Source organism: Streptomyces incanus (genome assembly GCF_042656345.1).
Lineage (GTDB): Bacteria > Actinomycetota > Actinomycetes > Streptomycetales > Streptomycetaceae > Streptomyces > Streptomyces incanus.
Genome location: NZ_JBHSPC010000050.1, coordinates 75,866 through 133,536 on the forward strand (window position 1 = coordinate 75,866; position 57,671 = coordinate 133,536).

The 57,671-nt window shown below is 72.2% G+C and carries 44 protein-coding genes and 1 pseudogene; 33 read left to right on the forward strand and 12 right to left on the reverse strand.

The genetic code is table 11. From position 1 onward, the window contains the following. The first annotated feature begins 12 nt into the window (after nucleotides 1-12). From ribH to ACFP2V_RS18925, 6 genes are all read left to right on the forward strand, one after another. Nucleotides 13-498, forward strand: coding sequence for a 6,7-dimethyl-8-ribityllumazine synthase (gene ribH / locus ACFP2V_RS18900; RefSeq protein ID WP_381213377.1), 486 nt, complete (start codon nucleotides 13-15; stop codon nucleotides 496-498). 34 nt (nucleotides 499-532) lie between these two features. Then, nucleotides 533-805 (forward strand): phosphoribosyl-ATP diphosphatase, encoded by a 273-nt coding sequence (locus ACFP2V_RS18905; protein WP_381213380.1) that lies wholly within the window; start codon nucleotides 533-535, stop codon nucleotides 803-805. A gap of 56 nt (nucleotides 806-861) precedes the next feature. Then, on the forward strand, nucleotides 862-1,719 hold the full coding sequence (hisG, locus tag ACFP2V_RS18910; protein WP_381213383.1) for an ATP phosphoribosyltransferase: 858 nt from the start codon (nucleotides 862-864) through the stop codon (nucleotides 1,717-1,719). A 25-nt stretch (nucleotides 1,720-1,744) separates the two neighbouring features. Then, the gene (locus tag ACFP2V_RS18915; RefSeq protein WP_381213386.1) at nucleotides 1,745-2,254 is read left to right on the forward strand and encodes a PH domain-containing protein; all 510 of its coding nucleotides are present in this window, start codon (nucleotides 1,745-1,747) and stop codon (nucleotides 2,252-2,254) included. Nucleotides 2,255-2,523: 269 nt separating this feature from the next. Beyond that, a complete protein-coding gene (locus ACFP2V_RS18920; protein ID WP_381213389.1) occupies nucleotides 2,524-3,867 on the forward strand; it encodes a hemolysin family protein in 1,344 nt (447 codons plus the stop codon). Further along, nucleotides 3,864-5,060 (forward strand): hemolysin family protein, encoded by a 1,197-nt coding sequence (locus ACFP2V_RS18925; protein ID WP_381213391.1) that lies wholly within the window; start codon nucleotides 3,864-3,866, stop codon nucleotides 5,058-5,060. Before ACFP2V_RS18920 ends, ACFP2V_RS18925 begins: the two co-directional genes overlap by 4 nt. 98 nt (nucleotides 5,061-5,158) lie before the next feature. Here the strand turns inward: ACFP2V_RS18925 and ACFP2V_RS18930 are convergent, their stop codons facing one another. Both ACFP2V_RS18930 and ACFP2V_RS18935 read right to left on the reverse strand, forming a co-directional pair. Beyond that, the gene (locus ACFP2V_RS18930) at nucleotides 5,159-7,030 is read right to left on the reverse strand and encodes an AAA family ATPase (RefSeq protein WP_381213394.1); all 1,872 of its coding nucleotides are present in this window, start codon (nucleotides 7,028-7,030) and stop codon (nucleotides 5,159-5,161) included. Nucleotides 7,031-7,458: 428 nt separating this feature from the next. Then, nucleotides 7,459-8,079 (reverse strand): hypothetical protein, encoded by a 621-nt coding sequence (locus tag ACFP2V_RS18935; protein ID WP_381213397.1) that lies wholly within the window; start codon nucleotides 8,077-8,079, stop codon nucleotides 7,459-7,461. 298 nt (nucleotides 8,080-8,377) lie between these two features. Between ACFP2V_RS18935 and ACFP2V_RS18940 the strand changes: the two genes are divergently transcribed. The 3 genes from ACFP2V_RS18940 (at nucleotide 8,378) to ACFP2V_RS18950 (ending at nucleotide 11,139) form a co-directional block, all read left to right on the forward strand. Then, nucleotides 8,378-9,763: a peptidase C39 family protein gene (locus ACFP2V_RS18940; protein ID WP_381213400.1), complete on the forward strand. Its 1,386-nt coding sequence runs from the start codon at nucleotides 8,378-8,380 to the stop codon at nucleotides 9,761-9,763. A gap of 444 nt (nucleotides 9,764-10,207) precedes the next feature. Further along, nucleotides 10,208-10,366: an SCO1431 family membrane protein gene (locus ACFP2V_RS18945; protein WP_381213403.1), complete on the forward strand. Its 159-nt coding sequence runs from the start codon at nucleotides 10,208-10,210 to the stop codon at nucleotides 10,364-10,366. 116 nt (nucleotides 10,367-10,482) lie between these two features. Continuing rightward, nucleotides 10,483-11,139 (forward strand): TetR/AcrR family transcriptional regulator, encoded by a 657-nt coding sequence (locus ACFP2V_RS18950; RefSeq protein WP_381213406.1) that lies wholly within the window; start codon nucleotides 10,483-10,485, stop codon nucleotides 11,137-11,139. 67 nt (nucleotides 11,140-11,206) lie between these two features. Here ACFP2V_RS18950 and ACFP2V_RS18955 read toward each other — a convergent pair. Then, nucleotides 11,207-12,471 (reverse strand): annotated as a pseudogene (locus ACFP2V_RS18955) (glycoside hydrolase family 18 protein). A 296-nt stretch (nucleotides 12,472-12,767) separates the two neighbouring features. Here ACFP2V_RS18955 and ACFP2V_RS18960 point away from each other — a divergent pair. Next, nucleotides 12,768-13,943 (forward strand): acyl-CoA dehydrogenase family protein, encoded by a 1,176-nt coding sequence (locus ACFP2V_RS18960; protein ID WP_381213409.1) that lies wholly within the window; start codon nucleotides 12,768-12,770, stop codon nucleotides 13,941-13,943. A gap of 517 nt (nucleotides 13,944-14,460) precedes the next feature. Here the strand turns inward: ACFP2V_RS18960 and ACFP2V_RS18965 are convergent. After that, on the reverse strand, nucleotides 14,461-14,895 hold the full coding sequence (locus ACFP2V_RS18965; protein WP_381213412.1) for a hypothetical protein: 435 nt from the start codon (nucleotides 14,893-14,895) through the stop codon (nucleotides 14,461-14,463). Nucleotides 14,896-15,165: 270 nt separating this feature from the next. Between ACFP2V_RS18965 and ACFP2V_RS18970 the strand changes: the two genes are divergently transcribed. The 4 genes from ACFP2V_RS18970 (at nucleotide 15,166) to fxsA (ending at nucleotide 19,457) form a co-directional block, all read left to right on the forward strand. Further along, complete coding sequence (locus ACFP2V_RS18970) at nucleotides 15,166-15,606, forward strand: Lrp/AsnC family transcriptional regulator (RefSeq protein ID WP_042173992.1); 441 nt, start codon at nucleotides 15,166-15,168, stop codon at nucleotides 15,604-15,606. Between the two features lie 112 nt (nucleotides 15,607-15,718). Then, complete coding sequence (locus tag ACFP2V_RS18975) at nucleotides 15,719-17,350, forward strand: amidohydrolase (protein WP_381213415.1); 1,632 nt, start codon at nucleotides 15,719-15,721, stop codon at nucleotides 17,348-17,350. Nucleotides 17,351-17,882: 532 nt separating this feature from the next. Next, nucleotides 17,883-18,767 (forward strand): polyprenol monophosphomannose synthase, encoded by an 885-nt coding sequence (locus ACFP2V_RS18980; RefSeq protein ID WP_381213418.1) that lies wholly within the window; start codon nucleotides 17,883-17,885, stop codon nucleotides 18,765-18,767. Between the two features lie 108 nt (nucleotides 18,768-18,875). After that, a complete protein-coding gene (gene fxsA / locus ACFP2V_RS18985; RefSeq protein ID WP_381213421.1) occupies nucleotides 18,876-19,457 on the forward strand; it encodes an FxsA family membrane protein in 582 nt (193 codons plus the stop codon). A gap of 161 nt (nucleotides 19,458-19,618) precedes the next feature. Here the strand turns inward: fxsA and ACFP2V_RS18990 are convergent, their stop codons facing one another. From ACFP2V_RS18990 to yczE, 4 genes are all read right to left on the reverse strand, one after another. Then, nucleotides 19,619-19,993, reverse strand: a complete 375-nt coding sequence (locus tag ACFP2V_RS18990; RefSeq protein ID WP_168489979.1) for an RNA polymerase-binding protein RbpA — start codon at nucleotides 19,991-19,993, stop codon at nucleotides 19,619-19,621. Between the two features lie 266 nt (nucleotides 19,994-20,259). Continuing rightward, on the reverse strand, nucleotides 20,260-21,609 hold the full coding sequence (locus tag ACFP2V_RS18995; protein WP_381213424.1) for an MFS transporter: 1,350 nt from the start codon (nucleotides 21,607-21,609) through the stop codon (nucleotides 20,260-20,262). Between the two features lie 47 nt (nucleotides 21,610-21,656). Further along, nucleotides 21,657-22,424: a glycerophosphodiester phosphodiesterase family protein gene (locus tag ACFP2V_RS19000; RefSeq protein WP_381213427.1), complete on the reverse strand. Its 768-nt coding sequence runs from the start codon at nucleotides 22,422-22,424 to the stop codon at nucleotides 21,657-21,659. After that, a complete protein-coding gene (yczE, locus tag ACFP2V_RS19005; protein ID WP_381213430.1) occupies nucleotides 22,421-23,086 on the reverse strand; it encodes a membrane protein YczE in 666 nt (221 codons plus the stop codon). The genes ACFP2V_RS19000 and yczE overlap by 4 nt, the downstream gene beginning before the upstream one ends. 98 nt (nucleotides 23,087-23,184) lie before the next feature. Here yczE and ACFP2V_RS19010 point away from each other — a divergent pair, with 98 nt between their 5' ends. Further along, nucleotides 23,185-24,684, forward strand: a complete 1,500-nt coding sequence (locus ACFP2V_RS19010) for an SCO1417 family PLP biosynthesis transcription factor (protein WP_381213433.1) — start codon at nucleotides 23,185-23,187, stop codon at nucleotides 24,682-24,684. 62 nt (nucleotides 24,685-24,746) lie between these two features. On the opposite strand, the gene ACFP2V_RS19015 is transcribed toward ACFP2V_RS19010, so the two are convergent. Together ACFP2V_RS19015 and ACFP2V_RS19020 are read right to left on the reverse strand one after the other, a co-directional pair. Next, complete coding sequence (locus ACFP2V_RS19015; RefSeq protein WP_381213436.1) at nucleotides 24,747-26,489, reverse strand: hypothetical protein; 1,743 nt, start codon at nucleotides 26,487-26,489, stop codon at nucleotides 24,747-24,749. A gap of 52 nt (nucleotides 26,490-26,541) precedes the next feature. Then, a complete protein-coding gene (locus ACFP2V_RS19020; protein ID WP_381175488.1) occupies nucleotides 26,542-26,736 on the reverse strand; it encodes a hypothetical protein in 195 nt (64 codons plus the stop codon). A 314-nt stretch (nucleotides 26,737-27,050) separates the two neighbouring features. Between ACFP2V_RS19020 and ACFP2V_RS19025 the strand changes: the two genes are divergently transcribed. The 9 genes from ACFP2V_RS19025 (at nucleotide 27,051) to ACFP2V_RS19065 (ending at nucleotide 40,610) form a co-directional block, all read left to right on the forward strand. Beyond that, entirely contained in the window at nucleotides 27,051-27,443 is a 393-nt protein-coding gene (locus tag ACFP2V_RS19025) for an ankyrin repeat domain-containing protein (protein WP_381213439.1), read from the forward strand. A 364-nt stretch (nucleotides 27,444-27,807) separates the two neighbouring features. Then, complete coding sequence (locus tag ACFP2V_RS19030; RefSeq protein ID WP_381213442.1) at nucleotides 27,808-29,226, forward strand: HEAT repeat domain-containing protein; 1,419 nt, start codon at nucleotides 27,808-27,810, stop codon at nucleotides 29,224-29,226. Nucleotides 29,227-29,388: 162 nt separating this feature from the next. Continuing rightward, nucleotides 29,389-30,513, forward strand: a complete 1,125-nt coding sequence (locus ACFP2V_RS19035) for a glycosyltransferase family 4 protein (protein ID WP_381213445.1) — start codon at nucleotides 29,389-29,391, stop codon at nucleotides 30,511-30,513. Then, nucleotides 30,510-31,871, forward strand: coding sequence for a glycosyltransferase (locus ACFP2V_RS19040; protein ID WP_381213448.1), 1,362 nt, complete (start codon nucleotides 30,510-30,512; stop codon nucleotides 31,869-31,871). The genes ACFP2V_RS19035 and ACFP2V_RS19040 overlap by 4 nt, the downstream gene beginning before the upstream one ends. Next, a complete protein-coding gene (locus ACFP2V_RS19045) occupies nucleotides 31,868-32,746 on the forward strand; it encodes an SGNH/GDSL hydrolase family protein (protein WP_381213451.1) in 879 nt (292 codons plus the stop codon). The genes ACFP2V_RS19040 and ACFP2V_RS19045 overlap by 4 nt, the downstream gene beginning before the upstream one ends. A 150-nt stretch (nucleotides 32,747-32,896) precedes the next feature. Then, nucleotides 32,897-33,193, forward strand: coding sequence for a hypothetical protein (locus ACFP2V_RS19050; RefSeq protein ID WP_381213454.1), 297 nt, complete (start codon nucleotides 32,897-32,899; stop codon nucleotides 33,191-33,193). A gap of 69 nt (nucleotides 33,194-33,262) precedes the next feature. Then, complete coding sequence (locus tag ACFP2V_RS19055; RefSeq protein WP_381213457.1) at nucleotides 33,263-34,789, forward strand: hypothetical protein; 1,527 nt, start codon at nucleotides 33,263-33,265, stop codon at nucleotides 34,787-34,789. Nucleotides 34,790-34,958: 169 nt separating this feature from the next. Then, complete coding sequence (locus tag ACFP2V_RS19060) at nucleotides 34,959-35,840, forward strand: hypothetical protein (RefSeq protein WP_381213515.1); 882 nt, start codon at nucleotides 34,959-34,961, stop codon at nucleotides 35,838-35,840. A 120-nt stretch (nucleotides 35,841-35,960) separates the two neighbouring features. Continuing rightward, nucleotides 35,961-40,610 (forward strand): hypothetical protein, encoded by a 4,650-nt coding sequence (locus tag ACFP2V_RS19065; protein WP_381213460.1) that lies wholly within the window; start codon nucleotides 35,961-35,963, stop codon nucleotides 40,608-40,610. Between the two features lie 93 nt (nucleotides 40,611-40,703). On the opposite strand, the gene ACFP2V_RS19070 is transcribed toward ACFP2V_RS19065, so the two are convergent. Continuing rightward, nucleotides 40,704-41,225, reverse strand: a complete 522-nt coding sequence (locus tag ACFP2V_RS19070) for a hypothetical protein (protein WP_381213463.1) — start codon at nucleotides 41,223-41,225, stop codon at nucleotides 40,704-40,706. 585 nt (nucleotides 41,226-41,810) lie between these two features. On the opposite strand from ACFP2V_RS19070, the gene ACFP2V_RS19075 reads away from it, so the two are divergent. From ACFP2V_RS19075 to ACFP2V_RS19105, 7 genes are all read left to right on the forward strand, one after another. Then, nucleotides 41,811-44,810 carry a nitrate- and nitrite sensing domain-containing protein gene (locus ACFP2V_RS19075; RefSeq protein WP_381213466.1) on the forward strand — a complete coding sequence of 1,000 codons (3,000 nt, stop codon included), beginning with the start codon at nucleotides 41,811-41,813 and terminating at the stop codon, nucleotides 44,808-44,810. After that, on the forward strand, nucleotides 44,807-45,241 hold the full coding sequence (locus ACFP2V_RS19080) for a roadblock/LC7 domain-containing protein (protein ID WP_055594409.1): 435 nt from the start codon (nucleotides 44,807-44,809) through the stop codon (nucleotides 45,239-45,241). Before ACFP2V_RS19075 ends, ACFP2V_RS19080 begins: the two co-directional genes overlap by 4 nt. A 9-nt stretch (nucleotides 45,242-45,250) precedes the next feature. Next, complete coding sequence (locus tag ACFP2V_RS19085) at nucleotides 45,251-45,646, forward strand: DUF742 domain-containing protein (RefSeq protein ID WP_332426092.1); 396 nt, start codon at nucleotides 45,251-45,253, stop codon at nucleotides 45,644-45,646. A 24-nt stretch (nucleotides 45,647-45,670) separates the two neighbouring features. After that, nucleotides 45,671-49,354, forward strand: coding sequence for a hydantoinase B/oxoprolinase family protein (locus ACFP2V_RS19090; RefSeq protein WP_381213471.1), 3,684 nt, complete (start codon nucleotides 45,671-45,673; stop codon nucleotides 49,352-49,354). Beyond that, nucleotides 49,335-49,940: a GTP-binding protein gene (locus ACFP2V_RS19095; RefSeq protein ID WP_381213474.1), complete on the forward strand. Its 606-nt coding sequence runs from the start codon at nucleotides 49,335-49,337 to the stop codon at nucleotides 49,938-49,940. The genes ACFP2V_RS19090 and ACFP2V_RS19095 overlap by 20 nt, the downstream gene beginning before the upstream one ends. Nucleotides 49,941-50,636: 696 nt before the next feature. After that, the gene (locus ACFP2V_RS19100) at nucleotides 50,637-51,455 is read left to right on the forward strand and encodes a M15 family metallopeptidase (protein ID WP_381213477.1); all 819 of its coding nucleotides are present in this window, start codon (nucleotides 50,637-50,639) and stop codon (nucleotides 51,453-51,455) included. A gap of 55 nt (nucleotides 51,456-51,510) precedes the next feature. After that, nucleotides 51,511-52,047, forward strand: a complete 537-nt coding sequence (locus tag ACFP2V_RS19105) for an NUDIX domain-containing protein (RefSeq protein WP_381213480.1) — start codon at nucleotides 51,511-51,513, stop codon at nucleotides 52,045-52,047. A gap of 62 nt (nucleotides 52,048-52,109) precedes the next feature. Here ACFP2V_RS19105 and ACFP2V_RS19110 read toward each other — a convergent pair whose 3' ends face one another. Next, the gene (locus ACFP2V_RS19110; RefSeq protein WP_381213483.1) at nucleotides 52,110-54,470 is read right to left on the reverse strand and encodes a glycoside hydrolase family 31 protein; all 2,361 of its coding nucleotides are present in this window, start codon (nucleotides 54,468-54,470) and stop codon (nucleotides 52,110-52,112) included. Between the two features lie 212 nt (nucleotides 54,471-54,682). Between ACFP2V_RS19110 and ACFP2V_RS19115 the strand changes: the two genes are divergently transcribed. Both ACFP2V_RS19115 and ACFP2V_RS19120 read left to right on the forward strand, forming a co-directional pair. Next, the gene (locus ACFP2V_RS19115) at nucleotides 54,683-56,650 is read left to right on the forward strand and encodes an acetoacetate--CoA ligase (RefSeq protein WP_381213486.1); all 1,968 of its coding nucleotides are present in this window, start codon (nucleotides 54,683-54,685) and stop codon (nucleotides 56,648-56,650) included. 101 nt (nucleotides 56,651-56,751) lie between these two features. Then, entirely contained in the window at nucleotides 56,752-57,639 is an 888-nt protein-coding gene (locus tag ACFP2V_RS19120) for a hypothetical protein (protein WP_381213489.1), read from the forward strand. Nucleotides 57,640-57,671 lie beyond the last annotated feature (32 nt).

Here is a 57,671-nt window from a genome sequence, read left to right on the forward strand (position 1 = left end):
CGAGGAGATTACGTGAGCGGCAAGGGTGCACCGGAACTGTCCGTACGCAACGTGGGGGACCTCCGCGTCGCCGTCGTCGCGGCACAGTGGCACGAGAAGGTGATGGACGGACTGGTCGACGGCGCCCTGCGCGCCCTGCACGACCTCGGCATCGACGAGCCGACCCTGCTGCGGGTCCCCGGCAGCTGGGAACTCCCGGTCGTCGCCAAGGTCCTCGCCGGACGCGGGTACGACGCGGTCGTCGCCCTCGGCGTCGTCATCCGGGGCGGCACGCCCCACTTCGAGTATGTGTGCCAGGGCGTCACCCAGGGACTCACCCAGGTCAGCACCGACACCGGCGTGCCCGTCGGCTTCGGCCTGCTCACCTGCGACACCGAGGAACAGGCGCTGGACCGCGCCGGACTGCCCGGCTCCACCGAGGACAAGGGGCACGAGGCGGTCACGGCGGCGGTGGCGACCGCGGCCACGCTGCGTTCGGTATCCGAACCCTGGCGGTGAGCAGTCCCCGACACCGCGTAAGGTGAGGACCACCATGTCCAAGAAGACGTTCGAGGAGCTCTTCACCGAGCTCCAGCACAAGGCCGCGCACGGCGACCCCGCCACCTCCCGCACCGCCGAACTGGTGGAAAAGGGCGTCCATGCCATCGGCAAGAAGGTCGTCGAGGAGGCTGCCGAGGTCTGGATGGCCGCCGAGCACGAGGGCAGGGAAGCGGCCGCCGAGGAGATCTCACAGCTGCTCTACCACGTCCAGGTGATGATGGTCGCCCGAGGCATCTCCCTCGACGACGTCTACGCCCATCTGTGAGCGCGGACAGCCCCTCCCACCCCTGATACGACAACACCGCAAAGGAAGCCGACCTCATGCTGCGTATCGCACTCCCCAACAAGGGTTCACTGGCAGGCCCTGCGGCGGAGATGCTGCATGAGGCCGGCTACCAGCAGCGTCGGGAGTCGAAGGAACTGAGGATCGTCGACCCGGTCAACGAGGTCGAGTTCTTCTACCTCCGTCCCCGCGACATCGCCATCTACGTCTCGTCCGGCCGCCTCGACATCGGCATCACCGGCCGCGACCTCCTGATCGACTCAGGCGCCGAGGCCGAGGAGATCCTGCCCCTCGGCTTCGCCCGCTCCACCTTCCGCTTCGCCGCCAAGCCCAGCGCCGCCAAGAGCGTCGCGGACCTGAACGGCAGCACGGTCGCCACCTCCTACGAGGGCATCGTCGCGCGGCACCTCGCCGACCAGGGCATCGACGCCTCCGTGGTCCACCTCGACGGTGCCGTCGAGACCGCCATCGAACTCGGCGTCGCCGAGGTCATCGCGGACGTGGTCGAGACCGGCACCTCCCTGCGCAACGCGGGCCTGGAGGTCATCGGCGAACCGATCATGATCTCCGAGGCCATCGTCATCCGCCGCACCGGGGCCGGGGCCGACGACACCGTCGAGTCCAAGGTGGGTCAGTTCCTGCGGCGCCTCCAGGGCGTCCTCGTCGCCCGCACCTACGTGATGATGGACTACGACTGCCGGGTCGAGCAGCTGGAGAAGGCCGTCGCGCTGACCCCCGGCCTGGAGTCCCCGACCGTGTCCCCGCTGCACAACGAGGGCTGGGTCGCCGTCCGCGCCATGGTTCCCTCCAAGGAGGCCCAGCGGATCATGGACGACCTCTACGACCTCGGCGCCCGCGCCATCCTCACCACGGCCATCCACGCCTGCCGTCTCTGACCCGGACCGATCCCGGAGCCGCACCATGCCGGACGCCACCCCCGACATCTCCCCGGATGCCACCCCGGGCACCCCGTCGGACCAACTGCCCGCTCTGCCCGTCACCTTCCGGCCGGGCCGGACCCGCGCGGTGCTGCTCTTCGCGGCCGTCGCACTCTTCGCGGCCCTCTCCCTGATCGCGCTGCTGCTGGAGCAGCTCACCCCGGGCGAGCGCCTCAGCTTCGTGTTCACCGCCGCCCTCCTGGCCGGAGTCCCGGTCCTGCTGGCGCGGCCGAGGGTCGACGCCGACGAGACGGGCGTCACCGTCGTCAACATCGTGACCCGGCGCCGGCTGGAGTGGGCCCAGATCCTTCAGGTGAACCTCCGTCCGGGTGACCCCTGGGTCTTCCTCGACCTCAGCGACGGCACCAGCCTGCCGGTGCTCGGCATCCAGCCGGGCATCGCCCGGGAGCGCGCCATCGCCGATGCGCGGGCCCTGCGGGCGCTCGCCGTGGCACGGACCACGACCACCGGCCCCGGGACCTCCCAAGGCTGATCCGGGAACACCTCGGGGACACGTCGGGGACACGTCGGGGTCGTCCACCCTGCCGCGGTCGCCCCTGTCTTGATTAATCTGTTGGGCACAGGCGCGACGACCGCGCCCTCGCCCCTGCCGCCCCGCCCGGTGCCCCAGGGGTTCCAGCTACCCGAGGAGTGACCCTCTCCGGCGATGGACGGATCGTCCTGCAGTACCTGCGCCGCCCCCTGTCGACAGAGCGCGAACCCGCTCCCCGAGGTCCGCGACCGTACACAAGCGGCGGCATCATGACCACCCCCCTGCTGCTCCTCACAGCCGCGTTCCTGCTGATTCTCGCCAACGGGTTCTTCGTGGCCGCCGAGTTCGGCCTGGTCACCGTCGAGAGGCCGGATGCCGAACAGGCCGCCGCCGGCGGCGACCGGCGCGCCCACCAGGTCGTCGAGTCACTCAAGGAGCTGTCCTTCCAGCTCTCCGGCACCCAGCTCGGTATCACCCTCACCTCCCTGGTCGTCGGCATGCTCGCCGAACCCGCACTCGCCGAACTGCTGCACGGTCCCATCACCGGCATCGGCGTCCCCACCGGCGCGGTCTCCACCGTCGCCGTGGTCATCGGCATGCTGCTGGCCTCCGCCGTGCAGATGGTCATCGGCGAACTCGTGCCCAAGAACTGGGCGGTGTCCCGCCCCCTGCAGGTCGCGCGGTTCGTCGCCGGCCCGCAGCGGGCCCTCGCCCGCGTGTTCCGCCCGGTCATCGCCGGGCTCAACGCCGTGGCCAACCGGCTCGTGCGCGCCCTGGGCATCGAGCCCACCGCGGAACTGGCCTCTGCCCGCAGCCCCGGCGAACTCGTCTCGCTGGCCCGGCACTCCGCGCGGGCCGGCGCCCTGGAACAGGACACCGCGGACCTCTTCGTACGGACCCTGTCCCTGGCCGGGCTGACCGCGCAGCACGTCATGACCCCGCGCGTGAAGGTCAGCGCCCTGCAGGACTCCGCGACCGCCGAGGACGTGGTGAACCTGACCCGGGCCACCGGCCTGTCCCGCTTCCCCGTCTACCGGGAGCGGATCGACGAGGTCGTCGGCATGGTCCACCTCAAGGACGCCCTCGCGGTGCCCCCGCCCGACCGGCTGCGCACCCCCGTCGGCGGCATCGCCCGCCCCGCGCTGCTCGTCCCCGAATCCCTGCCCGTACGGCCGCTGCTGGCGCGGCTGCGCAGCGGGCAGCCCATCGCGGTCGTGGTCGACGAGTACGGCGGCACGGCCGGTGTCGTCACTCTGGAGGACATCGTCGAGGAGCTGGTCGGCGAGGTCCTCGACGAACACGACGACCTGCTCGGCGAGGCGCCCGAGCCCGTCCCCGCTCCGCCGGAGGACGGCAGTCCCGCCTGGGACGTGGACGGCAGCGTTCGCGTCGACGTTCTGCTCCGCACAGGTCTCGACGTGCCCGACGGGCCCTACGAGACCGTCGCCGGCCTGGTCGCCGATCTGCTCGGCCGGATCCCGGCCGTCGGCGACCACGCGGAACTGCCCGGCTGGCGGCTTTCGGTGCGCCGCGTCGGACACAACCGTGCCGAGCACGTCCGCCTGGTCCGAGCAACCGAGGCGGCTCCGCCGCTCGTGGAGGCAGCCGGATGAGCCTGCTGCCACTCCTGTTCGCCGCGCTGCTCGTCCTCGCCAACGGCTTCTTCGTGGGCGCCGAGTTCGCGCTGGTCTCCGTACGCCGCAGCCAGATCGAACCGCTCGGCACCGCACGAGCCCGCCAGGTCCTGTACGGGCTCGAGCACCTGCCGCAGATGATGGCGGCGGCCCAGTTCGGCATCACCGTCTGCTCGCTGACCCTCGGCGCGGTCGCCGAACCGACGGTCGCCCGCCTGCTGGAGCCGGTCTTCGGACGGATGCATCTGCCGCACGGCATGATTCATCCGCTCGGATACGTCATCGCGCTCGCCGTCGTGGTCTTCTTCCACCTCGTCATCGGCGAGATGGTTCCGAAGAACCTCGCGATGGCGGCCCCGGAGAAGGTTGCGTTGTGGCTGAGCCCCGGACTGGTCTGGTTCGCCCGCCTGTGCAGACCCGTCACGGTGGCCCTCGGCGCCTGCGCCCAGGCCGTCCTGCGGGCCTTCCGCGTCGAGCCGAAGGACGAGATCGAGGCCGTCTTCACCAGCGAGCAGCTCAACCGGCTCGTCGAGAACGCCGGTCAGGCGGGCCTCCTCGACCCCGAGGAGGCAGAGCGCCTGGAGGACGCCCTGGAACTGGGCTCTCGTCCGGTGACGGACGTACTGCTGCCCCGCGAGTCACTGGTGACGGTCGGTCCCGAGGTCACCCCGGCCCGGATCGTGGAACTCACCGCCCGCACCGGGTACTCCCGGTTCCCGGTCGCCGCACCCGATGGCGCCTTCATGGGCTACCTGCACGTCAAGGACATACTCGACCTGGAGGAGCCCGACCGGGCGGTGCCGCAGCAGCTCTGGCGGCGCATGCCGACCCTCGGGCCCGAGGTCCCGCTCGACGACGCCCTCACCGTGATGCGCCGCGCCGCCACCCACCTCGCCCAGGTGGCCGACGCGTCCGGCCGGGTACGGGGCCTGGTGGCCCTGGAGGACGTCCTGGAACTGCTGGTGGGCGAGGTCCGGGACCCGGCGCACCGCGAGAGACCGGGCACGCGGGCGAACGGCGCGACGCGGCCCGGCACCGGATCGCGGCCGGGCCCCGGAACGCGTCCCGACACCGGATCACCGCCGGACAGCGGAGCGCAGTCCGGCACGGGGGCGGCTGTCAGGGGGACCGAACCCAGGAGCGGCGCCCGGAAGGGAACGCTCACCGGCTGACATCAGGAGCGCGCTACCCCGGGAGCAAGCACCGGAGTGCGTACCGGCGTATATGCCGGCGGGTGTGCCGGGCAGGAACCGTGGGGGACCCGTCGGTGTCACGCCGCCGGAGGGTCCTGCGGCCCCCGCCCGGACAACACCTCTCCGTACGCCTGCATCAGATCCGGCAGCCGCAGCGTCGCCAGGTCCTCCCGGGTCAGCGTGCCCGGATACGCCGGATACGCCGACAGCCGCAGATCCCGGTACGCGCAGCTCTTCTCGTACAAGGTCCGCAGGAAGCGCCCGTTGCCCAGCTCGTCGATCCACCCCTGGTCCACCACGTGCCCGGCGATGGACCGCAGTTCGTCCAGCGCCTCCTCGTCCCACAGGTCGCCGTTCTCGGCGGCCAGTACCTCGCCGATCGCGGTGAGTTCGAGGGGCCGGTAGGAGGGGAAATCGACGCGGGTGGTGAAACGTGAGGACAGACCAGGGTTGGCACCCAGGAGGCGGTCCATGCCCTCCGGGTAGCCGGCCAGTATGACCACCAGATGGTCGCGGTTGTCCTCGGCCCGCTTCAGCAGTACCTGGAGCGCCTCGTCGCCGTACGCGTCGCCCTTGCCGTAGCCGGAGTTGGAGAGTGCGTAGGCCTCGTCGACGAAGAGGACCCCGCCGAGCGCGGAGTCGATCAGTTCGTTGGCCTTCACCGCCGTCTGTCCCAGGTACTCGCCGACCAGATCGGCCCGCTGGGCCTCCACGAGATGATCGCCGCCGAGCAGCCCGAGGGCGTAGAAGACCCGGCCCAGGATGCGGGCCACCGTGGTCTTGCCGGTACCGGACGGCCCGGAGAAGACGAAGTGCCGTTTCGGCGGCTGCACCGGCAGCCCCTGCCCGGCCCGCAGCCGCGCCATGTTCAGCTGCGCCGACAACGCCTTGACCTGGCGCTTCACCGGTTCCAGGCCGACCATGCGCTCCAGCTCGGCGAGCGCTTCCTCCAGTAAGGCGGGATCGGTGGGGCCGGTCGGCAGTGGCGTCACCGGGTCACCCGTCCGCGCGCGCACCGAAGGGCCCGTGACCGGCGGCAGGGGCGCGGGCGGCGGATCCGGCTCGGACAGCATCAGATCGCGGCCCTCGGTGTCGAACAGCGGGTCGAGGGTGTCCGGCCCGTCCAGCAGATCCGCGCCCGCACCGCCGAGCCCGACCGCGCCGAGGTCGACACCGTCGTCGTAGCCGTCCCCCTCGGAGATGGCGGCGAGCCGGGCCGACGTGTCCATGAACGCGGGGTCGACCCGGTGCACGGCCCGGTACAGGGGGAGCGCTGCGGCACTGCGGCCGGTACCCTCGTGGGCGCGCGCCAGCCAGTAGCGCAGCTCCTTGCGCTGCGGCTGCTCGCTGCGGCAGCGCATCAGGGCCGCCGACAGCAGCGGTTCGGCCTGCCCGTACATCTCCAGACGCACCCGGGCCATCCCGCCGAACAGACCCGTCTCGATCCCGAGCAGCGGATCACCGTGCAGTGAGTCGGTGTGCCGGACCAACTGCTCCCAGTCCTTGACCAGATAGGCGCGGCAGGCGTGCAGGAAGCGGACCTGCGGGTCGGTGTCCACCGGAGGGAGCCCGGCAAGGGCGCGGTCCAGCTCGGGGACATGGCGGCCGTCCAGCCAGTGGGAGGCGTGCGCGAGCAGCAGATCGCGCGGGCTCTCCAGCACCGGCTGTACCCACCAGCCGAGCCAGTACCAGGAGTTGAGGGTGCGGCGGTGCCGGGCGCGCTGTTCGCCGAAACGGTCCCGGTGCCGGAACATCCGCAGCAGCGAGGCCGTCGTGTCGACGCGCAGCGCGTGCAGCCCGAGCCAGCCGTCCGCCATCCCCGGGTCGATCCGCACCGCGGCCCGGAACTCCTCCTCGGCCTGTGGATAGGCGCCCATCGTGTAGGCGTCCACGCCCCGCAGCCAGGCGAGGTCGGCAGGGGCCTGCGGGCCCTGCGTGCCGAAGTCCATCACGTCCCCCACAAACCGTGCCCCGTCGGTATGCCTTACCGGCCCTCGCCCGCCGGCTGCCCTGGGGCGAACCGCTGTGCCGCGGACCGGAGTTGCACGGTGCGCGAAGCAGCGTCCGTAGGTCGCACCGAAGGCATCGTACCTGCGGCGCCGCGACCTCCGTAGGGGGCCGTACCCGCAGCGGGACGACAGGGGGAAGGAGAGCGTCCGCACCCACTGTGACCGAGGGTGATCGTCATATGCCGCTCGGCGTCCGAAAGGGGTGAAGAAGGCAGAACGAAGCCCCCGATCACGGGGGAACAACCGGGGGCTTCGCGTCTGCGGGCGGCTCCGAACGGCCGCACGTTGAGAACGTAAGACCTGTACGGCCCCCGGTCAAGCGGAGTCGGAGCACTCCGGCGACTTGCACGGAGAGGGCCTTCACAAGTTCAACACACTGCGGATGGCCCGTCACCGTGTGTGAGGGGCTGGTTCGGATCAGCGGCTCCGGCAGGCCCGGGAAGCACCTCATATCCCTTCCCGCGCTCCCGAACCAACTCGTCGGCGAAGGGGCGTGACGGGTCGTCGGCGAAGTGCCGCTGCTCCGCCCCGACCCAACCGTCCCAGAAGTCCCGCTGCTCCTCCCCGTCCCGCGCCCGCCCCCGCGACCAGGAGGCCTCCGCGGGCAGATCCATCCACAGCAGCAGCGCCAGATACGGCCGCAGTGCCCGCCGCCCCGCGCCGACGCCCTCGACGACGACCACCGGGGCGGGCGGCAGCGGGCGCGGCGGCCCGAAGGCGCGGGCCCGCCAGTCATAGGGGGTGTAGGACGCCTGCTCGCCGCGGCCGAGCGGACCGATCACCTGGTTCAGCAGCCGCCCGGTCCAGCCGAACAGCTCCTCATGGCTGGCGATGTCGTCGAGCCGCAGCACGGGGGCGCCGTCCAGCGCGTCGGCCAGCCGCCCGGCGAACGTGGACTTCCCGGAGCCGGCGTGCCCGTCGACAGCGACCAGCCGGACCGGACCGCAGGAGGGGGCGAGCCGGCGAATGCGGGAGACGAGATCGTGCATGACTGGTTCCGGGGTGAGGGGAGTCGGGACGGGGAGAGACGGTGACGGAGTCTCACTCTAGGACCTGCCGCCCTCCCGGAACGATCCGCACAGCCGAACCGCCGACTGCCGCCGCGCATGTCATTGGTCGAGTCCGATGACGGTCGGCGCGGCACGGTTCGGGGTGCTGGCGGGGCCCGCCCCTGTGCGTCCATAGTGGGCGGGCCCCGCTCCACCCGGTGGACGCGGACCGTCCGGCCCGCGTCCACCGGGTGGAGCGACTCCGAGTCCGACTCCGACACCTGGGGGTCCTTCACCCATGAACAGAGCCGAACAGCCGTCCCGCAGAACCCTCCTGGCGGCGGTCGCCGCCGCAGCCGTCGCGTCGAGCGCGGGCCCGGGGTCCGCCCACGCCGCGACCGGCCGGTCCGCCGGCTCGGCGGGCGGCTCCGCGGACCCCGAAGCGGCCGCGGCCCGCAACGTCGACAACCGGGCCTGGACCTCGTACGGCGACTGGCGCGCCGGCAGCGCCGAGGGCACCCGCGCCGTCGCGGGCGTCCGCCCCGGCCTGGTGATCGCGAAGGCGGCCGGCACCACCGACTACATCGATCCGCACACCGGCCGCACTGCCGCATGGGAGCACGCGACCTGGACCTCGCCCGTCCACCGGCTCGCCGTGCCGGCGACGGAGGCCATCGTCTCCTGGAACGCGCGCACCCCCGATGGCACCTGGATCCAGGCCGAGTTGCAGGGCACGTACACGGACGGCACCGACACACCCTGGTACGTGATGGGCCGCTGGGCGGCCGGTGACCAGGACATCCGGCGCACCTCGGTCGACGACCAGCGCGACGGCCGCAGCACGGTGTGGACCGACACCCTCGCCGTCGACGACGCGGCCTCGGGCCTGCGCCTGCTCTCGTACCGGCTGCGGCTGACCCTCCACCGCCGTCCCGGTACCTCGCTCACCCCAACCGTGTGGCGGCTCGGTGCGATGGGTTCCGACGTCCCCGACCGCTTCACCGTCCCGGCGTCCACGCCCGGCCCGGCCCGTGAGCTGATCGTCCCGCGCTACTCGCAGGAGATCCACAAGGGCCAGTACCCGGAGTACGACAACGGCGGCGAGGCCTGGTGCAGTCCGACCTCCTCGCAGATGATCGTCGAGTACTGGGGCGGACGGCTCACCGAGGAGCAACTGGCCTGGGTCGACCCGTCCTACGCCGACCCGCAGGTGTGCCACGCGGCCCGCCACACCTATGACCACCAGTACGCGGGTTGCGGCAACTGGCCGTTCAACGCGGCCTACGCGGCCACTTTCGAGGGCCTCCAGGGCGTCGTCACCCGGCTCGGCTCGCTGACCGACCTGGAGACACTGATCGCGGCGGGCATCCCGACCATCACGTCCCAGTCCTTCCGCGAGGAGGAACTGACCGGAGCGGGGTACGGCACCGCCGGGCACCTCATGACCGTGATCGGCTTCACTCCCGACGGCGACGTCATCGCCAACGACCCCGCCTCCCCGGACAACGCGTCGGTCCGCCGCGTCTACCGGCGCCGCGAATGGGAGAACATCTGGCTGCGGACGAAGCGATACGACGCAAACGGGCAGGTCAGAGGGGGGACAGGCGGAGTCTGTTACATCTTCTGGCCCGTCAACTCAACACCACGTCAGCAGCGCGTTCTGCGGTCACTCGGACTGGCCTGACCATGTGAGGCCCCATGGCCGCCTCGACGACCGCAGGCTGGACGGCGGCATCGCCCCGGCCCGGCTGCTCGCCCGCTCCCGGGCGGTGATCCCGGTGCCGGGGCCGGCCGCCCGGTTCCCATCCAGGACTCGGCTCAGGCTGCGGAGCTCAAGCTGGGCGCGGAGGAGCCGGGGCAGCTCGGGACCGCTCTGCCGGGCTGAATGCCCGCGCCTTTGGGCATGGCCGGACGGTGTACCGGCACCCAGGAGCCGTACGACTCGGCACCTGGGCTGAACCGGTCCGTGCGGCGGGCTCCGTCCGGTCGTCCGACGGCCGTCGGAGGGCCCGCCGCACCGTACCGGCGCGTACCGTGTGACCAAGTTCTCGGCGGCAAAAGCCGCTCACGGTGGCAAGGTGGACAGCGCCGTGGGGGAGTCCACGGCCCCCGAGACCAGCGAGAAGCCATGACCGCGAACGCAGCCACCGTCACCGCCCCTGCCGCCGTCCCCGGTGCCCGCACCGGGGGCCCTCGGGAGGACGGCCCGAAGATCCTCGAGCACGTCATGGGATGGACCCTCGTCGTGGTCGTCGCGATGTTCGTGACGCAGCTCGGACTCCTCTGACCTTCGGGCCGCTCCGGTCTTCGGACTGCTTCGGCCTCCGGACCGCTCCGACCTGCCGCGAGGGCCGACCTGCCATACTGCGGATGTCCCGTCCTCCGCAGGAAGCCAGGTCAGGATTGAATATCAGTCAGCAATCTGCCGTGCGCCCCGGAGCGCGCGGCACCGAGCGTTCGCTGGCACGTCGTGCCGAACTCATCGCCATCGGCCGGAAACTGTTCGCCGACACGTCGTACGACGCGCTCTCCATGGACGACATCGCGCGTCAGGCGCATGTTGCCAAGGGGCTGATCTACTACTACTTCCACTCCAAGCGGGGCTACTACCTCGCCATCATCCGGGACTCGGTCGACGGCCTGGTCGCCTTCGCCGCGGGTGGTGTCGAGCTGCCGCCCGCCCAGCGGGTGCACCGCACCGTCGACAGCTATCTGCGCTACGCCGAGCACAACCAGGCCGCGTACCGCACGATCGTCAGCGGCGGCGTCGGCTTCGACGCCGAGGTGCACGCCGTCCGGGACGGGGTGCGCGAGGCGATCGTCGCGACCATCGCCGAAGGCGCTTACGGGACCGTCGACATCACGCCCGTGGCGCGGATGGGCCTGTTGTCCTGGGTCTGCAGCGTCGAGGGCGCCACCCTCGACTGGATCGACCGCCCCGGGCTGCCCCGCGAGACCATGTGCGAGCTGCTGGTGAAGACGCTCGGCGGAGCCATGCGCGCCATCGAGGAACTGGACCCCGCGCACCCGGCCCCGGAGCCCGCCCGGCGCGACGCCTGACCACGGGCGCCGCGCCGGGGGTGGAGGTCCCCCCGTGGGACCTCCACCCCGGCGCACCCGCCCGTGGTCACCTGATCGCGCCGATCGGTTCACCGTTCACGGTGTCGCCGCTCAGCTCCCGGAAGAACGTGCCGGCGAGACCTTGCTGGTCCTTGTAGTCCATTTTGGTCGCGACGGTGGCCGGGGTGTCGTAGCTCCACCAGTCGTTGCCGCACTTGGCGTCGGCGGTACCGCCGACGGTGCCGGCCGCCGGGCACTTTTCCTTGAGTACCTTGTAGTCGTCGATGCCCGGCTCGTACGTACCCGTCGCCGGACCGGTCGCGGTGCCACCGGGCTCGGACTGCGTGACGCCCGTCCAGCCGCGGCCGTAGAAGCCGATGCCGAGCAGCAGCTTGGAGGCCGGGATGCCGAGGCCCTTGAGCTTCGCGAGGGTCGCCGCGGTGTGCGTGTCGGCCTTCGGGATGCCGTCGTAGGTGGTCAGCGGTGAGTGCGGGGCGGCGGGGCCGGCGGTGTCCCAGGCGCCGGAGAAGTCGTACGTCATCGGGTTGTACCAGTCGACGTATCCGGCGGCGCCGGCGTAGTCCGCCGCGTCGGTCCTGCCGCCGGCCGTGGCGTCGGCGGTGATCGCCGAGGTGAGACCAGGTTGCCGGAGCCGAACCTGGCGCGCAGCGCGGACATCGGCTCCGTGAAGGACTCCCGGCCACTGGTGTCACAGGAGGCGCCGCAGGCGTTCGGGTACTCCCAGTCGATGTCGATGCCGTCGAAGACGTCGGCCCACTTCGGGTTCTCGACCAGGTCGTAGCAGGACTGGGCGAACGCGGCCGGGTCCTTCGCGGCCTCGCCGAAGCCGCCGGACCAGGTCCGGCCGCCGAACGATTACAGCACCTTCAGATCGGGGTGCTTCTGCTTCAGCTCGAGCAGCTGGTTGAAGGTGCCGCGCAGCGGCTGGTCCCAGGTGCCGGCCACGCCGTCGGCGGACTCGGCGGCTGTGGAGGCCCGCTCGGTGGCCGCGTAGTCGTCGCCCCTCGCGCATGTGCCGCCGGTGACGTTGCCGAAGGCGTGGTTGATGTGCGTGAGCTTGTTCGCGGAGCCCGAGGTCTCGATGTCCTTGACGTGGTACACGCGGTCGTAGGTGCCCTATTCGGTGAAGTACCCGATGACCTTGGAACCTGCGGCGGCCTCCTGAGCCGGGGTCGCCGCGGAGGTCGAGGTGCCCGCACCGGCGAGCAGTCCGGCGCCGAGCGCGGCGGCGCAGGCGGCGGACACGAGCGCCCGCAGAGGGCGGTGGGGGGGATCGCATCCGGTGTGTCTCCTCGTGGGGAGGGGAAACATGAGTCGCTTGGCATGAACGCGGTGAATCGGTGGAGCGAAACAGTAGGAGGACTAGACCAGTGTGGTCAATGGTGCGGACCAGTTTCAGCATCCGGGAAATTCTTTGAGTAAGCGGTCGTTAACAAGTGACGTGCCCTGCTCGATCGGGCATACTCACAGCTCACAGCGGCTGGCCGGCTGCCTCCGAGACCCGGAGGCCGATCCCTTGGCCAGGCGCCGGAACGACCCCGGCGGAGCCGCCCCCAACCCGAGGTGCAGAGCCGCCGACGTGCCCGAACAGGGAGGAGAGCGTCGCCATGTCCGACCACGCCCCGCAGCCGGTGGACCGGCAACTGCCCACGGACGAGGCGCGGGACCTGATCTCGCTCGTCCGCGACATCACGCAGCGCGAGATCGCACCGAAGGCGGCAGAGGAGGAGGGCGAGGCCCGCTTCCCGCGCGAGGCCTTCACCCTGCTCTCCGAAGCCGGACTGCTCGGCCTGCCCTACGACTCCGTGTACGGCGGCGGGGACCAGCCGTACGAGGTCTACCTCCAGGTCCTCGAGGAGCTTGCCGCGGCCCGTCTGACCGTCGGCCTCGGGGTCAGCGTGCACACCCTCGCCTGCTACGCGCTCGCCGCCCACGGCACCGAGGAGCAGCAGGCCGAGTACCTGCCGGCGATGCTCGGCGGGGGCCTGCTCGGCGCCTACTGCCTCTCCGAGCCGTCCTCCGGGTCGGACGCGGCCTCACTGCGCACCAAGGCGGTGCGTGAAGGCGGGGGAGACTGGGCGCTCACCGGCACCAAGGCGTGGATCACGCACGGCGGCATCGCGGACTTCTACACCGTCATGGCCCGCACCGGCGAGGAGGGCCCGCGCGGAATCACCGCGTTCATGGTCCCCGGCGACGCCGAAGGGCTGAGCGCGGCCGCACCGGAGAAGAAGATGGGTATGAAGGGCTCGCCCACCGCGCAGGTCCACTTCGACGGCGTACGGGTCTCCGACGACCGGCGGATCGGCGAGGAGGGGCAGGGCTTCGCGATCGCCCTGTCTGCGCTGGACGGCGGACGGCTCGGCATCGCGGCCTGCGCGATCGGCCTGGCGCAGGCCGCGCTCGACGAGGCGCTCGGTTACGCCTCCGCGCGACGGCAGTTCGGGCGGCCGATCGCCGATTTCCAGGGGCTGCGGTTCATGCTCGCGGACATGGCCACACAGATCGAGGCCGGGCGCGCGCTGTATCTCGCGGCGGCCCGACTACGGGACACCGGGCGGCCGTTCGCCAAGCAGGCGGCCATGGCGAAGCTGCACTGCACCGACACGGCGATGCGGGTCACCACCGACGCCGTCCAGATCCTCGGCGGCTACGGCTACACCGTGGACTTCCCGGCCGAGCGCTATATGCGCGAGGCCAAGGTCCTGCAGATCGTCGAGGGAACGAACCAGATCCAGCGCATGGTCATCGCCCGCCATCTCGCGGGGCCGCAGACGAGCTGAACCGACCGAGTCCCCGCCAGGGCGCCGCGAGCCGGGCCCACTCCGGGTCGTGCCGTCCGGGCAGGGCGCGGCCCTTGTCGGCCCAGACCCGCATCAGTTCCCGGTAGATCGGCGGATCCGGCAGCTGGGGTGGTGGCAGCGGCGCCGCGGGTGCGGTCAGCGCCGCGACCGCGGTGCGGACCATGGGCTGCGGTGCGGGCTGAGGTTCGGGTGGCGGGACGAGGGCAAGTCGTTGACGCCCGGTCGTCGAGCGCGTGGGGGTCGTCATACCTGGGCAACGCGGGAGCGACCGGGCAGGTCACCGACCGCCCGAATAGTGTGTGCGTTCGCGGCCGACCGGATGGGTGGCCGGACGGAAGGATGGCCGGACGGCCCGGCTTCCGGCGGCGCACCGCGTAGTGCCGGTCGCGGTGCGCGCGGCGGGCGTGACGCACGTGCCGGTACGCCGGGTGCCTTCGGTGGGCGTCCGTGGGCCGTTCGGCGCCGGACGGGGCGGCCAAGGGTGGGCAGGGGCGGCTCAGGCCGCGTGGCGCCGCATGGCGGGGACCCTCATCGGGCGCGAAGCCGGACCCCCGACGTGCGAGAACGGCTGGGTGCGCCAGTCGAGCCCCTGAGGGAGCGTCAGCAGCAGGGCGGTGTCCTGCTCCTGGGGTACGGCGGACTCGTCCGCCGGCCGGGCGTCGTCGGCGCTGCGGCCCGTACCGGCGCAGACCGTCAGCCCGAACGGGTTCCACGGCGTGGCGCACAGCGCGTGCTCCGGCAGGACCTCCTCGTCCGCGAGCAGGGCGATTGGCTGCGCGCAGTCCGGGCACACGACCCGGTACATCTCGAAGGTGTCGTACGCGTCGAGTTCGTCGTCGAGCGCGTCGGGATCGACGTACTCCGGGACGAGTTCGACGACCGGCTGCTGCCGCTTGGGCGTGCTGCGGCCAGGACGCTTAAGACTCTGCATGGGTTCTCCCCCTCGGGCTGGGCCGTGAAGGCGCTGCGGCCTCGACCACAGCAAGCACTTCCCGTCCTCCGTCGGGGGTAATCACGAGGACATCACGGAGACCGTTCGAAAGGTGTGGTGTTCGTCACATGCCGACCATAGGTGCCCCCGCGACGGCTTTGTCCCCCGCCCCGCCCGGCCCGGGACGGGCACCCGGCACATCACGAACCGGCCATGGCCTGGACAGTTCAGGTATCCGACGGGATCAACGGCACTGTAGGTTCTTGCGCCATGGAGGAGCTGGACCGACAGATCGTGCAGCTGCTCGTCAAGGACGGGCGGATGAGCTACACAGACCTGGGCAAGGCCACGGGCCTGTCCACGTCGGCCGTGCACCAGCGGGTGCGCAGACTGGAACAGCGTGGCGTCATCCGCGGCTATGCCGCAGTTGTCGACCCGGATGCCGTCGGCCTGCCCATGACCGCCTTCATCTCGGTCAAGCCGTTCGACCCCAGCGCCCCCGACGACATCGCGGACCGCCTCGCCGGCGTACCCGAGATCGAGGCCTGCCACAGCGTCGCGGGCGACGAGAACTACATCCTCAAGGTGCGCGTGGCCACCCCGCACCAACTGGAGGAACTGCTCGCGCGGGTGCGCTCGCTGGCGGGTGTCTCCACCCGGACGACCGTGGTCCTGTCCACGCCGTACGAGGCCCGGCCGCCGCGCGTCTGAAACCGTCACCCGCGCGGGAGCGTCGGCGTGCGCGGGCCTATAGGGCGCACCCAGGACGTGAGCAGCGGCCCTGGGTGCGGGCCGGGTCCTCCGAGGGGCGAGACTGTGGGCCATGAGTGAACGCACCGCCCCACCGCACACAGAACCGTCGCGCACCGTCCTGCTCCGCCGCGGAGAGGTCCACAGTCCCGCCGACCCCTTCGCCACCGCGATGGTCGTCGAGGGCGGTCAGGTCGCCTGGGTCGGTTCCGAGGGTGCCGCCGACTCCTTCACGGACGGGGTGGACGAGGTGATCGACCTCGACGGGGCGCTGGTCACCCCGGCGTTCACCGACGCTCATGTGCACACCACGGCCACCGGACTGGCGCTCACCGGCCTCGATCTGTCCGAGGCGCCTTCCCTGGAGGCCGCATTGGCCCGGGTGCGGGAGTTCGCCGTCGCCCGACCGGCCGACAGGGTCCTGCTCGGCCACGGCTGGGACGCCGCCCGCTGGCCCGGCGGTCGTCCACCGACCCGCGCCGAACTCGACGCGGCCACCGGCGGGCGCCCCCTGTACCTCAGCCGGATCGACGTCCACTCCTCGGTGGTCAGCACCGCGCTGCTCGACCTCGTCGCCCGCGAGGCCGCCGGCGAGATCACCCGCGAGGACGGGCCTCTCACCGGCGACGCCCATCACGCCGTACGCGCCGCCGCCCTGGGCGCCGTCACGCCCGCCCAGCGCACCGAGGCCCAGCGCGCCGCGCTGGCGCACGCCGCCTCGCTCGGCATCGGCACCGTCCACGAGTGCGGCGGCCCGGAGATCTCCTCCGAGGACGACTTCACCGGCCTGCTGCGGCTCGCCGCCGAGGGCCCCGGCCCGCGTGTCGTCGGCTACTGGGCCGAGCGGAACGTCGCCAAGGCGCGCGACCTGGGCGCGGCCGGCGCCGCGGGCGACCTGTTCGCCGACGGCGCCCTCGGCTCGCACACCGCGTGCCTGCACGCCCCGTACGCCGACGCCGGCCACACCGGCACCGCCCACCTGGACGCCGCCGCGATCGCCGCCCACGTCGTCGACTGCACCGAGGCGGGCCTCCAGGCGGGCTTCCACGCCATCGGCGACGCCGCCGTCGCCGCGGTGACCGGGGGAATGCGCGCCGCCGCCGAGAAGGTCGGGCTCGACCGCATCCGCGCCGCCCGGCACCGCGTCGAGCATGCCGAGATGCTCACCCCCTCGACCATCGCCGCCTTCGCGGAACTCGGCCTGACCGCCTCCGTCCAGCCCGCCTTCGACGCCCTCTGGGGCGGTGAGGACGGCATGTACGCCCGGCGCCTGGGCACGGAGCGGGCCCGCACCCTGAACCCCTTCGCGGCCCTGCTGCGCGCCGGTGTCCCGCTCGCCTTCGGCTCCGACAGTCCGGTCACCCCTCTCGACCCGTGGGGCACCGTCCGGGCTGCAGCCTTCCACCGCACGCCGGAGCACCGGGTCTCCGTGCGCGCCGCGTTCACCGCGCACACACGCGGCGGCTGGCGGGCGATCGGGCGCGACGACGCGGGCGTCCTGGTGCCGGGCGCGCCCGCCGACTACGCCGTCTGGCACACCGGTGCTCTCGTGGTGCAGGCACCCGACGACCGGGTGGCACGCTGGTCCACCGACCCCCGCTCCGGCACCCCCGGCCTGCCGGACCTGACCCCGGGCGGTGACCTGCCCGTCTGCCGGCGAACGGTGGTCGGCGGACGTACGGTCTTCGTACGGCCGGGCGAGTGACCTACGTCGGCCGCCCGGTGACGATCATGCGGTGTGCCCCCGTCGTGCGACCTGCGTATCCTCCCGCTGACCAGGCATGAGAACCACATTGCGCAGGTCGAGCGGTTGTTGACGGACAGTGGCGGGGGGCCGGCAGGTTCGGCCGGGGCCACCGATGCCCGAGCGGGGAACTTCCGCTCACTCGCGGCGGCGCCCGCCGCCGGGTCAGGGACGGTGCGCCGCACGGTCCCTCGCCACTGGGAGCCGGCTCGGCGTCGGCGCGGCGCCGAAGGAACGTTCCGGTGGCCGGGAAGACGTGACCCCGAGGCCCGGTCGCTCGGTGGACAACGGCTTCAGGTCGACTCGCAGCCGGCGGGTCCCAGGTCGGCCCGAAGGGCGCCGGGCCCCTCCGCCGTACACGGAATGGCACGTTGCTGCCCGATCCTCACAAGACCCTCGGGAACCAACAGCGCCATATGAACGTCCTTTCACGTCGTCGCAGGTTGTTGTGACCACTATGGTGGGACCCTGCACAGGAGATGAAGGGGCTGCAGTGAACGACGGCGACGGGACCCGCGCGGCGGAGGCCCAGGGGAGGACTTTCGGCCCGCTCGGCAAGGCTTTGGTGATCATTCCGACCTACAACGAGGCGGAGAACATCAAGGCGATCGTCGGCCGGGTACGCAAGGCCGTTCCCGAGGCGGACGTTCTCGTGGCCGACGACAACAGCCCCGACGGCACCGGCGCGCTCGCCGACGAAATGGCCGCCGAGGACGACCAGGTCCAGGTGTTGCACCGCAAGGGCAAGGAGGGCCTGGGCGCCGCCTACCTCGCGGGCTTCCACTGGGGCGCGGAGCACGGCTACGGCGTACTGGTCGAGATGGACGCCGACGGCTCCCACCAGCCCGAGGAACTGCCCCGTCTGCTCACCGCGCTCAAGGGCGCCGACCTGGTGCTCGGTTCACGCTGGGTGCCCGGTGGCCGGGTGGTCAACTGGCCCAAGTCCCGTGAGTACATCTCGCGCGGCGGCAGCCTCTACTCGCGCGTGGCGCTCGATCTGCCGCTGCGCGACATCACCGGCGGCTTCCGCGCGTTCCGGCGCGAGACCCTGGAGGGGCTCGGCCTGGACGAGGTGGCCTCCCAGGGCTACTGCTTCCAGGTCGATCTCGCCCGTCGCGCGGTCAAGGCCGGCTACCACGTCGTCGAGGTGCCCATCACCTTCGTCGAGCGGGAACTCGGCGATTCGAAGATGAGCCGCGACATCCTCGTCGAGGCGCTGTGGCGGGTCACGGCGTGGGGCGTGAGGGAGAGGGTCGGCAAGGTCCTCGGACGCGAGGACGACAAGCAGGCCGGGCAGCCGCCGAGCGAGTGGGCGGAGCAGGCTGCCGGGCCGCCGGAGGCCGAGCGGTCCGGACATACGGAGCAGGTCAAGCCGTAGGACCGGTCTGTCCGTTCGGACTGTCCCGGCGTCGCGCGTTTCTGAGGGCCCGCTGTTCCGGAGGACCCGCTTATCCCGTACTGAGCCGGCATTCGGCACACTGGGAGTATGACGACTGGCGCTCAGACCCCGAACCCCGCCCGGCCCCGGCGTTCCAGGCTGCGTACCTTCCTGCCGCTCGGCGTCGCCGCGTGGCTGGTGCTGGAGATCTGGCTGCTCACGGTCGTCGCCGGGGCGTCGAACGGGCTGGTGGTCTTTCTGGTGCTGCTGGCCGGTCTGGTTCTCGGCTCGGTGGTCGTCAAGCGGGCCGGCCGGCGCGCCTTCAAGAGCCTCACCGAGACGCTGCAACAGCAGCAGAACGGCATGCTGACCGAGCCGCGGCCGAACAGCGAGGGCAACGGCCTGATGATGCTGGGCGGACTGCTGCTGATCATCCCCGGCCTGGTCTCCGACGCGGTCGGTCTGCTCCTGCTCGTGCCCCCGGTCCAGAAGGCCGTGAGCCGCTACGCCGAGCGCACCCTCGAGCACAAGCTCCGCGAGGCCGCCCGGGGCTCCCTGGGCGATGTCTTCCAGCAGGCGCGTATCCACCGGCCCGACGGCAAGGTCGTCCAGGGCGAGGTGATCCGGGACGAGCCAGGGGCCACGCCGGACGACTTCCCGCAGGGGCCCCGCCCGCCGCTCTCCCGCTGAGAGTCACTGAGAGCCGCCGAGGATCGAGAGCCGCAGGGGCACCGGGCGCCGACAGACCGGCCGGACGCACAGAGGACCGCGGGCGCCGTACCTATAGGTACGGCGCCCGCGGTCCTCTGTGCTGCTGTGCTGAGTTCTCCCGCCCGGATCCTTCGCCGGGATCAAGCCGACTTTCGGCTGTCCCGGGGATGAACCGCAATGTTCATCGCACCGGAGCGCAGAACGGCGAGACGCTCCTCGAGAACCTCTTCGAGTTCCTCTCGGGTACGTCGCTCCATCAGCATGTCCCAATGCGTACGCGCGGGCTTGGCCTTCTTTTCCTCGGGGCCGTCGCCGTCAACCAGGAGTGCCTGGGTACCGCAGACCTTGCACTCCCACTCCGGCGGGATCTCCGCCTCGACCGAGAAGGGCATCTCGAAGCGGTGCCCCTTCTCGCATGCGTACTCCACGGCCTGGCGCGGGGCCAGGTCGATGCCGCGGTCCGTCTCGTAGCTGGTCACCACGAGGCGCGTGCCGCGAAGAGCTCGCTCACTCATGAATCGTGCCTCCCGGGCTTGTCGCCCACAGGACAGGTGTCGCTGTCGTCGTCATCCGGTCAACGTCCGGTCGGCGGTAAAGATTCCCGTTCCGGGCCATGTGTCGCCGTCGTAGCCGCAGCCTTCTCAACCAGTGCAGTACCCACCGGCGCCCGGTTTGTCACACCTGATGACAGGTATGACACAGCGTTTCGGCATATTTGACGCGCAGTAACGGTACCCCTGGCAGGCCAAACGCGTACACTACCGCCCTTTCGTGCCGAGCGCTAAATCCTCTCCGGAACGGGATTCCCCGCTTCGGCGATGGCCCGGCGCACGGGCACCCGCGCGAGCAGCGCGAAACCGAGTACGAAGAAGGCCACCAGCGAGATGATCGCGTCCCGGTAGCTTCCCGTGAGCTGGTAGGTCAGCCCGAACAGCAGCGGCCCGAGCCAGCTCATCCCGCGGTCGCTCAGCTCGTACGCCGAGAAGTACTCGGCCTCCTTGCCGGGCGGCACGAGGTGGGAGAACAACGACCGGGACAGCGCTTGGCTGCCGCCGAGGACCAGGCCGATCCCCGCGGCCAGGACGAAGAACCACACCGGCTCCCCGGCGGGCAGGAAGTATCCGGCGGCCAGTGTCACCGTCCAGGCGACCAGCGAGCCGAGGATCGTGCGCTTCGCCCCGTGGATCCGGGCCAGCCGGCCCAGCGCCAGCGCGCCCGCCACCGCCAGCACCTGGACCAGCAGCACGGCCACGATGAGAGTGGACTGCCCGAGCCCCAGCTCCTTCGAGCCGTAGACCGAGGCCTGCGAGATCACCGTCTGGATACCGTCGTTGTAGACCAGGTACGCCAGGAGGAAGGCGAGCGTCAGCGGGTGCCGGCGCATGTCGCGGAGGGTCGCCGCGAGCTGCCGGAAGCCGGTCGGGGCGCCCGCCCCCCGCGCGGGGGCGCGGCGGTCGCGCAGCCGCCGCAGCGGCACCAGGGTGAAGGCCCCCCACCACAGGCCCGCCGACGCCAGACAGATCCGAACCGCCATGCCCTCGGAGAGCCCGAAACTGTCATGCGCGGTGTAGAGGATCAGATTGGCGACGAGGACCAGGGCGCCCGCCGCGTAGCCGAAGGCCCAGCCCCGAGAGGAGACCGCGTCCCGTTCCTGGGGTGTCGCGATCTGTGGCAGGTAGGAGTTGTAGAGCATCATCGCCACGGACTGCGCCGCGTTCGCCACGACCAGCAGCGCGCCGCCCAGCAGATAGCGCTCCCCGTCGAGGAGGAACATGCACGCCGTCGCGGCGGCCCCGGTGTAGGCGGCGGCCGCGAGCAGCGGCTTCTTGCGGCCGGTGCGGTCGGCGGCGGCGCCCACCAGCGGCATCGCGAGCACCGCCAGGATCACCGACAGGGAGACCGCGTAGGCGAAGAAGGACCCCGCGCGCACCGGAATGCCGAACGGGTGCACGAACCCGTCCGTGTCCGCAGCGGCCTCGGCGACCGATGTCAGGTAGGGGCCGAGGAACACGGTGAGCACGCTCGTGGAGTACACGGAGCATGCCCAGTCGTAGACGTACCAGCCGCGCTGCTCGTACCGCCGGCCGGCCTCCTCGTTTGCCGCCGGCGGTCGCACGGTGTCGTTGTCCACCCGTGCCCTCGCTTCCCCGTGAACGCGCTCGGTGACCGGACAGGGTGTCAGACCCAGATGCCGCGGTCCTCCATGACCTTGCGCAGTGTGTCGATGTGATCGGTCATGATGCCATCCACCCCCAGGTCCAGGAGCCGGTGCATCCGCTCGGGCTCGTTGACCGTCCACACGTGCACCTGGAGCCCGCGCGCATGGGCGGTGCGCACGAAGCGGCGGTCCACCACCGGGACGCCGGACCGGGCCTCCGGTACCTGGGCGGCGACGGCCGACCGGCGCACCGTCACCGGTATCCCCCACGAGCGCAGCCGGAGGTTCAGCACCCCCCTGGTGCCGTACGACGTCGCGAGGCGGGGCCCGGCCAGCCGCTGGGCGCGCACCACGCGGGCCTCGGAGAACGAGCCGAGGCAGACCCGGTCCCAGGCGTCCGTCCGCTCGATCAGGTCCAGGAAGGGCAGGAGGGCCGGCTCGGCCTTGACGTCGACGTTCCACCGCACCTCGGGGAAGGCGGTGAGCAGCTCCTCGAACAGGGGCACCGGCTCCCGGCCCGCCACACGCGCCTGCTCCACGTCCCGCCACGGCAGGTCGGCGATCAGGCCCGCTCCGTCCGTCACCCGGTCCAGGGTCGCGTCGTGGAACGCGACGAGCCGGCCGTCGCGGGTGACATGGACATCGGTCTCGATGTAGCGGTAGCCCGCCTCGACGGCGCACCGGAACTGGCGCGCGGTGTTCTCCAGGCCCTCCGCCGCCCCACCGCGGTGGGCGAAGGCGATCGGGCCGGGATGGTCGAGGTAGGGGTGGCGTATCCGTGGAGTCACGGACGCAGTATCGCCCCGTGCGGTTGACCCGTGGCAACGACCGTGCTGCCGTCGGATGCCCGGGGAACGGCGAACACCCGCAGGAACAGCTGGGCGAGCGGGCCGATCGTCACCGCGTACAGCAGGGTCGCCACGCCCACGGTGCCGCCGAGGACGAAGCCCGTGGCGACCACCGTGACCTCGATCAGTGTGCGCACCAGCCGGATCGATACCCCCGTGCGCCGGTGCAGGCCCGTCATCAGCCCGTCGCGCGGACCGGGCCCGAAGCGCGCCGCGATGTACAACCCCGTCGCCGCTCCGTTCAGAACGATGCCGGCCGCCGTCATCGCCACTCGGACGACCGTGCCGTGCGCCTCGGGCACCACGGCCAGGGTCGCGTCCATGGCCGCCCCGATCACCAGGACGTTGGAGACGGTTCCCAGCCCCGGGCGCTGGCGCAGCGGGATCCAGAGCAGCAGCACGGCCGCACCCAGGACGGTCAGCACCACGCCCATCGACAGGCCCGTGCGCTCGGACAGGCCCTGGTGCAGCACGTTCCACGGCTCCAGGCCGAGCCCGGACCTGACCAGCAGCGCCGAGCTCGCGCCGTACAGCGCCAGTCCGGCGTACAGCTGGAGCAGCCGCCGTGCGAGATGTCCGTTCCGGGGCGGGTGGCTGGACAAGGTGTCCCCCTGTGGTGGAAGTGGACCGATGCATGACACCCTGTGGCGTGGATGGAGATCTCATCCATGGCCAATTCGGGGAAGGTGGACTGATTCGGATGGCGCAATGGACCTCAGCGGTGGGCGCAGCGCAGCTCGCCCGGCTGCTCAACTCCCAGCAGGACCGCCCGGCCGGCCCCGGCACCCGCCGTCCGCCCGCCTACCGGGCCCTCGCCGACGGCATCCGGCTCCTGGTGCTCGAAGGGCGCGTCCCCGTGGCCGCCAGGCTGCCCGCCGAGCGGGAACTGGCCCTGGCCCTGTCCGTCAGCCGCACCACCGTGGCGGCCGCCTACGAGGCGCTGCGCGGAGAGGGTTACCTGGAGTCACGGCGCGGTGCCGGCAGCTGGACCGCCGTCCCGGCCGGAAACCCGGTCCCCGCGCGGGGGCTGGAACCGCTGCCCCCCGAGGCCCTCGGTTCGATGATCGACCTCGGCTGCGCCGCGCTGCCCGCGCCCGAGCCTTGGCTCACCCGCGCCGTGCGGGGCGCTCTGGAGGAACTGCCGCCCTACGCACACACCCACGGCGACTACCCGGCCGGACTGCCCGCGCTGCGCGCGACCATCGCCGACCGGTACACCGCGCGGGGCATCCCGACCATGCCCGAGCAGATCATGGTGACGACCGGGGCGATGGGCGCCATCGACGCCATCTGCCACCTCTTCGGCGGACGGGGCGAGCGCATCGCCGTCGAGTCGCCGTCCTACGCCAACATCCTCCAGCTGATGCGGGAGGCCGGGGCCCGGCTGATCCCCGTGGCCATGGCGGAGGGGCTGGCCGGCTGGGACATGGACCGCTGGCGCCATGTGCTCCGCGAGGCGGCACCGCGCATCGCGTACGTCGTCGCCGACTTCCACAACCCGACCGGCGCGCTGGCCGACGAGGACCAGCGCCGCCGGCTCGTGGACGCGGCGCGCTCGGCGGGCACGGTGCTGGTCGCCGACGAGACGATGAGCGAGCTCTGGCTCGACCCGGACGTGGAGATGCCGCGCCCCGTGTGCTCCTTCGACCCGGCGGGGTCCACGGTGATCACGGTCGGCTCGGCGAGCAAGGCATTCTGGGCCGGTCTGCGCATCGGCTGGGTGCGTGCGGCCCCCGACGTGATCCGCAGCCTCGTCGCCGCGCGCGCGTACGCCGATCTGGGCACGCCCGTTCTGGAACAGCTGGCGGTGAACTGGCTGTTCGGCACGGACGGCTGGGAGCGGGCCGTGGAGATACGGCGCGCACAGGCCCGGGAGAACCGGGACGCGCTGGTCGGGGCGGTGCGCCGGGAGCTGCCTGACTGGGAGTTCGAGGTTCCGCGGGGCGGGCTCACCCTGTGGGTGCGCACCGGAGGGCTATCGGGATCGCGGATCGCCGAGGCCGGAGAACGGGTCGGGGTACGGGCGCCGTCGGGGCCCCGCTTCGGGGTCGACGGGGCGTTCGAGGGGTATGTGCGGCTGCCCTTCACCGTGGGCGGCGCGGTGGCCGAGGAGGCGGCGGTACGGCTGGCCGCGGCGGCACGGATGGTCGAGAACGGCGGGACGTCGGGGGTGGAGATGCCGCGCATCTTCGTGGCGTAGCGGACGGAGCGGCGCCTGGACCCGGCGCGGCGCGGGTGTGCCCGCTGGTGCGCGGCGGGCCGTCAGGAGGATTCGGCGGCGGCCGCCTCCGCGGGAACCGGCTCCCGAGGGGCCTTGTCCGCGTCCGCCGCATACGCGTCTGTGACGGTCCGGTCCATGGCAGCCAGGTCCACGGGCTTCTCCATGGGGTGCTTGCCCATGTACACCGCGTCCGCCGGAGCTCTGCGCACGGGGTCGGGTTCCGGGGCCGTCCGCCCCGGCTCCGCCTGCGTCGGCTCCGTCTGTGCGTCGTCCTGAGCGGAGCGGGCCGGGAGCAGGTCCAGTACCGCCTGCCGGTGGTGGGCACTGGTCGTGTCGTCGTACGGGTTCGGTGTGACCGGGACCTGGAGGCGGTGCACCGGACCCGTGCCCAGGCGGGCGTAGCCGCGTCCCGCGGGGACGTGATCGAGGGGTGTGGTGTGCGGGGGAGCGCCCAGGACGGCCGTCACCTGTTCCGGAGTCGCGGGCCCGAGGACGACACGCGCGCGTGCGTGCTGCCGTACCGCGTCGTTGAGGGTCTCCAGGCTGTCGAGCTGATCGGCGACGACGACCGTGACGTTCACCGGGCGGCCGTGCCGCAGCGGGAACTGGAGCAGCGACTGGGGGTCCTCCCGGCCGTCGGCGGCGGCGAGGTGCGTGAACGCGCTCGGGCGGTCCAGCAGGATCCACAGCGGCCGCTTGGTGTCCTCGGGTGGCGGATCGCCCGCCTGGTGGGCACGGTTGGCGGCGATCAGTCGGCGCTCCGTCTCGTGCGCGGCCCACTGGAGACTCTCCAGTACCCCCGCCAGGCCGCACTCGACGGCGAGCACGCCGTCCCGGCCGGTCAGGCACGCGTACTCACCGGTGCCGCCACCGTCGACGATCACCACGTCACCGTGACGCAGCGCCTGGAGTGCGACGGAGCGCAGCAGGGTGGAAGTGCCGCTGCCGGGCTGCCCGGCCGCCAGCAGATGAGGTTCGGTGGAGCGGATGCCGGTGCGCCAGACGACCGGGGGAACGTCGCGCTGCTCCTCGCCGTGGGTGAGCGGCAGGGTCCGGCGCACCTGCGTGGGGTCGGTGAAACCCAGGACCGTCTCACCGGGAGACGTGACGAAGCACTGGGCGGCGATGTCGGCGGGCAGCGGGGCGAGGACCTGGACCGTGAGCTGGTTGCCCTCCTCGTCCCAGGCGAAGTGGTATTCGCGACCGCGCCCCGACTTGGCGGCCAGCAGATGCTCGATCCGCGCGCGGGACTCCGCCTCGCCGTCGGTGTAGTACGCGGGGTAGGCGATCACCAGGTGCGTGATGCGGCTGGTGCCGTCGAACTCGTACGCCGGGAAGGCCTTTTCCCACGAGCCACCGTGGGTGTACAGGGGGTCGGGGTCACCGGCCGAGGAGAAGTACGGCACCAAGGCGTCGTACAGCGACTTCAGGCGCTGGGTCTGCGACTCGTCGGGGCCCTCGGGTGAGGTCGGGGCGTGGTCCCGGCCCTGCCAGGCCGCTGCCGCCATCAGGGTGATGACGGCGAGCAGCGGACCGTACGGGAGCAGCAGCACGACCAGGACCACCGACGCCACCAGGAAGAGCAGCGCGCCGCGCCGGTCCTTGGGGGTGTCGACCAGCCTGCGCCGCCCGGCCGAGGCCAGTCGGAGCAGTCCGCGCACGATCGTGATCAGCGGGTGGAGGACGTCGGTGGCGCTGTCGGCCGCCGTCCGGGCCAGCTCCCGGCTCCGGGCGAGGTGAGCGCCGCGGTTGCTCAGGATGCGGGGGAGGGGGCGCCGGGCCACTGCTGCCTCCAGGGCGTGGGATACGGGTGGGCGGGGGCTTGGGCGACTTGCGTCAGAACTTGATGCCGCCGAGGAGGCCGGCCAGGCTCTCGCCGCCGGCCTTGATGCTCGGCGCGATGGCCGTACTGGCCAGATAGAAGCCGAACAGCAACGCCACCACGGCGTGCAACGGCTTCAGGCCGTCCTTGCGGCAGAAGATGAAGAGGACGATGCCGAGCAGGACGACGCCTGAGATCGAGAGGATCATGCGAGTTCTCCTGGTTCACGGGGGGACAGTCACCATGAGTACTTCCAGGATCACAGAATGTATCCATACGATAAAAGGTGCAAGTGGGTGAAGATCGGTTGATTTCGCCCGGTCGGCGGGCTGTTCCCGGCCTGAACGACGTGGGCGGTTGCGCACGGCCGAGTCTGCCGTGATCTTTACCTCGGGCACGTCGGCCCATGTGCCGCGCGAGCCAGTACCCTGGCGATTCACCTGTACGGCTCTGCACCGCTCGCAGACGTACGCCCTGTTTCCGATATGCGGAATGATCCGTGGTGAGAGGCGGTCCGGCCGATATGACTGAAGCCCCCGACCCCGAGGTCGTGGAGCTGGCGACCAAGATCTTCGACATGGCCCGGAGCGGCCGGACCGAGGAGCTCGTGGCCTACGTCGACGCGGGCGTGCCGGCCAACCTCACCAACGACCGTGGCGACTCGCTCGTGATGCTCGCCGCCTACCACGGCCACGCCGACGCGGTCCGTGCGTTGCTGGAGCGCGGCGCCGACGTCGACCGGATCAACGACCGGGGACAGACCCCGCTCGCGGGAGCCGCCTTCAAGGGCGACACCGAAGTGGTCAGGGCCCTCCTGCAGGGCGGTGCCGATCCGGTCGCCGGCACTCCCTCGGCCGTCGACACGGCCCGGATGTTCGGCCGCGCGGAGCTGCTCGAGCTGTTCGGCACGCGCTGAAGCGCACCGGCGAAACGTGTTGAACGGCACTGAACCGCACAGACGTGCACGCTCCGACCGGCGAAGACACGGGAACGGCAGCGGAAACACACAGTAAACGGGGGAGGCGGTACGAGGCCGCCGGAATTCGGTCGCGGCAGATGTGACCGCCGGGTCATCATGACGACGTGATTCACGGACGCGATGGCTGGGCAGATGTTGCCGCACCGCGCGGGCCGTGATGCGGCTCGCATGGGCCACCGACGAGAGGCAGAGGAAGATGGTCTACAGCAAGCAGGAAACGGCGGGCGCCCCGACGTGTTGGCACGCGGCCAGGTAATGCAGGTCCCCGGTTGCGTCGACGCTTGATGTGAGGCTGTTTCCCATGTTCGATCCGGTCATAGCGCCCAGCGGTACGCTGCTCGGCCTGCTCCAACGGGGTCGCGGCGACGGCACGCTGCACGCGCTCACCGCCCCGCGCTCCGAAACGCTCGAGGCGCTGAACCACTGCGTGCTCCACGACCCGCGCCACGACTGGCAGGTGGAGAACCGCTCCCTCTACTACGCCCGCCTCTACCTCGACCTGCGCGGCGAACTGGACGCCATCGAGGCCCACCTCTTCGATGTCGAGGACGTCCTCGACACCGACGAGTCACGCACCGGCCTCGGCCTCGCCGTGCTCGGACATCTGGCCTCCTACGGCAGGCGGGACGCACTCGCCCTGTTGCGCAGGTACGCCGCCCAGGGCACCAACTGGGCCTGGGCCCTGGACGAGCTGGCCCTCCGGGACGACGACGCGGGCCTGCGCGCCCTCGCCGTCCCCGTGCTCGCGCGGTTCGCCACCGACCCCGAGGGTGAGGCCGAACTGGCCGCCACCGTCCGCGACGCCTTCGAACCGCGCCCCTGGCGCCTGTGGGCCGACGATCCGCGCGAATCCGTCGCCACGCGCGTGCGGGCCGCCCAGGAGGCCGGCTGCTTCGACCGCTGGCAGCGGCAGATGCGCCCCACCGGGCCCCGCCCCGGGTGGAGCGTGCAGGCCGTGTTCGCATGGGCCCAGCAAGGAATCGAGCGCGGCGCCGCCCTGTATGTCCCGGCCGCCCGCTGCCTCACCGCCGTGGCCGGCCCCGAGGACCGGCCCGAGATCGTCCGTGCCGCCGAGGACGGCACGGAGGGCGCTCGCTGCACCGCCCTGCGCTACCTCGCCGACGGCAACGATCCGGACGCCCTCCTCCTGATCGAGCGCGCCGTGGCCACCGGGCCGGCGCCCGTCGTGGAGGCCGCCGTCGACGCCTTCGAACGGATGCGGAGCCTCGCCGCCGTCGACCGCGCGCGCCGCTGGGCCTGCCGGCCCGACGCCCTGGGCGCCGCCGCCGGCCGCGTCCTCGCCTGCCGGGGCGGCGCACAGGACCGCGACCTGGTTCTTGCCGCCCTGCGCGAGGCGGTGCGAGGTGAGGGGCCCGACGCGCCGACCCTGTGGACCCTCGTCGACGGCGCCGGACGCCTGGGCATCGCCTGCGCCGCTCCTGTACTCCGCCACATCTACCGCGAGACCGCCTCCTCCCACCTGCGCGGCCGGGCCGCCCGCGCCCTCGCCGCCACCGATCCCTCCTACGGCAGCGGCTTCGCCGTCGAGTGCCTCTGGGACTGCGAGGAGTCCACCCGCGAGATCGCCGCGCGGCACGCCGAGACCGGCGACACCCGGGTCGTCGAGCGCCTGCGCAGGCTCGCCGCCGACCCGGCGGAGGAAGCCGAGGTGCAGACCGCCGTACGCAGCCGGATCGGCCCCGGGGAGACCGTCGTGTGACCGCCCGGGCGCGCGCAGCGTGAACAAGGGATGACCCGAGGGCCAGGCGCGCGTGGATGGCGTTCGGCCTGCGTGGGTGTGCGATGCAACGCTCATGGGACGTTCCCCCACCGGAAAGATCCACGTTGACGTGGCCACGTCCGGCGCGGCGAGAACATCCGTATGCGAGTCGTCATCGTGACCGAATCCTTTCCCCCCGATGTGAACGGCGTGGCTCACTGCGCGCTCCAGACCGCCCGGCACCTCGTCGACCGCGGTCACGCCCCTGTCGTTGTCGCCCCCGCCACCGCGGGCGACGAGCCGGACGACCAGGCTCCGTGCCCCGTCGTCCGGGTCCCCTCCCTTCCGCTCCCGGGCTACCCGCAGGTCCGCGTCGCTCTCCCCAGCCGACGCGTCACCGCGGCGATCGCCGAGCACCGGGCCGACCTCGTCCACCTGGCCAGCCCCTTCGTGCTCGGGGTGCGTGGCATGGCGGCGGCCTCGCGCCTCGGACTGCCCGCCGTCGCCGTCTACCAGACCGACCTCGCCGGGTACGCCCGCACGTACATGGGCGCCGGAGAGGCCGCGGCCTGGCGCCGCATCAGGTCCGTGCACTCGGCCGCCGACCTCACCCTCGCCCCGTCCGGCGCCGCGCAGAAAGACCTCCAGGCGCACGGCGTCCCCCGGGTCAAGCTGTGGCCGCGCGGCGTGGACACCGTCCGCTTCCGGCCCGGCCTGCGCGACGAGGCGCTGCGCCGGGAACTCGCCCCGAACGGCGAGCTGATCGTCGGCTACGTCGGCCGGCTCGCCCCCGAGAAGCAGGTCGAGCTGCTGGCCGGGGCGAGCGCCCTGCCCGGAGTACGGGTGCTCGTCGTGGGCGACGGACCGAGCAGGCCGAACCTGGAACAGGCCATGCCCGGCGCGGTCTTCCTGGGGCGCCGCACCGGCGGCGAACTCGCCCGCATCTTCGCCTCGCTGGACGTCTTCGCCCACACGGGCCCCTTCGAGACCTTCTGCCAGACCGTGCAGGAGGCCATGGCGAGCGGCATACCCGTGGTCGCGCCCGCCGTGGGCGGCCCGCTGGACCTGGTCGTCCACGGGCGCACCGGATTCCTGGTGCCGCCGCGCGACGCCGCCGCCGTACGGGACGCGGTCCGGTCCCTGGCCGCCGACCCCGGACTGCGGGCCTCCTACGGGGCGGCGGGACGCGCGAGGGTCGAGAGACGTACCTGGGCCGCCGTCGGGGATCAGCTGATCGGCCACTACGCGGACGTGCTGACCGGGCGCCGGACGGCGGTGGCGGCATGAAAGGGACCGCGGGAACGTGCGCTCCGCCGACCGGTGCCCCGTCTGCCGGATCCCCGTCTGCCGCAGCCCCGGCGGTCCGCACGCCGCCGGCGCGGGCGGACGGTGCCCAGGGGGCCGAAGGCCCGCTGCGGATCGTACGGCTCGCGAACTTCGTCGCACCGGCCTCCGGCGGACTGCGCACCGCGCTGCGGGAACTCGGCAAGGGCTACCGGGCGGCGGGGCACGAGTCCGTGCTCGTCGTCCCCGGTGACCGGGCGAGCGACCGGGAGACCGAGCAAGGGCGTGTGATCACCCTGCCGGGGCCGCTGCTGCCCGGCACCGGCGGCTACCGCGTCCTCACCGGCAAGCGGCGGCTGACCGCCCTGCTCGAGGAACTGGCTCCCGACCGGCTCGAGGTGTCCGACCGTACGACCCTGCGCTGGACCGGGAGATGGGCGCGGCGGGCCCGGGTGCCGGCGGTCATGGTCTCCCACGAGACCGCCGACGGCGTGCTGCGCACCTGGGGGATGCCAGAGGGGGCCGCGCGGCGCACCGCCGACGCCCTCAACATCCGTACCGCCCACACGTACGCGCGCGTGGTGTGCACCACCGAGTTCGCCGAGCGGGAGTTCGCCCGGATCGGGGCCCGCAACGTGGTACGGGCACCACTCGGCGTCGACCTGACGGAGCGGCATCCCGCGCTGTACGACCCCTCGGTGCGGGCCCGCTACGCGCGCGCGGCGGAGACACTGCTGGTGACCTGCACCCGGCTGTCCGTGGAGAAGCGGCCCGGTACGGCGCTGGACGCGCTCGAGGCGCTGCGGCGACGCGGACGGCAGGCGGTGCTGGTGGTGGCCGGGGACGGGCCGCTGCGGACGCGGCTCGAACATCGCGCGCGGGAACGCGGACTGCCCGTCGTCTTCCTGGGCCACGTCCTCGACCGGACGTTCCTCGGGGCCCTCCAGGCTTCCGCCGACGTGTGTCTGGCGCCGGGACCCGCGGAGACCTTCGGGCTCGCCGCACTGGAGGCGATGGCCTGCGGCACGCCCGTGGTGGCGAGCACCTCGTCCGCGCTGCCGGAGGTGATCGGCTCCTCCGGGGCAACGGCAGGAGACCGGGGCGAGTCGTTCGCGGACGCCGTCGAACTCCTGCTGGGACGGCCGGAGACGGAGCGACGCGAGGGAGCACGCGCGCGTGCGGAATGCTTCGGGTGGGCGGCGGCGGTGGCGGCATTCCTCGACGCCCACGAGGCCCCGCGGCAGGCAGCCGTACGGGACGACCCGCGGGAGAGCGCGGGGGAAGGCGCCCGGGAGGGCACGCGGGAGGACATGGCGCCGGACCGGCACGCGCCCGCGGTGCTGCCGGGAGGTCCGCTGTGAGACCCGTGTGCTTCGTGGCCCTCGGGGACTCGCTGACCGAGGGCGTGGGGGATCGCCCCGACGGCGGATGGCGGGGCTGGGCCGCGCTCCTCGCCGGGTCACTCGGCGAGGATTCCGTGCGGTTCACCAACCTCGCGAGGAGCGGGGCGCAGACGCGCGACGTGCTCGAAGCACAGCTGCCCGTGGCATTGGACCTGGGACCCGACCTGGTCTCGGTCGTCGTCGGGGTCAACGACACCCTGCGCCAGAGTTTCGACATCCACGCCGTGGCCAGACGGCTGGATCGGGTGTACGCGGCCTGCACCGCCCAGGGTGCCGTGCTGCTCACCGCGTGCCTGCCCGACCCCGGCGGCGTCATGGGCCTGCCCGGGGTACTGGCCAGGCCGCTGGCCCGGCGGCAGCGTGCGGTCAACACCGTCGTCCATGCGCTGTCCGACCGGTACGGCGCGGTGCACCTGCACGCCGGCGAGGGCGACTGGGTCACCGACCGCGCGATGTGGAGCGTGGACCGGATGCATCCCGGCGAGCGGGGGCACCGTCAACTGGCCGTGAGGTTCCACGCGCTGCTGGTGGAACGCGGCCTCGCGACCGGACCGGCGCCCTCGCCCGAGCCACAGTCCGCAGCGCCCGCCCTGGGGGCGAGCCTGTGGTGGATGGCCACTGCCGGCACCGGATGGGTGGCCCGCCGGTGCACCGACCTGCTGCCCCAGCTTCTCGTGCTCGCCGCCGACGAACTGAGGCACCGCGCGCGGGGCACGAGCATCCGGCTCGACCTGCGGACCTCCGCATCGGTGTCGGCGGCACTGGCCGCGCTGTCGGCGGGGGAGCAACGGCCGGGCACCTCCAAAGGGTTCAGTGGCGCCCTACCGCGGTGAAGCGGAGGACGTCGAGGACACCCACCGGGCCCACCGCCTCCTCGAGTGCGCCGTCGCACGAGGGCTCCCGGAGCCGCCCCACCGGCTCGACGCGTTCTCCGAGGCGGCACGGAAGGCGCGCGGTGCGGCGCGCGAAAGCGACGGAACGGAGTGGGCACGGCCGGCATCCACTTCCACCGGGAACCGGTGGCGCCGGCCGGCGGCGACCGCATGAACGGGCTGATGCGCGGCGTGTTCGCCGAACCGAGGCTCGCTTTCCCTGTGGTGGACGAACCCCGCCGGCTCCATGAACCGCACATAGCGAGTAATGCAGAGACTCTTCGGGCTCTGCGGTCCGGGGAGCGGAAGCAGGCGGAGGCGCTGCCGACGGGGTACCTCGACGACTCGCTCGAGTGCGTGGCGGAGGCGCACCGGCGCAGGCTGAGGAAGGAGGAACAGGGTGTGTGACAACCGCGACACCGTGACGCATCTGCGTCGTTTGGGTTGTTGTCAGACCGAGGACCTAGTCTGTGCACCGTGACTTCACCAGTATCGACGGACAGTGCTCCGCCCCAGCTCAGCGCGGGGCCGCGGCCCGCGCCGGGCCCGGCGGCCGACGAGGGGCTGGCCCGGCGGCTGCGCGCGCTCGCCTGCACCGCGCCGTTGCACGACCTCGACGCGCGCAAGGCCAACCTGGCCGGCGAGTACTCGGTGTACGGCATGGCGGAGATCGCCCTGTCGGCCATCGACCTGGTGACGCTGAACATGGACTTCGACACGGGCGCCGACCACGACCAGATAGTGGCCCGGCTCATCCCGCGCATCGCCGCCCAGGCCCCGCACCGGCCCGCCGGTGAGCACGAGCGGGTGGCCCGCTGGGTCCTGGAGAACCTGATCAACGTGGGCAGCGTCGACCGCGGCTTCCGCGCGGTGTACGGCGTGTTCGGCGCGGACGGCGCCTACGTCCGCCGCGACTACGACTTCAAGCTGATCGAGGAGGTACCCGGCCCCGGCGGCACCGTCTACCTCCGCACCACGGACGAGGCGGTCAACGTCCTGGTCGGCGCCCTGGACACCGACGTCACCAGCGCCCAGATAGCCGCCGAGGTCAAGCTCGAGGTGCTCATCAGCCGGGGCAGGCTCGCCGACGCCCAGCTCGCCGCCGAGCAGGCCCGCTACCGGACCGTGCAGTACTCCGAATCCCTGCGCCGCGCCCTGGACGCCACCCGGCGCAATGTGCGCGCGGTGGACTGGCTCACTGCCATCCCGGACATGATCACCGAGGCCCTGGACCACGTCGCGGACCGGTATCGCCACGAGAACGCGATCCTCACCAACATCCGCAGGGCCCGCGACGAGTCGGAGGAGCCGGAGCACAAGCGCAGGGCCGCCGAGCTGGTGGACATCGTCAAGGACTGCATCCGCAGGCACACCCAGCTGCAGTCCCGGCTGCTGGAGGCCGGCCCGCTGTTCCGCGCCGAACAGGACCGGCAGGCCTTCGCCACCCCCGCGCCCTCCTCGGGCACGGACCTCTACGGGCACCTCTTGGCGCCGTTGCTCCCGCTTCCTCTGGAGCAGGCGGTCCGGGTCACCGACACCTTCTTCGCCCGCGGCACCGGACTGCGTACGCCGGTGTCCGTCCGGATCACCGATCTCGTCGACATCCTGCTGACCCCGCCGGTGGAGCGGGAGCACCTGGGCGCCGAGATGCCTGACCCCGACCTGATCGCCACACCGGACGACAGCCGCTTCACCGAGGAGCAGTTGGCAGCCGCGACCACGCTGCTGGAACTGCCGGCCGACGCGCCCCGCCGGCTGTCCGGACTGCTCGCGGAGGCACGCCGTCAGGACCCCGAGCTGCCGTACCTGGTGGCACTGCTGGCGGTCCATGCGGCCAGCCCCCCGGTGGGCACCGCCTACCGCCAGGGCGAGCGGCGGCTGCTCTTCGCGGTGGACGACGGCGCCGAGCTGGACGACCCCGAGTTCGGCGGCGCCGACCTCATCGTCGGCACGGCCCTGCTGGACGCGGCGGGGATGGCGGCGGACCGGGCGGAGGCGGCGTGATGAGCCTTTCGCCGGGGACCCGGGAGCCGGCCGCGGCCGGCGGCCCCGGGGCAGCCGCCCGCACTGCCCATACGGTCCGCGCCGCCCGCGCCGCCCGTGGCGTCGTCACCGCCCTCCCCGCTGTCTCTGCCGCCCCCGTCATTGTCCCGTGCGAGGAGGGACCGTGTCCCTGACCGAGTATGCCGAGTGGAGCGAGGCGGAGCCCGCCGTCGCACCGGTGAGCGGCGCCGTCACCCCCGCCGACGCCGCCGACGCGGCGCGGCTCGTCGCTTTCGGCCTCCAGCCCAAGCTCCAGCCGGCCCGCGACCAGGAGTACGCGGACCTGCTGCGCCGTTACCGCGAGGACCCGCCGTTCGCGCGGCTCGCCGACGCCGTGGCCACAGGCCTCGGGCTGATCGTCCTGGAGGTGTCCCCGCGTGCCGGAATGGCCGTGACCGCCGCCGAGGACTCGGTGTTCGCCGTCCGTATGGGTGACTACGCGCGGCGTACTTCCGCCGACGGCGGAGACAGGTTCCTGCACGGGCTCGCGCACCTCGCCGTCGCCGTCATGGCGTTCCCGCGCCCCGAGGACCTCGCCGACGACGGCTACATCGGGCGGGTCACCGTCAACGGCGTCGACGCCTTCGTGCGCCAGACCTGCCACCGGCTCGAGGAGCGGGCCGCGGAACAGGGCGAGAACACCGACCCGGCCAGCGACGCCCCAGGGCTGGAGACGGCCTGGCGGATCTGGGCGAGACGCAGCGCGACCGGCGCCACCAAGGACGCCCGCAGGCTCGCGGGCTCGACCACCGGCATCGTCGCCAAGGCCGTCACCTTTCTCACCGACTCCGGCTTCCTGCAACGCACCGGCGACGACAACGGCGGCACCTACCGCACAACGGCCCGCTACCAGCTCCAGGTGCGCGACCTGGCCGGCAGCGCGGCCCTGGCCGAACTGCTGGAGCTGGGGGTCGTCCCGGTCACCGACGGCACTCCGACCCTGCTGCCCGCGGACAGCGGAGAGGACCTGGACCTGGTGGCCGACGCCGGTCTGCCCTTCCACTCCACCTGAGCCGCCCCAGCACTGCTGCCCCACGACTACTGTCCGAACCCGCTGTCCCCTCCGCGCCCCCTCCCCGTTCCCTCTCTGTCCCGAACCACCCCGACCTGCCGAAGACTTCGAGAGTCCGCCATGTACGAGCTGTCCCGGGTCCGCCTCTACTCCATCGGGCCCGCCGGTGCGCGCTACGCCGACACCGTGCTTGACCTGCGCGGCGTCGGCGAGACCGTGCCGCAACCCGCGCCGACGCAGGCGGAGTTCTTCGCGGAGGAACCCGTCGGCCCGCCCCGTCGGCCCGCGCCCGCCGGAGTGCTCTTCCTGGAGAACGGCGGCGGCAAGTCCGTCCTGCTGAAACTGATCTTCTCCGTGATGCTCCCGGGCCACCGCAACACCCTCGGTGGCGCCAGCTCCGGCGTGCTGCGCAAGTTCCTGCTGGCCGACGACTGCGGCCACGTGGCCCTGGAGTGGCAGCATGTGCTGACCGGCGAGTGCGTCGTCGTCGGCAAGGTCAGCGAATGGCGTGGGCGCCAGGTTTCCAACGACCCGAGGAAGTTCGCCGAGGCGTGGTACTCGCTGCGACCCGGTCCGGGGCTCAGCCTGGACAACCTTCCCGTCGCCGAGGCCACCGTCGTACGGCCCCCTGCCGACGGCCAGTCGGGCGCCCGGGGCCGCCGCCGCACCATGAAGGGCTTCCGGGACGCGCTCACGGAGGCGGGCAAGACGTATCCGCATCTGGAGGTGCACTGGGAGGAGACCCACGAGCGCTGGACCGAGCACCTCGGCGACCTGGGACTCGACCCCGAACTCTTCCGCTACCAGCGGGAGATGAACGCCGACGAGGGCGAGGCCGCCGGCCTCTTCGCGGTCAAGAAGGACTCCGACTTCACCGACCTGCTGCTGCGTGCCGTCACCGACACCCGTGACACCGACGGACTCGCCGACCTGGTCGGCGGCTTCGGCAACAAGCTGGGCCGCCGCGCCGAGCTGATCGCCGAGCGGGACTTCACCGCCGGGTCCGTCGAACTGCTCGGCCGGATCGTCGAAGCCACCGGCGCCCGTACCCGGGCACGGGAGATCCACACCGCGGCCGAGCGCCGCACCCGCACCCTGGCCCGCAGGCTCTCCGCGCGCGGCCGCCAGGAACGTGTCCGCGCCGCCGACCTCGCCCACCGGGTCACCGCCGCCGCCGACGCCGTCACCCGGGCCGGGACGGCCCGCGAGCACAGCGTGCTGATCTCCGCGGAGATCGCCTACCGGCACGCCTCCCTGGCGCTGGCGGCGGCCGAGAAGTCCGCCGCCGCCCAGAAGCGCGAACTCGCCGACGCCCGCACCCTGTACGCGGCCTGGCAGGCCGCGGAGGCGGCGTTGCGCCACCGCGCCGCCGCCGACAGGGTCGCCAGGGTCTCCGCCGCGATCCAGGAGGCCGAGCGGGACGCGGCGCCCGCGCTCGCCGCCCGCGCCGAGGCCGCCGTCGACCTCGTACGCGCCCTGCACACGGCCGCGCAGAACGCCGAGAACCTCGCCAACGAGGAGGAGGAGCGGTCCGCCGCCCTCCAGGAGGTCAGCGACACCGCCCACCGCGACGCCACCGCCGCCGCCACCGAGACACAGCGCGCCCGCAGCGAGATCGGCCACCTCAGGCAGCGGCTCGCCGAGGTCGAGCAGGAGACCACGGAAGCCGTCCGGGCCGGCTGGCTCGACGACAGCGCCCCCGACGCCGACCCGGCCCGCGCCGCGCTCGCGGCCAGCGATGCGGAGAAGACCGCGGTCACCGCCTGGGACGCGGCCCGTGAGACGTCCCACCGGGCGACCGAGCACGCGCGCGAAGCCGCCGCCGCCGAGGCCCGTGCGGAACTCACCGCTGCCCGCGCGGCGGACGCGGCCACGGCGGCCGGACGCGCCCACGAGGGCGAGCTGCGCATCGCACAGGCCCTCGCCGCGGAGGAACGACCGGCCGAGCTCCTCGGTCTGCCCGGAACGAAGTTCCGCCCCTCCGTTCCACGGCCCCGCCCCGACACGGACGCCGAACCGGGCGGTGGCCCCGCCGCCGAAGGCGTCCTCACCGCCACGGAACTGGACCGTTTCGCCGACGACCTGCGCGAACTGCTCGAGGAGGCGGTCTCCTCCGCCGAACGCCAGCTGTTCGAACTGCGCACCGCCGCCGCCGATGACGCCCGCATCCTCGGTGCCCTCGGCGACGGCGGACTGCTGCCGCCCGGACCGGACGTGCTGGCCACGGTCGAGTTCCTCGGCGAGCACGGCATTCCCGCCCTGCCCGGCTGGCGCTACCTCGCCCAGGCCGTCGACCCCGCCGACCACGCGCGCGTGCTGGCCGCCCGCCCGGAACTGGTCGACGGCGTCGTCATCACCGATCCGGACTCCCACATCCGCGCTCGCGCGGCCCTGAGCGACGCCGCCCTGCTGCCCCGTTCCGCGGTCGCCGTCGGCACGGCTGCCGCTCTCCTCGCTCCGACCCCGGCATCGGGCGCGGACACCGGCGACGTCTTCCTCGTACCGCCGAACCCGGCCATGCACGACGAACACGCCGCCGACGAGGAACGGCAGACACTCCGCGCCCGTGCGACCGCACGCGACGAGGAGATCCGGGCATTCGCGGCACGGCTCGCCAAGGACCGCGAACTGACCGCACGGCTCACCTCCTGGCGCACCGGCTGCCCGGCCGGCCGGCTCACCGAACTGGCCCGCGCGGCGCATGACGCCCGCGCCTTCGCCCAGGAGTCCGAGGCGGAGCTGACCGAGGCACGCGCCGTGCGGGCGGAGGCCGAGGAGGACGCGGCCGAGGCCGCCCGGGTACGTGACGAGCTCCAGGAGACCGCGCAGAAAGCCCGGCGCGCCGCCGACGCCCTCGCGGGACTAGCCTTCCGGCTCCGCGAACGGGCAGGCTGGCAGGCCAAACTGGGCGAACTGGCCGACGACGCCGCCGAGGCCGAGGCCCGCGCCCAGGCCTGCCTGGAGCGCGCGCGGACCGCCGACGAGGACCGGCGCGGCGCGCAGCGGGCAGCCGACGATGCCCGGCGCACCGCGCGTGCGCTGCGTGCCGAGCGCTCCGAGATCGCGGGCGCCCCCGACGACGTACCCGACGACGGGCCCGGGGCCGGTACCGAGCCGCCGCGGATCTCCCTGCCCGCTCTGCGCGAGGCGTACCGTGCCGCGTCCCAGGTGTACGAGAAGGTCGGAGTCGGTGCCGACCTGCGCGCCGAGCAGGCCCGCGCGGAGAGCGACGAGAGCGCGGCCCGCGCGGAGCTGGACCGGCTGAGCAACAAGGTCCGCAACCGCGCTGAGCAGCTGCTCGAGTCACCCGACGGCTCGGACGGTCCCAGTCGGCAGGCCGCCGCCGCCCGCGCCGATGAACTGGTGCAGCTCCTGGAGACCCGGATGTCGAACGCGAGCGAGCAGCTCGGGCGGCTGCGCGGCGAGGCCGAGCGGCTGGCGCCCGAGGACGGCGGGCAGCACACCGCGCTCCCCGAGGAGATGGTGCCGCGCGACGCCGAGCACGCACAGGCGCTGCTGCGCACCGCCACGGCCGAACTGACCTCCCGGACGGAGGAGCTGGACAACGCCAGGGAGATCCATGGCGATCTCCTCGACGCGCACCGCGGCGCCGAGGACGCGGCCGAAGGCTTCGAGGAGATCGCCGCCATGCTCCGCGACCTGCTGCGGGAACTCACCTCCGAGGAGGAACCGGAGCAGCCAGAGCCCTATCCCGGCGGCCCGGAGGAGGCCCGCCGGTCCGCGGCGGAGGCCCGCAGATCACTCCGCGGCTGCGCCGCCGACCTGTCCGCCGCCGAGTCCACGGTGCGCGAGGCGAGCGACATTCTCGTCCGGCACGCCAACTCCACACGCTACGAGCAGGTTCGCACCCCCGCCCGGCAGCAGATCCGTGAGCTGCCCGCCTCGGCGCTGCCCGAGCACGCTCAGAAGTGGGCGGACGCCTTCGCGCCCCGGCTCCGGGTCCTCACCGACGAACTGGAACAGCTGGAACGCAACCGCGACTCGATCGTGGACCGGCTCAGAGGGCTCGTCGAATCGGCCCTCGCCACTCTGCGCTCCGCGCAGCGGCTGTCGCGGCTGCCCGAAGGACTCGGCGAGTGGTCCGGGCAGGAATTCCTGCGTATCCGCTTCGAGGAACCCGATCAGGCGACCCTCACCGAGCGGCTCGGCGAGGTCGTCGACGAGGCGACCCGCGCAGCCGTCCGCAAGAACTCCGACCTGCGCCGCGACGGCATGTCCCTGCTGTTGCGCGGAGTCGCCGCCGCCCTCCGGCCGAAGGGCATCGCCGTCGAGATCCTCAAACCGGACGCCGTGCTGCGCGCCGAGCGGGTTCCCGTCGGACAGATGGGCGACGTGTTCTCCGGAGGGCAGCTGCTCACCGCCGCCATCGCCCTGTACTGCACGATGGCCGCGCTGCGCTCCAACGACCGGGGCCGCGACCGGCACCGGCACGCCGGCACCCTGTTCCTCGACAACCCCATCGGCCGCGCCAACGCCACCTACCTGCTGGAGCTCCAGAGGGCCGTGGCCGACGCGCTCGGTGTGCAGCTCCTCTACACCACCGGCCTGTTCGACACGACGGCACTCGCGGAGTTCCCCCTGGTCATCCGTCTGCGGAACGACGCCGACCTGCGAGCGGGCCTCAAGTACATCAGCGTCGAGGAGCACTTGAGGCCGGGCCTGCCGCGGGAGACTTCCGGCGAGGAAGCCGTGCACAGCGAGATCACGGCCACCCGGATGTTCAAGAGGCCTGCCCCGGCGAACGGTTGACCAGGCAGTCGCTCTTCGACGCCCCGGGCCCTGGCCCGTCCGAGCGGGACCCGGGCCTGCCCGCGTGTCCCGCAGGGCAGCGGAGCGTCCGGGTCAGAGGTGGGACAGCTGACCGGTCCCGCCGCCCTGCCGACGTATTCGCGCCCGCGCACGCTGAGCGGACCGCTCCTGACGACGGGCACGGCGCCGCTCGCGCCGCAGGGCCCGCGCGGTGCTGCTGGGTGCGGACACCACGCCGTTGCGCTGGTTCCAGACCTGGCGGGTCACCCACACGTCGAGGACACCCCAGGTGGCCAGGATGGTGCTGACGACGCTGCTGATGACCATGGGGAACGCGAGCCAGGAGCCGGCGAGCGTGCACAGGAAGGCCACCATGGCCTGAATCAGCGTGATCGCGACGATGATGACCGCCCGCACGGCCGACGTACGCACCGGATCCGGCAGCCGGCGCCGCCGCGCGGGCTCCTCGGCCCACAACGGCCGGTGGTTCGGCTGCCGGTGAACCTCGTCCCCGGTGCCGTGGCTCCCACCGGTCTTTCCGGCAGCCGGTGCCCCGGGTCCGGCGATGTCCGCGGCCGTCCCGGTCCGGTCCTCGCCGTCCAATGTCCCGGTCACGCCCGCCGATACCTCGTCAGTCCTGGTCGTGGGAACGTCCTGGGCGCCGGTCGCGCCTCTCCCGGCCGCGGGCGCGCCGCGGTTCGGAGTCCCGCCGTCCGGCCGCTCCACCACCTGTGCCACCGCGTCGCCCTCGGGCGACCTGTACCGCTCCGCCGTGCCCATCAATGTGTCACTCCCCACCGCCGGCAGACCGCCTTCTCGGGCCCGAAGACCCGGTTCCCCAACGACTGCCCGGCTTGCACTGATTTACGCCGCCCGGATACGGGACATGGCTCCTGCGGCCGATTCCGCCCCCATCACCCGCGGAGAAGGACGAACGGCACGTCACAAAGATTCCCGCCCAAGGAAAGGAATCGGCCAAATCCTACTCGCGGGTGCCGCTGCTCATCCCGTCGGCCTCTCCTGTGAACCGGGAGTCAATCTCCCCCAATGCCCGGACAACTCGCCATGTCTCGCCGTCAGTGCGGAAGTTCGGATTCCGGAGAACTCTTCGAGTTGGCCGCGGCTCGGTAGTAGGCTCGCGCCGTTTGTTGACGCACATGTGTGCCCCCGGCTGTTCCGGGGGCCGAGCTGGGGGAGGCCATGCGCTTTCGCGGGAAGTCCATCCGCCGGAAGATCGTGGCGCTGCTTCTCGTGCCGCTGGTGTCCCTGACGACGATCTGGGCCTTCACCACCCTGCTGACGGGCCGTGAGGCAAGCCATCTGTTCGATGTGTCGTCGGTGATGGAAGAGGTCGGTTACCCCGTTGAGGACACCGTCCGTGTCCTCCAGCAGGAGCGCCGCCAGACTCTGGTCCATCTTGCCGACCCGCGCGCCTCCAACGGGCTCGCCGCACTCCGCCGCAGCCGTGTCGCCACCGACAAGGCCGTCAGGAGCGTCCGGGAGAAAGCGGCGAACCCCGATGTGCGCGACGCGATGGGCCAGGACACCGAAGCGCTGAGCGCGGTACTGGACTCCCTCGAGGGCATCGAGTCCCTGCGCCGCAGTGTCGAGGACGGCACCGTCGACCGCTCTCAGGCCCTCGACCTCTACAACCGGTTGGTCGACCCGTGCTACATCCTGTTGGCCGATTTGCGCGTGGTCGACGACGTCGGGCTGGACAAGCAGTACCGCGCCCTCGTCAGCCTCGCCCGTGCCCGTGAACTTCTCGCTCGCGAGGACGCCCTGCTCGGCTCCGCCCTCATCGTCGGCGCGCTGTCCCGCTCCGAGATCCGGGACATCTCCGACTTCGTGGCCCAGCGCACGCTGCTGTACGACGCCGGCCTGCCGCAGCTGCCCGCGTCGGAACGGGACCGTTACGAGAGCTTCTGGAAGAACGCGGCGTCCGCGCCGCTGAGGGTCGCCGAGGAGGCGGCCCTCTCCTCCGGCACCGGACCGCCCCGCGGGATCACCGCGAGGAGCTGGGACACCGCGGCCGGCCATGTGCTCGAGGAACTCGGCACCCTCAACGACCAGGCCACCGACCGCTACCAGGACCGCGTCCGGCCCGTCGCCATGGGCGTCATCACCCAGGCCGTCGTCGCCGGCCTCCTCGGACTGATCGCCCTGCTCGTCTCGCTCTTCCTGTCCGTGCGCGTCGGCCGCGGCCTCATCCGCGACCTGCGGCAGCTGCGCCTGGAGGCCCACGAGGCGTCCGGTGTGCGGCTGCCCAGCGTGATGCGCCGCCTCTCTGCGGGTGAACAGGTGGACGTCGAGACCGAGGTCCCGCGCCTGGAGTACGACAGGAACGAGATCGGCGAGGTCGGCCAGGCCCTCAACACCCTGCAGCGCGCCGCCGTGGAGGCGGCCGTCAAACAGTCCGAACTGCGCTCCGGGGTCTCGGAGGTCTTCGTCAACCTCGCCCGTCGCAGTCAGGTCCTGCTGCACAAACAGCTCACCCTGCTGGACACCATGGAACGCAGGACCGACGACACCGAGGAACTCGCCGACCTGTTCCGCCTCGACCACCTCACCACCCGCATGCGCCGGCACGCCGAGGGCCTGGTGATCCTCTCCGGCGCCGCGCCCTCCCGGCAGTGGCGCAAACCGGTCCAGCTCATGGACGTCGTGCGCGCTGCCGTCGCCGAGGTCGAGGACTATGAGCGCATCGAGGTCCGCCGGCTGCCGCGGGTCGCCGTCACCGGCCCCGCCGTCGCCGACCTGACCCACCTGGTGGCCGAACTCCTGGAGAACGCCACGGTGTTCTCCCCGCCGCACACCGCCGTTCAGGTCCTGGGGGAGCGCGTCGCCAACGGCTTCACCCTGGAGATCCACGACCGAGGTCTCGGCATGGCCGCCGAGGCGCTGCTCGACGCCAACCTGCGGCTCGCCGAGACACCGGAGTTCGAACTCTCCGACACCGACCGGCTCGGACTGTTCGTGGTCAGCCGACTCGCACAGCGGCAGAACGTCCGGGTCTCCCTGCAGCCGTCTCCCTACGGCGGCACCACCGCGATCGTCTTCATCCCGGACACACTCCTCACCGAAGACGTCCCGGACACCAACGGCGTCGGCTTCCGCCTCGACCGGCCCCGGCGCCCCAAAGACAGGGAACCGGAGGACAGCCGCCGTCTCGCGCTCTCCCAAGCGCCCGTCCAGCTGCCCGGACTGCCCGCCTCGCTCCTGAACGGTCCGGTCGAACTCGAGGCCCCCGTCGACCTGGACGCCCTCGACGACTACCCGGGCGCGCCGGAGGGCGAGGACGACGAGCACGGTGGCCTGTTCGGTCATCGCCGCTCCCCGTCCCGCACCAAGGACGAGCGGCCGGGCCGCCGCCGCGAGTCCCACCCACAGGCCACCGGCATCGGTAGGGGCAACGGTGACGGACCGGACCTGGACGCGGGCGGACCGGCCCTGGACACGCACGGCCAGGCGGGTGCCCCGGTCCCGCCGCCCCGCAGGGGCACGCCCAAGCTGGTCAGCTCGCACGGACGCCCTGTCGGCGACGAGCACGCCCGCCGGGAGCGGTCGGACCAGGACACCGGTACGTCGCCCACCCGCCCGGAACAGGAACCGGCGCCCCTGCTGCCGACCCGCCGCCGCGGTGGGCAACCCTCCCCGGACCGGGACCCGGGACCACCCGAGGGGGAGAAACCGCCGCCCCTGCCCGCCCGCCGGCGGGGCGCGGACTCCCGTCCCCGGATCGGCGCACGCGCCGGCGACCGGCCCGCGAACCAGGCGCCCCGCGGCTCCGCCCGGGACGACGGCCCACCCACCCCGGCCGCCGGCGACCCTCCGGGCGGCTCCGGACACCCCACGATCGGGCCGGACGCCCGCCAGGAACACTCCACGGCGGGCCCGGCGGCGGAGCCAGGCTCCGGCAGCGCCCCGCAGGGCACGGGCGCCGGCCCGGCCGGCACCGCGTCGCTGCCCCGGCGCGTACGGCAGGCCAGCCTTGCCCCCCAGCTCAAACGGAGCGCGCCACGAAGGAACGAGGAGAGATCCCAACCCGTCGAACGGGACGCGGAGGAGGTACGCAGCCGCATGGCCTCGCTCCAGCGCGGCTGGCAGCGCGGTCGTGAGGAGAACGCCGAGGGCGAAGGTGCCCCGGCGGGGCAGCACCACGAGGAACGACCAGGAACGACTAAGGGGGACGGTCGATGACCGCACCGCACACGACCGGCCACGCCGACGACGGCAAGGGGGAACTCAACTGGCTCCTCGACGACCTGGTGGCCCGCGTCGCGAGTATCCGAAAGGCCGTCGTGCTCTCCGGCGACGGCCTCGCCACGGGGGCCTCCCAGGAGCTGACCCGCGAGGACAGCGAGCACCTGGCCGCCGTCGCCTCCGGGTTCCACAGCCTGGCCAAGGGGGTGGGCCGCCACTTCGAGGCAGGCAGTGTCCGCCAGACCATCGTCGAGCTCGACGAGGCGTTCCTGTTCGTCACGGCCGCCGGGGACGGCAGCTGCCTCGCCGTTCTCGCCGACGTCGACTCGGATGTCGGGCAGGTCGCCTACGAGATGACCCTTCTTGTGAAGCGGGTGGGCCCGCATCTGGGAACCGAACCGCGTACCGATCTGCCCCCGGGCGGGTAGTGGGATGGCATGAGTGCTGACGGTGAGGGAAGAAGCCACTGGTTCGACGACGAGGCCGGACCGGTCGTCCGTCCGTATGCCATGACGCGGGGCCGCACTTCGAGTGCGGCCCAGCACCGCCTCGACCTGATCGCGGTGGTCGTCACCGAACCCGACGCGGACGATCCGGAGACGGACCCCACACTTTCCCCGGAACACGTGGACATCGTCGAACTGTGCCGTGACACTCCGCAGACGGTCGCCGAACTCGCGGCGGAACTCGACCTGCCGATCGGAGTGGTACGCGTCCTCGTGGGCGATCTCGTCGACCTCGAATCCGTCCACGTGAACCGGCCTGTTCCCCCTGCCGAACTGCCGGACGAGAGTATTCTGCGCGATGTGATCAACGGCCTCCGGGCGCTGTGAGCGGCGCGGAAGCGGAGTACTGACGTGACAGGCTGGCAGTTCTGGGTCGACCGAGGCGGTACCTTCACCGACATCGTCGCCCGTCGACCCGACGGACGACTCCTCACACGCAAACTGCTGTCGGACAACCCTGCCCTCGACCGGCCCGGTCGTCCTCCCGGCGGGGCGGAACCCACCGCCGACGCGGCGGTCGCGGGTGTCCGCGAACTGCTGGCCGGCTCCCGCGATCCCGTCGAGTCCGTACGCATGGGAACCACGGTCGCCACCAACGCCCTCCTGGAGCGCACCGGCGAACGCACCCTCCTGGTCATCACCCGCGGCTTCCGCGACGCCCTGCGCATCGCCTACCAGAACCGCCCCGCCATCTTCGCCCGCCGCATCGAACTGCCCGAGTTGCTGTACGAACGGGTCGTCGAAGCGGACGAACGTGTCGCCGCAGACGGCACCGTCCTGCGCGCCCCCGACCTGGACGCCCTCGAGGGGCTGCTGCGCCGGGCCCACGACGACGGCATCCGGGCCGTTGCCGTGGTCTGCATGCACAGCCACCTCCACCCCGCCCACGAACAGGCGGTCGGGGAACTCGCCGCCCGCATCGGCTTCCCGCAGATCTCGCTGTCCAGCGAGGTCAGCCCGCTGATGCGGCTCGTCCCGCGCGGTGACACGGCCGTCGTCGACGCCTACCTCTCGCCCGTACTGCGCCGTTACGTCCGGCAGGTGGCCGACGCACTCGACGGCGTACGGCTGATGTTCATGCAGTCCAACGGCGGCCTCGCCGAAGCCGCGCAGTTCCGCGGCAAGGACGCCGTCCTGTCCGGGCCGGCCGGCGGCATCGTCGGGATGGCCCGCATGTCGCAGCTCGCCGGCTTCGACCGGGTCATCGGCTTCGACATGGGTGGCACCTCCACCGACGTGTCCCACTTCGCGGGGGACTACGAACGCGTCTTCACCACACAGATCTCCGGCGTACGGCTGCGCGCGCCCATGCTGGACATCCACACCGTCGCCGCCGGCGGCGGCTCGGTCCTCCACTTCGACGGCTCCCGCTACCGCGTGGGGCCGGACTCGGCGGGCGCCGACCCCGGCCCCGCCTGCTACCGGGCCGGCGGACCGCTCGCCGTCACCGACGCCAACGTCATGCTCGGACGCATCCAGCCCGACCACTTCCCGGCGGTGTTTGGCCCGAACGGCGACCAGCCCCTCGACGCCGGACTCGTCCGCGACCGCTTCACCGGCCTCGCGCGCGAGATCCGCGAACAGACCGGCGACGACCGCACCCCGGAGCAGGTCGCCGAGGGCTACCTGCGGATCGCCGTCGCCAACATCGCCGCCGCGGTGAAGCGGATCTCCGTCCAGAAGGGCCACGACATCACCCGCTACACCCTCACCACTTTCGGCGGTGCGGGCGGGCAGCACGCGTGCATGGTCGCCGACTCCCTCGGCATTCGCACCGTCCTCGTGCCGCCCATGGCGGGCGTCCTCTCCGCACTCGGTATGGGCCTCGCCGACACCACGGCCATGCGCGAACGCTCCGCCGAGGCCCCCCTGGAGCCCGCCGCGATGCCCGGCATCCACCGGATCGCCGACGACCTGGAAGCGGCGGCCCGCGCCGAACTCCTTGCCGAGGACGTCCCCGAGGACCGGATCGAGGTCACCCGCCGGGCACAGCTCCGCTACGACGGCACCGACACCACTCTCACCGTCGAACTGACCGACCCCACCGCCATGCGCCGTGCCTTCGAAGAGCGTCATCGCGCCACGTACTCCTTCACGCTCGACCGCCCGATCGTCGTCGAAGCCCTCTCCGTCGAAGCCACCGGCATCACCGAACCCCCCGATCTCTCCGCCCTCGCCCCTTACGAAGGCCGCCCGGCCGCCCCGTGCCCCGTCCGCCTCCACACCGGCGGCACCTGGCGCGACGTCCCCCTCCACCGCCGAGAGGATCTTCCCCCCGGTGGGACGGTCACCGGACCGGCGATCATCACCGAGGCCGGCTCCACGACCGTCGTCGACGAAGGCTGGCGGGCGGCTCCGAACGATGACGGGCATTTGGTCATGGAACGCGTTGCGGTTACGCAGAGTTCCGATCTCGACACCGAATCCGACCCGGCAGCCGACCCGGTTCTGCTCGAGGTCTTCAACAACCTCTTCATGTCCATCGCCGAACAGATGGGCGCCCGCCTCGAGTCCACCGCCCAGTCCGTCAACATCAAGGAGCGCCTGGACTTCTCCTGCGCCCTCTTCGACCCGGACGGGAACCTGGTGGCCAATGCCCCTCACATCCCCGTCCACCTGGGCTCGATGGGCATCGGCGTCAAGGAGGTCATCCGGCAGCGCGGCTCCACCATGCGCCCGGGTGACACCTACGCCGTGAACGACCCCTACCACGGCGGCACCCATCTCCCCGATGTCACCGTGATCACTCCGGTCTTCGGCGCCGGATCCGTCGGCACCACACAGGGTGACCGAAGTGTTCTCTTCTACGTCGCCTCACGCGGCCACCACGCCGAGATCGGCGGCATCGCCCCGGGGTCCATGCCCGCCGACAGCCACACCATCGACGAGGAGGGCATCCTCTTCGACAACTGGCTGCTCGTCGAGAACGGACGGTTCCGCGAGGAGGAGACCCACCGGCTCCTGATCGATGCGCGGTACCCCTCCCGCAACCCGCAGACCAACCTCGCCGACCTGCGTGCCCAGATCGCCGCCAACCGGAAGGGCGTCGACGAGGTCGGCCGGATGATCGAGAACTTCGGCCTCGACGTGGTCCAGGCGTACATGCGGCACGTCCAGGACAATGCCGAGGAATCGGTGCGCCGGGTCATCGACGCCCTCGACGACGGCGAGTACGCCTACGAGACCGACTCCGGGGCCGTCATCCGCGTGCGCGTACGCGTGAACCGTGCGGACCGTTCCGCCACCATCGACTTCACGGGCACCACGACACAGTTGCCCACCAACTTCAACGCCCCCTTCTCGGTCGTCAACGCCGCCGTCCTGTACGTCTTCCGCACCCTGGTGGCCGACGACATCCCGCTCAACGACGGCTGCCTGCGGCCGCTGCGGATCATCGTGCCGCCCGGCTCCATGCTGGCGCCCCGGCCACCGGCCGCCGTCGTCGCGGGTAACGTGGAGACTTCCCAGAGCATCACCGGCGCCCTCTACGCGGCGCTCGGTGTCCAGGCCGAGGGCTCCGGCACCATGAACAACGTCACCTTCGGCAACGCCCGCCATCAGTACTACGAGACCGTCGCCTCCGGCTCGGGCGCGGGAGACGGCTTTGCCGGCGCGTCCGCCGTACAGACCCACATGACCAACTCGCGCCTCACCGACCCCGAGGTCCTGGAGTGGCGACTGCCCGTCCGCATCGACGAGTTCGCCGTACGCGCGGGCAGCGGCGGAGCAGGCCGGTGGCGCGGCGGGGACGGCGCGATCCGCCGCATCCGCTTCCTGGAACCCATGACCGTCTCCACGCTGTCCCAGCACCGCAGGATTCCTCCGTACGGCATGGCGGGCGGCGCGCCCGGCGCGCCCGGCGCCAACCGGATCGACCGCGCGGACGGCACCGTCACCGCACTTGGCGGCAGCGATTCGGCGGACGTCCGCCCCGGCGACGTACTGGTCATCGAGTCCCCCGGCGGTGGCGGCTACGGTCCACCGCCCGACCCCCACCGAGCAGGAGAAAAGTACGATGATCTTCGGGCGTTCTGAGCGCGGCAAGCCCCCGGTCGAGCCCGTCACGCTCAAGATCCTGGTGGCCGGCGGCTTCGGCGTGGGCAAGACCACGCTCGTCGGCGCGGTCAGTGAGATCAGGCCGCTGCGCACCGAGGAACTGCTCACCGAGGCGGGGCGCCCGGTCGACGACCTCAGCGGGGTGGAGGCCAAGAACACCACCACGGTGGCCATGGACTTCGGCCGCATCACGCTCCGCGAGGACCTGGTGCTGTACCTCTTCGGCACGCCCGGCCAGGAGCGGTTCTGGTTCATGTGGGACGAGCTCGCCGAGGGAGCCCTCGGTGCCGTCGTCCTTGCCGACACCCGGCGGCTGGAGGACTGCTTCGCGGCCATCGACTACTTCGAGCGGCGCTCCATACCGTTTCTCGTCGGCGTCAACTGCTTCGAGGGAGCCGTACGCCACCCGGCCGATGACATCCGCCGGGCCCTCGACCTCGACCCGGACGTGCCGCTCCTGATGGGTGACGCCCGGGACCGGGAGTCGGTCAAGACGGTCCTCATCGGTGTCGTCCAGCACGCCATGGCACAGGCGGCGCAGCGCCGCCAGGCCGTCACCACCTGAACCCGAGGCGGCTCGGCCGCACCCCACCCCGCGGTGCCGGCGCCCTCCCGGCACCCGGCTCGCCCCGTTTGAGGACTTCGCCGCCTTCTTCAGCGGGGCGGGACGAACGGCGACCTGCCGGTGGTCCGTCGCACTGCCCGGTGTGCACAGCACCGTGGCCAGGGACAGCGTGACCGGCCGGCTCCCTGTCGGCCCAGCGCCTTCGCGAACGGCGCCCCGGCCGCAGCCGCACACCCCGGACAGCCGCCACGCACGGTGTCCACGTCCAGCACCGAGTCGATGGCCCGCCACCGCAGCCGGTGTCGGCGAGCGCCGCGGGGCCGCAGCCACGCCGTACTCGACGAAGCCGTGCCCTCACTTGCCCCACGGGTACATACCGGTGCCGAGCACCGCCACCCCTCCCGTCACCCGGTCGCTCCCGTCGGTTCGAACTGCCGGATCGTCCAGGCCGCCTCCCCGTCCTCACGGAGTACGCCGGCGACGACCTCCGCCCCCACGCCCACCGCCGGCTCGGTGACGGTGACGGAGGCCGGTACCGGGCGGCCGTGTACGACCACACCCGGCCGCGGCGTGACAACGGCACCCCCATCACCCTCGTCCAGCTTTCCTGACGGCTCGTCAGAAATATGCCACGGGTGAGCGGACAAGGGCAGGGTGCTTCCCCACCGGACCCGCCTCCTGATAGATGCAGGAGACATGACACAACTCTCCGCCGCGGTACGCGCTCTGGTCACCACACTCGCCGCGCTGACGGCGACGACCGCCGCGACCGCCCCCGCAGCGTCCACCCCGGCGACGCCGGAACCCAGGGCCCCCAAGGACTTCGTGGCGCTGAGCAGTGTGGATCCGACGATCATCCAAGAGGTCCGCTACTTCACCCCGCACAACTTCGTGGGCGAGCGCATCGACGGCTACCGGGAACCGCTGTGCATCCTCACCCGCCCCGCGGCTCGAGCCCTCCACGAGGCTCAGCGGAAGCTGCTGCCCAAGGGCTACTCCCTCAAGGTGTACGACTGCTACCGGCCCCAACGCGCTGTGGACCACTTCGTACGCTGGGCCAAGGACCCCGACGACCTGGCGATGAAGGCCGAGTTCTACCCGAACGTCGACAAGTCCCGGCTGTTCGCCGACGGTTACATCGCCGAGAAGTCCGGCCACAGCCGCGGCTCGACCGTGGACCTCACCGTCGTACGGCTCCCCGCCACGCCGACCCGCCCGTACCGCCCCGGAGAACCTCTCACACCCTGCTTCGCGGGCCAGGACGAGCGGTTCCCCGACAACTCCGTCGACATGGGCACCGGTTACGACTGCTTCGACACCCTCAGCCACACCCTTGACCCCCGCATACAGGGGGAACAGCGGGCCAACCGGGCGCTCCTCAAAAGCACCCTGGAGGATCTCGGCTTCGTGAACCTGGCCGAGGAGTGGTGGCACTACACCTTCAAGCCGGAGGCCCATCCGGACACCTACTTCGACTTCCCGGTGTCCCGGAGGTCGCTCGCCGGCCACCGCTGAACGGCCCCGGAGACTCCCCGGAGACACCCTCGCCCTGATCGGTTACAGTCCGCGCGTGCCCAGAACCCAAACCCCCGGCCCCGATCCTGTGCCGGACTCCCACTGCTCGAGCTGCGGCACGCCCTTCGGCGAGGGCGTCTCCGGCTGGCCCCGCACCTGCCCGGCATGCGGCACCGCCGCCTACCGCAACCCGCTGCCGGTCGCGGTCGCCCTCCAGCCCGTGTACGACCCGAAGGGCACCGCCCTGGTCGTCATCACCCGGACCATCGCCCCCGCGCGCGGAGGCACGGCCCTGCCCGGCGGTTACATCGACGACCGGGAGGACTGGCGCCAGGCCGTCGTCCGCGAACTCCAGGAGGAGACCGGCATCGAAGCGGCGAGCCGGGACGTACGGCTCGCCGAGGCCATGAGCTCGCCCGACGGACACCTGCTGCTGTTCGGGATGCTCCCGGAACGTCCCGCGGAAGGGCTGCCGCCGTCGGAGGCCACGGACGAGACGGAGGGCTGGCACCTGCTGCGCCGCGCGGAGGAACTTGCTTTCCCGCTGCACACGCGTGCCGTGCGGGCCTGGTTCGAGGGCCGGTACATCTGACCCCCACGGCTCAGCCCGGCCGGCCCACGGGCACGCAGCGGCCGTGCTCTTCCCCGCCCCGCTCAGTTCGGCCCGAGCCCACGGACACGCACCGGGTGGGGCAGACCGCCGGTGCCGTGCTCGCCCTCTCGCTCGACGACGATCCGGGACCCCGCCCAGCGGGCGGTGTACCGCTCGATACCCGGCTCCTCCCAGCCGTCGCCGGCGTCCGCGACGACCGTCCCGCCGCCGACCCGCCCCCTGGCGGGCGCCCACACTTCCAGTTCCAGCCCGCCGTCCTCCCCGTACACGGGAATGACGGCGCCCGCGCGCGCGAACACCGGAATGCGGTCCAGGGGTGCGTCGACCAGTACCTGGGCAGGTCCCTCGAACGCCCGACCCGTCGCCGTCTCGTACCAGCGCCCGCCGGGCAGCCGCACCGTACGCCGTTCCGCGCCCGGCACCAGCACCGGCGCCACCAGCAGGCTGTCGCCCAGGAGGAAGGCGTCCTCGCAGTCGCGCAGCGCACGCTCCTCCGGCGCCGACCACCACAGCGGCCGCACATAGGGAGCACCGGTACGTCGGGCCAGATGCGCCAGAGTCACGAGGTACGGTTGCAGCCGCCGACGCTCGATGAGAGCCGCGCGCGCGTGCGCCAGCACCTCGGCACCGAACTCCCACGGCTCCCTGTGCCCCGCCCCCGCGCGGGTGCGGAGCAGCGGCATATGGGCGCCCAACTGGAGCCACCGCAGATACAGCTCGGGAGACGGATTCCCGCCGGTGCCGCCGACGTCCGGCCCCGCGTACGGGACACCACACAGCCCGAGCCCCAGCACCAGGGCCAGCGACGCCCGCAGTCCGGGCCAGCCTGTGGCCACTTCCCCCGACAAGCTCCCGCCGTAGCGCTGCATGCCGGCCCACCCCGAGCGTGAGAACAGGAACGGCCGCTCCTCGGGCAGCAGCACCCGCAGCCCCTCGTGGGCCGCCCTGGCCATGCACAACGCGTACACGTTGTGCGCCTCACGGTGATCACCGTCTCGCCCGTCCAGGGCGTGACGGGCCGAGCGGGGGAGCGTCGGCTCCCCGAACGCGGTGAACGACGTCGGCTCGTTCATGTCGTGCCAGAAGCCCGCGAACCCCTGCTCCAGCCGCTCCGCGTACAGGCCGCCCCACCAGGCGCGCACGTGCGGGTGCGTGAAGTCGGGGAAGACCACGTCCCCGGGCCAGGACACACCCTGGACGACATCTCCCGAGGCGTCCCGAACGAACGCGTCCCGGGCCGCCCCCGCGTCGTACACGGCGTGGCCGTCCCCGGCAGGAACCGCCGGACCGACGACCGACACCAGCCGGATCCCGTCCCGCCGCAGTTCATCGGCGAGGGCCGGCAGCTTGGGGAACCGCTCCTGGTCCACGGTGAACCCCTGATGGGCGTCGTGGTGGCCGCTACCGAGGTGGACGGCGTCGAGCGGCAGCCCGTGCTCCTGATAGCCGGCGACGACCCGCCGCACCTCCTGCTCACCGCCGCCGCCCCACCGCACGTGATGATGGCCGAGGGCCCACGCGGGCGGCAGCGCGGGCGCACCGGTCAGTGACGCCCAGGCGAGCAGCACCCGCATGGGAGTACCCACCATCACCCAGCAGCGCAGCGGACCCCCGTCCATCCGCAGCTCGCTGGTCCCCACCCGGTCGTGCCCGGAGCCGGCGCCCTCCGCGCCTTCCCGCAGCGTGACGGTGCCGTCCCACGAACAGTCGTGGAACGCGAGATGTGTGCCCGCGTCGGCCAGCACCAGCTGAACCGGCATAGTGATGGGAAGCGGATCGTCGCCGGACTCGAAACCGCGACCGGGCCCCGTGTTCCACAGCCGGTAGGTGCCGTCCCGCAGCCTCGGCCCCGAGGCCTGTTCCCCGAGCCCGAAGAACCGGGCGTCGGCACGCACCTCGGACCGCTGCATCCAGCGCGCCGGGCCCCCTGCCACCGGCTCCCACCACCGCGGTGGCAGCTCCCGACGCAGCACCACGCCCCCCGGAGTGAGCACCTCCACCGCGCCGTGCCACGAGACGGCGACCGTCACCCGCTCGGCCACCACCCGCCAGCCGCCGTTGGTGTCCGGCTCCAGCACCGCCCGCGGATCCGGGTCGGGACAGCGCCCGGCCAGCGCGTACGACGGCTCCGGAGCCGCCCCGTCCCAGCCCCAGAAGACGGCCCCGTTCACGGCGACGTGGATCCGCAGCTCGGAACGGCCGAACCGGACGACCCCGCCCCCGGGCCCGGGATCCACCTCCCGTACCGGCCCGGGAGTGCGCGCGCGCTCCGCCCCGCGCGGTGGCAGCCCGGTGGCATCGGCCCGCCGCCTGCGCCACGCTGCTCGTACGGTACGCAGACCCTGTATCGTCCGCACCGAGCCGACCGATCTCACCGAACGCACCAGGTCACGACCGTCCATGGTGCTCACCCTGCCACTGCCCGCGCCTCGCACGTGTGTCGTTCAACTGCCGTTCACCCATGATCGGACCACATCTTCACGACCGGGGCTATGTGGTCCGCGCCCTGGTACGGAAGACGATCACGTGGCATCGTCCCTGTCAGCCGCGTCACGCGCACACCCCAGCCCGTGCGCGCAGGACGCACACGACGCGCACAGTCCGGGAGCCGCCCATGTCGACCGTGAACCCCCAGCCGCTCTGGCAGCCAGATCCGGAACGCATCGCCCGTGCCCGGATCACCACGTTCCACGCGTGGGCGGCCGAGCACCACGGCGCCCCCGCCGAGGGGGGCTACGCGGAGCTGCACCGCTGGTCCGTGGACGAGCCGGAAACCTTCTGGAAGGCCGTCACGGAGTGGTTCGACGTGCGCTTCTCGACCCCCTACGCGCACGTGTTGGGCGACCGTTCGATGCCCGGCGCCCAGTGGTTCCCCGGTGCCACCCTCAACTACGCCGAACACGCTCTGCGCGCCGCCACGACCCGCGCGGACGAGCCGGCGCTCCTGCACGTCGACGAGACCCACGACCCGAGGCCCGTCACCTGGGCCGAGTTGCGCCGCCAGGTCGGCTCCCTGGCAGCCGAATTGCGCGCCCTCGGCGTACGCCCCGGCGACCGCGTCAGCGGTTACCTGCCCAACATCCCGCAGGCCGTCGTCGCCTTCCTGGCCACCGCGGCCGTGGGCGGCGTGTGGACCTCCTGCGCGCCCGACTTCGGCGCCCGCAGTGTGCTCGACCGCTTCCAGCAGGTCGAACCGGTCGTCCTGTTCACCGTCGACGGCTACCGCTACGGCGGCAAGGAGCACGACCGCTGCGACGTCGTCGCCGAACTGCGCCGTGAACTGCCCACCTTGCGCGCCGTCGTGCACATCCCCCTGCTCGGCACCGATGCCCCGGACGGGACACTCGACTGGCAGGCACTCACCTCCGCGGACACCGAACCGGTCTTCGAGCAGGTGCCCTTCGAACACCCCCTGTGGGTGCTCTACTCCTCCGGCACCACCGGACTGCCGAAGGCGATCGTCCAGTCCCAGGGCGGCATCCTGGTCGAACACCTCAAGCAGCTCGGACTCCACTGCGACCTGGGCCCGGAGGACCGCTTCTTCTGGTACACGTCGACCGGCTGGATGATGTGGAACTTCCTCGTCTCCGGCCTGCTCACCGGAACGACGATCGTCCTGTACGACGGCAGCCCCGGCTACCCGGACACAGGCGCCCAGTGGCGGATCGCCGAACGCACCGGCGCCACCTTCTACGGCACCTCCGCCGCATACGTCATGGCCTGCCGCAAGGCGGACGTGCACCCCTCGCGCGACTTCGACCTCTCAGCGGTGCAGTGCGTCGCCACCACCGGATCCCCCCTGCCGCCCGACGGCTTCCGCTGGCTGCACGACGAGGTGCGCGACGACCTGTGGATCGCCTCCGTCAGCGGAGGTACGGACGTGTGCTCCTGCTTCGCCGGCGCCGTACCCACCCTCCCCGTCCACGTCGGCGAGCTGCAGGCACCCTGCCTCGGCACGGACCTGCAGTCCTGGGACCCGAGCGGCAGGCCCTTGACCGACGAGGTCGGCGAGCTCGTGGTCGCCAATCCCATGCCGTCCATGCCGATCCACTTCTGGAACGACCCCGATGGCAGCCGCTACCACGACAGCTACTTCGACACCTACCCCGGCGTCTGGCGGCACGGCGACTGGATCACCCTCACCTCCCGAGGTTCCGTCGTCATTCACGGCCGCTCCGACTCCACGCTCAACCGCCAGGGCGTCCGCATGGGGTCGGCGGACATCTACGAGGCCGTCGAGCGCCTTCCCGAGATCAAGGAATCCCTCGTCATCGGCATCGAACAGCCCGACGGCGGCTACTGGATGCCCCTGTTCGTCCACCTGACGCCGGGCGCGGTGCTCGACGAGGGACTGAAGGGCCGCATCCAGCGGACCATCCGCGAGGAATTGTCCCCACGCCACGTCCCCGACGAGATCATTGAGGTACCCGGCGTCCCGCACACCCTGACCGGCAAACGCATCGAGGTCCCGGTCAAGCGCCTTCTCCAGGGCACACCGCTGGAGAAGGCGGTCAACGCCGGCTCCGTCGACAATCTGGATCTGCTCACGTTCTACGAGGACCTGGCCCGCAAACGCGCCTGACCTCACCCTGCCCGCCCGGTCCGCAGCCGCACGGCCCGGACGCCACTGTCAGTGCCCCCGATTACTGTGAGTGAGCATTGATCGACTGTGCAGGGGGAGACATGACGTACACCGACCACCGAACCATGCGACGCGCCCTGTGCCGCGAGATCGCGGGCACCATCGGGCTGCTGACCGACGAGCACGACTTCCGCGCCATGCGGCCCTACCGAAGCTTCATCTTCGACGACCACGGCACATACCTCGAACAAGTGGAGGCCGTCCTCAGGACACGTGCCCTGCAGGGAACCCACACCACACTGGCCCTCTTCGACCCCGAGGAGTACGCGGAGTTCTGCGCACAACGCGGTCTCGACCCGGACAGCCACACCAGCCGCACCCGCTTCACGGCCGAACTCGCGGTCACCGGAGCCACCGTCCCCTATAAGGGGCAGCCCCTGACCGACCTCCTGCCCGCCCTCGTCGACGAGGGCGTCCGCCAGGCGACCTGGGAGTACGCAACCATGCTCCTCGCCCGTCTCGGCGCCTGCCCCGCGTGCGGCGAGGACCTGGGCCGCGAGGCCTTCGCCCGCGCCTCCCAGCTGATCGTCCGCATCCTCGACACGGCAGGTCCCGGGAGCCGGCACCTCGTCTGCAGCGTCTCCGGACCACCCGAGACCCTGATCGCCGTCCTCCATGCCGACGACAACGGCGGACGCCTGGAACTGGACGACGCCGAGATCCTCGAATTCACCACGGTGTTGGCCGTCGGTCTCGCCACCGGCAGTCCGGGCGGGCTCGTCATGCGGACCACCGTCCTGGGCACCCCCGACCGTGTTCACGGCTGGCGGTTGCGCGCCCATGGCCTCGAGCCACTCACCGCGGGAGAGGTGTTCGACGCCTACTGCACCGACGTCGAATCGGGAGATCTCATCCCGCCCGAGTCCAACGTCGACTACTGCGAGCCGCCCGACCTCGGGGAGGGCCCGGACCCGACCCACCACCACTGAACCCCGACGGAAAGGGGAACACGGAACGGAGA

What these genes read in the sequence shown, in the direction of transcription:
- ACFP2V_RS18990 (WP_168489979.1), bottom strand. Translation starts at nt 19,993, where the DNA reads ATGAGTGAGCGAGCTCTTCGCGGCACGCGCCTCGTGGTGACCAGCTAC.
- ACFP2V_RS18935 (WP_381213397.1), bottom strand. Translation starts at nt 8,079, where the DNA reads ATGCACGATCTCGTCTCCCGCATTCGCCGGCTCGCCCCCTCCTGCGGT.
- ACFP2V_RS19025 (WP_381213439.1), top strand. Translation starts at nt 27,051, where the DNA reads ATGACTGAAGCCCCCGACCCCGAGGTCGTGGAGCTGGCGACCAAGATC.
- ACFP2V_RS18965 (WP_381213412.1), bottom strand. Translation starts at nt 14,895, where the DNA reads ATGCAGAGTCTTAAGCGTCCTGGCCGCAGCACGCCCAAGCGGCAGCAG.
- ACFP2V_RS18925 (WP_381213391.1), top strand. Translation starts at nt 3,864, where the DNA reads ATGAGCCTGCTGCCACTCCTGTTCGCCGCGCTGCTCGTCCTCGCCAAC.
- ACFP2V_RS18945 (WP_381213403.1), top strand. Translation starts at nt 10,208, where the DNA reads ATGACCGCGAACGCAGCCACCGTCACCGCCCCTGCCGCCGTCCCCGGT.
- ACFP2V_RS19085 (WP_332426092.1), top strand. Translation starts at nt 45,251, where the DNA reads ATGAGTGCTGACGGTGAGGGAAGAAGCCACTGGTTCGACGACGAGGCC.
- ACFP2V_RS18960 (WP_381213409.1), top strand. Translation starts at nt 12,768, where the DNA reads ATGTCCGACCACGCCCCGCAGCCGGTGGACCGGCAACTGCCCACGGAC.
- ACFP2V_RS19020 (WP_381175488.1), bottom strand. Translation starts at nt 26,736, where the DNA reads ATGATCCTCTCGATCTCAGGCGTCGTCCTGCTCGGCATCGTCCTCTTC.
- ACFP2V_RS18930 (WP_381213394.1), bottom strand. Translation starts at nt 7,030, where the DNA reads ATGGACTTCGGCACGCAGGGCCCGCAGGCCCCTGCCGACCTCGCCTGG.
- ACFP2V_RS18905 (WP_381213380.1), top strand. Translation starts at nt 533, where the DNA reads ATGTCCAAGAAGACGTTCGAGGAGCTCTTCACCGAGCTCCAGCACAAG.
- ACFP2V_RS19035 (WP_381213445.1), top strand. Translation starts at nt 29,389, where the DNA reads ATGCGAGTCGTCATCGTGACCGAATCCTTTCCCCCCGATGTGAACGGC.
- ACFP2V_RS18940 (WP_381213400.1), top strand. Translation starts at nt 8,378, where the DNA reads ATGAACAGAGCCGAACAGCCGTCCCGCAGAACCCTCCTGGCGGCGGTC.
- ACFP2V_RS19095 (WP_381213474.1), top strand. Translation starts at nt 49,335, where the DNA reads ATGATCTTCGGGCGTTCTGAGCGCGGCAAGCCCCCGGTCGAGCCCGTC.
- ACFP2V_RS19080 (WP_055594409.1), top strand. Translation starts at nt 44,807, where the DNA reads ATGACCGCACCGCACACGACCGGCCACGCCGACGACGGCAAGGGGGAA.
- ACFP2V_RS19115 (WP_381213486.1), top strand. Translation starts at nt 54,683, where the DNA reads ATGTCGACCGTGAACCCCCAGCCGCTCTGGCAGCCAGATCCGGAACGC.
- ACFP2V_RS19100 (WP_381213477.1), top strand. Translation starts at nt 50,637, where the DNA reads ATGACACAACTCTCCGCCGCGGTACGCGCTCTGGTCACCACACTCGCC.
- hisG (WP_381213383.1), top strand. Translation starts at nt 862, where the DNA reads ATGCTGCGTATCGCACTCCCCAACAAGGGTTCACTGGCAGGCCCTGCG.
- ACFP2V_RS19040 (WP_381213448.1), top strand. Translation starts at nt 30,510, where the DNA reads ATGAAAGGGACCGCGGGAACGTGCGCTCCGCCGACCGGTGCCCCGTCT.
- ACFP2V_RS18920 (WP_381213389.1), top strand. Translation starts at nt 2,524, where the DNA reads ATGACCACCCCCCTGCTGCTCCTCACAGCCGCGTTCCTGCTGATTCTC.
- fxsA (WP_381213421.1), top strand. Translation starts at nt 18,876, where the DNA reads ATGACGACTGGCGCTCAGACCCCGAACCCCGCCCGGCCCCGGCGTTCC.
- ACFP2V_RS19030 (WP_381213442.1), top strand. Translation starts at nt 27,808, where the DNA reads ATGTTCGATCCGGTCATAGCGCCCAGCGGTACGCTGCTCGGCCTGCTC.
- ACFP2V_RS18915 (WP_381213386.1), top strand. Translation starts at nt 1,745, where the DNA reads ATGCCGGACGCCACCCCCGACATCTCCCCGGATGCCACCCCGGGCACC.
- ACFP2V_RS18970 (WP_042173992.1), top strand. Translation starts at nt 15,166, where the DNA reads ATGGAGGAGCTGGACCGACAGATCGTGCAGCTGCTCGTCAAGGACGGG.
- ACFP2V_RS19065 (WP_381213460.1), top strand. Translation starts at nt 35,961, where the DNA reads ATGTACGAGCTGTCCCGGGTCCGCCTCTACTCCATCGGGCCCGCCGGT.
- ACFP2V_RS19110 (WP_381213483.1), bottom strand. Translation starts at nt 54,470, where the DNA reads ATGGACGGTCGTGACCTGGTGCGTTCGGTGAGATCGGTCGGCTCGGTG.
- ACFP2V_RS19120 (WP_381213489.1), top strand. Translation starts at nt 56,752, where the DNA reads ATGACGTACACCGACCACCGAACCATGCGACGCGCCCTGTGCCGCGAG.
- ACFP2V_RS19075 (WP_381213466.1), top strand. Translation starts at nt 41,811, where the DNA reads ATGCGCTTTCGCGGGAAGTCCATCCGCCGGAAGATCGTGGCGCTGCTT.
- ACFP2V_RS19010 (WP_381213433.1), top strand. Translation starts at nt 23,185, where the DNA reads ATGGCGCAATGGACCTCAGCGGTGGGCGCAGCGCAGCTCGCCCGGCTG.
- ACFP2V_RS18975 (WP_381213415.1), top strand. Translation starts at nt 15,719, where the DNA reads ATGAGTGAACGCACCGCCCCACCGCACACAGAACCGTCGCGCACCGTC.